Genomic DNA, 57671 nt, shown 5'->3' with positions numbered 1-57671 from the left:
GCCGCTGGAGTACATCGAGTAGTCCCCGTGCGCGTCGCAGTGCCAGACGTACACGGCGGCTCCGGCGAACGGCACGCCCCCGCTCGCCGCGTCGAGGATCGTCAGAGTGAGCGCCAGGGGGACCCCGTCGGCCGTCGCGCCGCCGCCGATGCTGGTGCGCAGGTCGCTGCGGACGATCCCGGAGCGCTCGAGGACGTCGACCCCGTTCGAGCCGTCGCCCGGGTAGGGGCCGGCCGTCTCGTCGGGGATCTCGCCGGCGACCGCGGTGCCGGCCCCGGCCGTGGCGGTCGCGGTGGGAGTCGCGGTGGCGGTCGCGGCGGATCCCGATCCTCCGGTGGCGCACGCCGCGAGCCCGAGGGTCGCCGCCCCCGCGCCGACCAGAGTCAGCACGCCGCGCCGCGAGAAGAGGGTCCCCACGTCGAACGGGAGGCCCTGGTCGACCACCTCCTCCTCGGGGCGGTCGAGCCGGCGGCCCTCGTAGGCTGGTCCGTCGGGCGTGCTGCGGGGCTCCGGGATGCGGGTCATGGTCGTGCTCCTCGTCGATCGTGGTGTCCGTCGCGAGCAACCCTGGCGGCCAGGGCTCTGCGCCTCCGATGACCGTCCTACGACCCTCCTATGACCGACCTGCCGACCGCCCTGCAGGCCTCCTCCGACGCCGCGACGCCTCTCACGGTGCTCCGAACCCGGCCGCCGCGAGCACCGCGCGCCCGGCGTCGGAGGCGACGTACGCGACGAAGGCCGCCGCCGTGGCCGGGTCGCCCGCTCCGGTCAGCGCCGCGATCGGGTACGTGTTCACCGCCTGCGAGGCCTCGGCGAAGGGGATGCCGGTGACCGAGCCCGCGGCCCCGCGGACGTCGGTCGCGTAGACGAGCCCGGCGTCCGCCTCGCCCGAGGACACCTTGCCGAGCACGTCGGTGACCGACGACTCCTCGCTCACGGGGGAGATGTCGACCCCGGCGGCCTGCTCGACCGCGACGGCCGCTGCTCCGCACGGCACCTGCGGCGCGCAGACGACGGTGGCGGTCCCGGGCCGGGCGAGGTCGGCGAGCGAGGCGACCTGCGCCGGGTTGCCGGGAGGCACGGCGATCTCGAGCGTGTTCGTGGCGATGTCGACCGGGTTCCCGTCGACGAGCCCGGCCTCGGCGACGGTGGACATGGTGCGCTCATCGGCGGAGGCGAAGACGTCGGCCGGGGCGCCGTTGACGATCTGCGTCGCGAGGTCGGAGGAGCCGGCGAAGGAGAGCTCGACCTGCGCGCCGGGCTCGGCGGCCTCGAACCCCGTGGCGAGCTCGGTGAACGCGCCCTTCAGCGAGGCGGCGGCGAAGACCGTGAGGGAGCCGCCGGACGAGGACGTCGCGCCGCCGGTGGCCGCGTCGCCGGTGGCCGCGTCGCCGGCGGGGGTCGACGGAGCGGAGCAGCCCGCGAGCAGGAGGAGCGCGGCAGCGGCCGGGACGAGGGAGAGCAGGCGACGATACACGGGGACCTCCGGATCTGAAGTCCGCAGATACGGCGGACAGCTGATCCTAGGACCTCAGGTGCGGAGGCGGGCTGGGAGGAGGGCCTCACGTGCGGCGGAGAGACGATCCGAGGATCGGACCGGCCGGGCGACGCGCCTGCGCGAGGACCGACGGGCCGCGCGACGCACAGCGGCGGGTGGACCGCAGCCCTCCGGCTCCGGCCCGCCCGCCGCTCGTCGCGGCCGCCTCGACGGCGGTCCTCCGCTCAGCCCTGCGGCGGCGAGTAGAACTGGAGGTCGTTGCCCTCCGAGTCCTTGAAGGGGAGGATGCGGCCCCACTCGTGGTCGCTGATCTCGCCCTCGATCGACGCGCCCCGCGCCGTGAGGCGCTCCAGCTCGTCCTCGATCGAGCCCTCGGGCTGGAACGAGATGACCGCCCCGCCCTGCTCCGCGACCGTGGCCGACTCGCGGGCGTTCAGGCCGATCATCAGCCCGCCGGCGTCCAGCTCCGACCAGTCGTCCGAGGTGTCCTTGACCTCGAGGCCGAGCGTGTCGCGGTAGAACGCGACCGCCCGCTCCATGTCCGTGACGGGGACCCAGACCGTTGCGACTCCTGATGCCATGTCGTGCTCCTTCGCTCGATGATGCCGTTCCTCCGACGCTAGGTCGGGGACGCCCGGAGCGGGGGCCCTTGCGCCGACGCGCGGAGGCTGCTCTCGCGCGGGCGCCTCTCCGCCGAGACACCGCCCCTCGCCGGCGTCTCGGCGCGCAGCGGGACGTCTCCGCCCGGCCTCCTCGCGAACGCTCCCCGCCTCAGCGCTCGGCGACGAAGCGGTGCACCACCGCGAGGTCCTCGTCGCCGAGGCCGGCGTCGACCAGGTCGCGGAACACGGTGCGGAGCGTGCCGAGCAGCGGAGCGGAGGTGCCCGTCGCCTCCGCCTCGTCGGCCGCGGCCCGCAGATCCTTGTCCATGAAGGAGGCGACGCCGGTCGGCGTGTAGTCGCGGGCGACCAGGGCGGCGCGCTTGGTCTCGAGCACGCGGCTGTCCGCGTAGCCGCCCTGCAGCAGGGCGAGCAGCGTGTCGAGGTCGAGGCCGGAGCGCTCGGCGATGACGGCGGCCTCCGCGATCGCGGTCATGGTCGCGGCGACGACGAGCTGGTTGCAGGCCTTCGCCACCTCGCCGGCGCCGAGCGGCCCGAGGCGGACGGCGGTCCCGCAGGCGGACAGCACGGGCAGCACGCGGGCGACGTCCTCCTCCGCTCCGCCGGCCATGATCGAGAGGGTCCCCGCCTCGGCGCCCTCGGTGCCGCCGCTGACGGGGGCGTCGACGAGGCGGAGCCGCGGGTGGCGTCCCGCCAGCTCGCGCAGGCCGGTGGCGGACACGCTGGAGCAGACGACGAGCACGAGGTCCGCCCCCGCGGCGAGCACTCCCTCTTCTCCCTCGAGCACCTCCTCGAGCTGCGGCAGGTCCGGCACCATCACGATCAGCACGTCCGAGGCGGCGGCGAGCGAGCGGGCGGAGTCGTGCCACTGCGCCTCGGGGACGGCGCGGCGGGCGCGGTCGGCGGAGCCGGGGCGCGCGGTGATCCCGAGCGGGACGCCGGCGGCGACGAGGCGCCGGGCCATCGGGGCGCCCATGCTCCCGAGCCCGACGAAGCCGGTGCGCGCGGGCGGGAGGGCGGCGGTCGTGGTGTCCGGCATGCGCCCAGCATATCGAACACGGTTCACAGGAGTGAAGTAGGGTGGGCGCGGGCCGATCCGGGGGAGAGCCTCCCGCACCGTCCCGCGAAGGGACACCCGTGACCGATCGCCTCCGCGTCGTCATCGCCTCGCCGCTCAGCCCCGAGCTGATCGCCCGCATCGTCGAGCTCGAGCCGCGCCTCGACGTCGTCGCCGACCAGAGCCTCCTCCCTCCGATGCGCCACCCCGGCGACCACGGCGGAGACCCCTCCTTCCGGCGCACCCCGGAGCAGCAGCGCGCCTTCGACGAGCTCGTCGACTCCGCCGACGTGCTCTACGGCGTGCCGGACGAGACCCCCGCCGCCCTCGCGCGCACGGCGGCCGCGAATCCGCGCCTCCGCTGGGTGCAGACGATGCCCGCGGGCGGAGGCGCGCAGGTGCGGGCCGCGGGGCTCGACGACGCGCAGCTCGAGCGCATCGCGTTCTCCACCTCGGCGGGAGTCCACTCCGAGCCGCTCGCCGAGTTCGGGGTCTTCGGACTCCTGGCCGGCGCCAAGTCCCTCCCGCGCCTCCAGTCCCTCCAGCGCGAGCGCGTCTGGGGCGGCCGGTGGACGATGGGGCTGATCTCGGAGCAGACGGTCCTGATCGTGGGGCTCGGCACGATCGGGCGCGCGACGGCCCGCAAGCTCCAGCAGCTCGGCGCCCGCGTGATCGGCACGAGCCGCCACGAGACCGAGGTGGAGCACGTCGACGAGATCGTCGCCCCCGACGCGATCGCGGAGGTGGCGGGCCGGATCGACGGGGTCGTCGTCACGCTCCCCGGCACCGCCGCCACCGAGAAGCTGGTCGGCTCAGAGTTCTTCGCCGCACTGCGCCCCGGCGCCTCGTTCGTCAGCGTCGGCCGCGGGACGGTCGTCGACGAGGAGGCGCTGCTCGCCGCCCTCGACGACGGCCGCGTCGGCTTCGCCGCGCTCGACGTGGTGGCGGAGGAGCCGCTCGAGCAGAGCAGCCCGCTCTGGAGCCACCCGAGCGTCCTGATCAGCCCCCACACCGCGGCGCTGAACGTCGCGGAGGACCGCCTGATCGCCGAGCTCTTCGCGCGCAACACCACCCGCTTCCTCGACGGGGAGCCCCTGATCAACCGAGTCGATACGGTGGAGTTCTACTGATCCCGCCCCCGGAAGAGGACGCCATGGCCCGCCCCGATGCGCCCCCGACGACGGTCGACTCCGACAGGGGCTCGGGCGCCCCCGCCGTGTCGCGCGCCATGCGGATCCTCGACCTCCTGGCCGACGCGGGCGGCCCGCGCACGCTGACGGACATCGCCCGCGAGCTCGGGATCGCCAAGTCGTCGACCTCGAACCTCTGCGCCGCACTCGAGGAGGGCCGGCTCATCCGCCGCGTCGGCTCCGGCTTCCTCCTCGGTCGGCGCACCGTCGAGCTCGGCAGCCACTACCTCGCCGGCTTCGACCCGGTGCGCGAGTTCTACCGGCTCTGCGAGGAGTCGCCGGTGCTCTCGCGTCAGCTGGTGCAGATCGCGCTGCTCGACGGCACGCGGGTCCTCTACCTGGCGGTGCACGAGGGGCGGGAGCGGTTCGCGCTGTCCGCGAGCGTCGGCGACCGTTACCCCGCCTCCGCCACGGCCGTCGGAACGGCGCTTCTGGCCGAGCTCGACGACAGCGAGATCGCCGAGCGCTTCGCCGACGACCGAGACATCGTCGTCTTCACCGACCGGTCCACGTCCTCGACCCGCGAGCTGCTCCGCAAGGTCGCCGCGGCGCGCGTGCGCGGCTACGCGATCGACGACGGCGAGCTGCACCCCAGCGTCCTGGGCGTCGCCGTCGCGGTCCCGGCCGCCACCCGCTCCGATCTCTCGGTCGCGGTCGGCGTCTCGCTGGTCCGGCCGGTCGGCGACGATCAGGAGGAGGTCGTCGCGGCCCTCCGCGAGGCAGCCGCGGCGCTCGGCCGCCCGCCCCTCGTCGCCGGAGCGCCCGCCTGACGCCTCGCCGTCCATTCTGTTGAATGCCGTTCACTGGGCTGTTACGCTCGGCCCATCCCGCCTCTGCGGGCCGGAGTGAGCGAGGCACCGTGGCGACCAGCAGAACGAGCAGCACGAGCAGCCGCACCGGCGTCGAGCCGAGGGGCGTCCGCTGATGCGCCTCGCGCGGATCCGGGCCGAGGACGGACCGGCCGTCGTCCTCCAGGTCGCGGGGGAGTGGCGCGAGATCGAGGACGCCTTCGCCGCGGAGCCGGTCGAGACGGGCCGCCGCTGGCCCGTCGAGGGCGCGCAGCTGCTGGCACCGGTGGAGCCCCGCGTCATCCTCGGCATGGCGCACAACGGCTCCGCGGCCGACCGGCTGCTGCCCCCGCAGGCCTTCCACAAGACCGCGCACACGCTGGCCGGGCCCGGCGATCCGATCGTCCTCGACGAGGGCATCGGCCCGGTGGTCGTCGAGGGCGAGCTCGCCCTGGTCATCGGCCGCACCGCGCGGCACCTCACGCCCGAGGACGCGCTCGCGCACGTGCTCGGAGCGACGGTCGCGAACGACGTCACCGCTCCGGGGATGATCGCCGCCGACGGCCTCTTCCTCCAGGGCAAGAACGGCGACGGCTGGACGCCGCTCGGACCGTGGATCGAGACCGGAGTCGACGTCGACGCGGTCGGCATCACGGTGAGCGTCGACGGGGAGGTGCGGGCCGTCTCCTCGACCGACCGCCTCGGCTGGCGCGCCGCCGAGATCCTGGTGCACCTCACCTCCCACCTCACGCTCCACCCGGGAGACGTCGTCCTCACCGGCTCGCCCGGCACGGCCGTCGAGGTCGGGCCCGGCCAGGAGGTGCTGATCGCCCTCGACGGGATCGGCGCGCTCGCGAGCCGCACCGTCGCGGGCCCTCCGCGCGCGGCGCCTCCGCAGCCCTGACACCCGCTCCGACCCTCTGGAGGAACCGTGCTCTTCGACCTGACCGACCGCGTGGCGCTCGTCACCGGATCCAGCCGCGGCATCGGCCGCGCCGTCGCCACCGGCCTCGCCGAGGCGGGCGCCACCGTCGTCCTGAACGGCCTCGACCCCGAGCACCTCGAGGCCGCCCGCGCCGAGCTCGCGGAGCGGTTCCCCGGCACCGACGACCGCCCGCGGATCCACGCCCGCGCCTTCGACGTCACCGACGACGCGGCCGCCGAGGCGGGCGTCGCCTGGATCGAGGAGGCGGTGGGCCCGCTGCGCATCCTGGTCAACAACGCCGGCGTCCAGCACCGCGTGCCCCTGCTCGAGCTCGAGGTCGCCGACTGGGAGCGGGTGCTGCGCACGAACCTCACCAGCGCCTTCGTGGTCGGCCGGGCGGCGGCGAAGCGGATGATCCCGCGCGGCGCCGGGAAGATCGTCAACGTCGCCTCGGTGCAGGCCGATCTCGCGCGGCCGACGATCGCGCCCTACACCGCCTCGAAGGGCGGGATCCGCAACCTCACCCGCGCGATGACGGCGGAGTGGGCGCAGCACGGCATCCAGGTCAATGCGATCGCTCCGGGGTACATCCACACCGAGATGACGCAGGGCCTCGTCGACGACGAGGAGTTCAACAGCTGGATCCTCGGGCGCACGCCCGCCGCGCGCTGGGGCCGCGTCGAGGACCTGATCGGCCCCGCCGTCTGGCTCGCCTCCGACGGCTCGGACTACGTCAACGGGCAGGTCGTCTTCATCGACGGCGGCATGACCGTCGTCGTCTGAGCCACCCCTCGACCCACGAACGGAACCCGCATGACCGCGCTCGTCCCCGCCTCCACCACCCGCGTCGTCGTCCACGCCGCCGGCGACCTCCGCGTCGAGGAGGCGCCGCTCGCGCCGCGCGGTCCCCGCGAGGCCCTCGTCGCCGTCGCGTACGGCGGGATCTGCGGCTCCGATCTGCACTACTGGACGCACGGCGCCGCGGGCGAGTCGATCCTCCGCGAGCCGCTGACGCTCGGCCACGAGGTGGTCGGCACGGTCGTCGAGGCAGCGGCGGACGGCTCGGGACCCCCGGTCGGCGCGGCCGTCGCCGTGCACCCCGCGACCGCGCGCGGCGAGTGGCCCGACGGGCGCCCCAACCTCGCGACCGAGGGCACCTATCTGGGCAGCGCCGCGCGGATGCCGCACACCCAGGGCGCGTTCGCCCGCCACGCGGTGCTGCCGACGCGCATGCTCCGCGAGCTGCCCGCCGGTCTCGGGCTCCGGGAGGCGGCGCTCGCGGAGCCGGCGAGCGTCGCCTGGCACGCGGTCTCGCGCGCGGGGGAGGTGGCGGGACGGCGCGCGCTGGTGATCGGCAGCGGCCCGATCGGGGCGCTGATCGTCGCCGTGCTGAAGCGGGCGGGGGCGGCCGAGATCGTCGCCGTCGACCTGGCCGAGGAGCCGCTCGCGATCGCCCGCGCGGTCGGCGCGACCCGGACGATCCGCGCGACCGACTCAGCCGCGATCGCCGAGGTCGCCGCCGACGCCGTCTTCGAGTCCTCGGGCAGCCCGCGTGGCCTCGGCTCGGCCGTCCGGGGCGCCGCCCGCGGCGGCACCGTCGTGATGGTGGGACTCCTCCCCTCGGGCGAGCAGCCGGCCCTGATCTCGCTCGCGATCACCCGGGAGCTGCGCCTGATCGGCTCCTTCCGCTTCGTCGACGAGATCGACGAGGTGCTGGCGGCGCTCGCCGACGGGAGCCTCGCGGTGGCGCCGGTGGTCACGCAGGTGGTGCCGCTGGAGCGCGCGCTCGAGGCCTTCGAGCTCGCCCGCGACGCCTCGCGCTCGAGCAAGGTGCTGCTCGACTTCACCCCGTGACGGGCGCTCGAGGCGCCTCCGGAGGGTCGGGATCGCCCGAGCGTTCGGGGTTCCCTCGGACGGCGGCGCCGCCGGAGCACTACCGTTGCACCATGGCGTCCACCGATACCCCCGATTCCGCCCCCGAAGCCGACACCGCTTCCGAGAGCGCCCCCACGCTCACCTTCTCCGACCTCGGTCTCTCCGACCCGGTCCTCAAGGCCCTCAAGGAGGTCGGCTACGAGACGCCCTCGGCCATCCAGGCCGCGACGATCCCGTCCCTCCTCTCCGGCCGCGACGTCCTCGGCGTCGCCCAGACCGGCACCGGCAAGACCGCGGCGTTCGCGCTGCCGATCCTCTCGCGCCTCGACGTCTCGCAGAAGACGCCGCAGGCCCTCGTGCTGGCCCCGACCCGCGAGCTCGCGCTGCAGGTGTGCGAGGCGTTCGAGCGCTACGCGTCCGGCCTCCGCGGCGTCCACGTCCTCCCCGTCTACGGCGGCCAGGGCTACGGCACCCAGCTCTCCGCGCTCCGCCGCGGCGTCCACGTCGTCGTCGGCACGCCCGGACGCATCATGGACCACCTCGAGAAGGGCACCCTCGACCTCTCGCAGCTGAAGTTCCTGGTTCTCGACGAGGCCGACGAGATGCTCAAGATGGGCTTCGCGGAGGACGTCGAGACGATCCTCGCCGACACCCCCGTCGAGAAGCAGATCGCGCTGTTCTCGGCGACGATGCCCGCGCAGATCCGCCGCATCTCCGGCAAGTACCTGAAGGAGCCGGAGGAGATCACGGTCAAGAACAAGACCACGACCTCCGTCAACACCACCCAGCGCTACCTGATGGTGTCGTACCCGCAGAAGGTCGACGCCCTCACCCGCATCCTCGAGGTCGAGAACTTCGAGGGCATGATCGTGTTCGTCCGCACGAAGAGCGAGACGGAGACGCTGGCCGAGAAGCTGCGCGCCCGCGGCTACACCGCGGCGGCGATCAGCGGAGACGTGGCCCAGGCCCAGCGCGAGCGCACGGTCGAGCAGCTGAAGTCGGGCAAGCTCGACATCCTCGTCGCGACCGACGTCGCCGCCCGCGGCCTCGACGTCGAGCGCATCAGCCACGTCGTCAACTACGACATCCCGATCGACACCGAGTCGTACGTCCACCGCATCGGCCGCACCGGTCGCGCGGGGCGCAGCGGAGCGGCGATCAGCTTCGTCACGCCGCGCGAGCGCCGCCTCCTCGCCGCCATCGAGAAGGCCACCCGCCAGCCGCTGACCGAGATGCGGATGCCGAGCGTCGAGGACGTCAACGTCACCCGCCTCTCGCGCTTCGACGACGCGATCACCGCGGCGCTCGCCGACACCGAGCGCCTGCAGCGCTTCCGCGACATCATCGGCCACTACGTCGAGCACCACGACGTGGTCGAGTCGGACGTCGCCGCCGCGCTGGCCATCGTCGCGCAGGGCGAGGAGCCGCTGCTGCTCTCGCCCGACGACCCCCGCTTCGCCCGTCGCGAGCGCGAGGACCGCGACTCCCGGCCCGACCGCGGCGACCGCCCCGAGCGCGGCGACCGCTTCGACCGCGGCGGCGACCGGGGCGAGCGTCCCGAGCGCCGTCAGCGCCCGGCGAACAGCAACCTCGCCTCGTACCGGATCGAGGTCGGCCGCCGCCAGCGCGTCGAGCCCCGCCAGATCGTGGGCGCGCTCGCGAACGAGGGCGGCCTCAACCGGGGCGACTTCGGGCACATCGACATCCGCCCGGACTTCTCGATCGTGGAGCTGCCGGCCGACCTGCCCCAGGACGTGCTCGACCGCCTCGCCGACACCCGCATCAGCGGGCAGCTGATCGAGCTGAAGCCGGACCGCCGTCCGAGCCGCGCCGGCGCCGACCGCGGCGCACGCCCCAGCGGCCCGAGCCGCTCGAGCGAGCGCCCGGAGCGCAAGCCGCGCTACTGACGGCTCCCGCCTCTGCGGACGGGCTTCCACGAGACGCCACTCCGGTACAGCGACCCTTGCGTGTCGCGAACCGGAGTGGCGTCTCGCGTTGGTGCGGGGGGCGGCCTCAGCGGCGCAGGACGCGCCGGGCCAGCACGTTGCCGAGCAGCTGCACCAGCTGCACGATCACGATGATCACGAGCACCGCGGCCCAGGTGACGACCGGCTCGAACTGCCGGTAGCCGTACTGGATCGCGAAGTTGCCGAGCCCGCCGGCGCCGATGTATCCGGCGACCGCCGACATGTCGATCACGGCGACGAACACGAACGTGTAGCCGAGGATCAGCGGACCGAGCGCCTCCGGCAGCAGCACCGTGCGGACGATCCGGAACCGGCTCGCTCCGACCGACCGCGCCGCCTCGATCACGCCGGGCTGCACGGTCAGCAGGTTCTGCTCCACGATCCGCCCGATGCCGAAGGCGGCGCCGAGCGAGAGGGTGAAGACGATGGCGTCCGTGCCGATGCCGGAGCCGACCACCAGCCGGGCCAGCGGCTGGGCCGCGGCGATGAAGATGATGAACGGGATCGGCCGGAACACGTTCACGATCACGTTGAGCAGTCCGTGGACCACCCGGTTCGCGTAGAGGGCGCCGCCGCGGGTGAGCGCGAGGCCCAGCCCGATCAGCAGTCCGCCGAGCCCGCCGAAGAGGAGGCTCAGCGCGACGATGTAGAGCGTCTCGCCGGTCGCCTGGACGAGCTTGGGCAGGAGCGGGATCAGCTCGTTCATCGGGGCACCTCCGTGAGGGCGACGCGTCCGCCGAGGCGGGCGAGGAGGGGGTCGACGACGCCGTCCGGCGCGTCGAGAGCGACCGTGAGGTGGCCGAAGGCGCGCCCGCGGACGTCGGTGATGCCGCCGTAGACGAGCTCGAGCGGCACGCCGGCGGCCGCGACCTCGGCGAAGACGTCGCCCTGGGAGGCGGAGTCGTCCGAGAACGAGAGCGTGACCAGCCGACCGCGGTGGCGCGCGCGCAGGACGGCCGCCTCCGCGGGCGAGGGCACCGAGCGGACGACCGTGGAGACGAAGCGGCGGGTGACCGGCTCGCGCGGGGCCGAGAACACGTCGAAGACGGGCCCGCGCTCCACGATGCGGCCCGACTCCATCACCGCGACCTTCGTCGCGAGCTGCTGGACCACGTCCATCTCGTGGGTGATCACGACGATGGTGACGCCCAGCTCCTCGTTGATGCGGCGGAGGAGGGCGAGCACCTCGCCTGTGGTGTCCGGGTCGAGCGCGCTGGTGGCCTCGTCGGCCAGCAGGATGCGCGGGGAGGCGGCGAGGGCGCGGGCGATGCCGACGCGCTGCTTCTGCCCGCCCGAGAGCTGCTCCGGGTGGCTGCGCGCCTTGTCGCTCAGGCCGACGAAGCGGAGCATCTCGTCGACGCGGGCGCGCTGCTCCGCGCGCGGGACGCCCGCGACCTGCAGCGGGTAGGCGACGTTCTGCCACACGGTCTTCGAGCCGAACAGGTTGAACTGCTGGAAGATCATCCCGATGCCCAGGCGCAGCCGGCGCAGCTCGCGCTCGGGCAGGCCAACGGTCTCGCGGCCGTCGATCTCGATGCTGCCGCTGGTCGCGGGCTCGAGGGCGTTGACGAGGCGCGCGAGCGTGCTCTTGCCGGCGCCGGAGTAGCCGATCACGCCGTAGACGTCGCCCGCCTCGATCTCGAGGCTCACGCCGTCGACGGCCGCGGTCGGGGCGGCGCCGCGCCCTGCGCCGGGGTACACCTTGCGCACGTCGGTCATGCGGATGAGCGGCACGGGGCGCCCTTTCTGTTGCGGGGGAGGCACGGGACCGCGCCGGAGGGGAGCTCCGCGAGCGGAGGACCCGACCGGCGCGGTGCCGCGGGTGCCGGAGTCAGGAGGCGGCGGAGATGTCGGTCTCGGCGGACTCGAGCGAGGTCTCCAGCTCGGAGGCGGGGGTCTTCAGGAAGACCGCGGTGCCGCCGGACTGCTCCGAGACGCCGTCGAGCACGTCCTGGCTGTCCTGGTAGACCGAGACGAGCTTCGTGTAGGTCTCGTTCTCGGCGTCGTCGGCCCGGGCGGCGAAGATGTTCGTGTAGAGCAGGGAGGCGGGGTCGCTCGGGTCGTCCTGGGCGATCGCGTCCGAGGCCTTCAGGCCCGCGTTCTCGATGAAGTCGTTGTTGATGATCGCGGCGGCCACGTCCGGGAGCGACGTCGGGGTGAGGGAGGCCTCCAGTGCCGTGACCTCCACCTTCGAGGAGGATTCGACGTCGTCGACGTTCGAGAGCACTCCGCCGCCGTCCTTCAGCTCGACGAGCCCGGCCGACTGCAGCACCAGCAGCGCGCGCGCCTGATTCGTCTCGTCGTTGGGGATCGCGACGGTGGAGCCGGCGGGGATGTCCGCGACGTCGTCGTACTGCGAGGAGTAGAGGCCGAGCGGGTAGATCGCGGTCGCGCCGATCGGCACGAGGTCGGCGTCGGCCGAGGTGTTGTACTGCGCCAGGTAGGCGATGTGCTGGAACTGGTTGAGGTCGATCTCGCCCTCGGTGAGGGCGGGGTTGGGCTGGTTGTAGTCGCTGAAGTCGACGATCTCGACGTCGATCCCGGCGTCGGCGGCGGCCTTCTCGTAGGTGGCCCAGTAGGGGTCGCTCGCGCCGACCACGCCGATGCGGACGGTGTCGTCGCCGCCGCCCGCGCCGGAGCAGCCGGCGAGGAGGAGGGCGGCGGAGGCGGCGATCGCGGAGGTCGCGAGGAGTCGGGTGCGCAGGGTCATGGCTGTGGGGATCCTTCCGTGGAGAGGATCCGGGCACTCGGCGCCGACCGAGCGGTGCTGGTCACCGCCGGCGCTGCGACCGGCCTCCGGTCGCTCGGCGCCGCGACTGCGCGGATCCCGGGGATCACCTTACGAAGGCGGTCGGACCCGCGCGGAACCCGCGCGTAACACGGCGACTCGGAGGCAGAGGAGGCGCGCGCTCACCGCGGGATCGCGCTGTGACGGCTGCTCAGCGCCTGACCGCGCCGCGCCGGACGCTCAGCTCGCGAGCGCGCCGTCCTCGCCCGCCGACGCCTCGTGCTTGGCGATCCGCTTCGCGATCGCGTCGCGCTCGGCCCGGAGCGACGCGATGGTCGGCTTGTCCAGGCGGGGGTCGGCCAGGTCGGCGAAGGGGCTCGCGGCGCCGGTGCGCGCGGACACGAGCGCGGCGTACGCCTTCGTCGCGGCGCGGAGCTCGGCTCCCGCCCGTTCGACCTTCCGCGGCTTCGACTCCTTGTCCGAGACGAGTCGGGCGTGCTTGTCGAGGGCGTCTACCAGCGCGCGATGCGCGGCGTCAATCTTCTTGCTCATAGGCGCATTATGGCGCAGGATCGGCGCATGGCGCCGAACGCGTCCCCGCACCAGCCCTCCGTCCCCCTTCGCGAGATGCCGCTCGGGTATGCAACACGCAGGGGAGGTGTACCGGGGCGGCATCTCGCGGGGAGGGGTCGGGTCAGCGGGCGACCGGCGTGGAGACGGACGACGCGCCCGCGCTGGTGGCGACCGCGTCGAGGACGCGCTGCACGTCGAGGGCGTCGGCGAAGGTGGGCGTCACCGCCGTGCCGCCGGCGATCGCCTCGACGAGGTCGACGACCTGGTGCGTGAAGAGGTGCTCGTAGCCGATGCCGTGCCCGGTCGGCCACCAGGCGGACATGTACGGGTGCGCCGGCTCGGTGACCTGGATGCGCCGGAAGCCCTGCGCCTCCTCGGGGTCGCGGGCGTCGTAGTACTCGAGCTCGTTCATCCGCTCGAAGTCGAACGCGATCGAGCCGAGCTCGCCGTTCACCTCGATCCGGTTGGCGTTGCGGCGGCCGGTCGCGACGCGGGTCGCCTCGAAGACGCCCAGGGCGCCGCCCTCGAAGGAGGCGGTGAAGGCCGCGGCGTCGTCGACGGTCACGGCGCCGCGCGGGGCGTCGGCACCGGCGCGGCCGCCGAGGCCGACCTGCTCGCTGAGCACGGGGCGCTCGGTGGTGAAGGTGCGCAGCGTCGCCGAGACCGAGGTGATGCCGCGGCCGGTCAGCCACTGGGCGGTGTCGATGCTGTGCGCGCCGATGTCGCCGAGGGCGCCCGAGCCGGCGCGCTCCTTCTGCAGGCGCCAGGTCAGCGGCGCCTCGGAGTCGGACAGCCAGTCCTGCAGGTACTGGGCGCGCACGTGGCGGATGTCGCCGAGGCGGCCCTCCTCGATGAAGCGCTTCGCGAGGGCGAGGGCCGGGGTGCGGCGGTAGCTGAAGCCGCACATCGCCACCTTCCCGGAGGCGGCGGCCGCGGCGACCATCCGCTCCGCCTCCTCGACGGAGTTGGCGAGGGGCTTCTCGCACAGCACGTGCTTGCCGGCCTCGAGGGCCGCGATGGCGATCTCGGCGTGGGTGTCGCCCGGGGTGCAGATGTCGACGAGGTCGATGTCGTCGCGGGCGATGACGGCCCGCCAGTCGGTGGAGGCCTCGCTCCAGCCCAGCCGCTCGGCGCGCTCGGCGGTCGAGTCGGGGTTGCTCCCCACGAGCACGGCGAGCTCGGGGCGGAGGGGGAGGGGGAAGAAGCGGGAGGCGGTGCGCCAGGCGTGCGAGTGGGTGCGGCCCATGAAGGCGGTCCCCACCATCGCGACGCGCAGGGCTCGGTCGTTCGACATCGTCGTCCTTTCGTCGGCCGTACGACCCTGCCACGGGTCGGGGCGCGGGCGCTACCGCGCTCGGCGAGGCCGCCTCTGGGGCGACGCGCCCGGGCTGCACGGACGTGAGCGCGTTCATAGAGTTCGGAGAGCGCTCTATCACGGACGGAATGTCTCAACCGCCGCCGTCAGATGTCGCGTAATCCCGCGGATCCCAGCCCTGACGCGGTAGCAGGAAGCCCTCGGGGCGACTGGGCGATCACCCGAACCGCCTTCGAATCGGTTCAGAACTTTTGCTTGACCCGCGACGTAAGTGGAAGTAGCTTCATCCGCATGGTCACCGCAGACCCCCGCAGCACTGCTGCACAGCCTCTTCCCCGCACCTCCGACGAGTCTCAGCAGCTGCTTCTGCAGATGCGCGGCATCGTGAAGGTCTTCCCCGGCGCCCGTGCTCTCGACGGCGTCGACCTCGATGTCCGACCCGGTGAGGTGCACTGCCTCCTCGGCCAGAACGGCGCCGGCAAGTCCACCCTCATCAAGACCCTCGCCGGGGCCCACCAGCCCACCGAGGGCGAGATCCTCGTCGACGGGAACGTCGTCACGATCCCGTCCCCGACGGCGGCCCTCGCCCTGGGCATCGCGACGATGTACCAGGAGCTCGACGTCGTCGACGGCCTCTCCGTCGCCGAGAACATCTTCCTCGGCCACGAGCTCTCCCGCGGCGGCTTCACCGCCCGGGCGAAGGCCACGAGGATCACCCGCGAGCTGATGGAGCGCCTCGGCCACTCCGAGATCTCGCCGAACCGCGAGGTCGGCACGCTCTCCGCCGCCGGCAAGCAGATCGTGCAGATGGCCCGCGCCCTCTCGCACGACGCGCGGGTCATCATCATGGACGAGCCCTCCGCGGTGCTCGACTCCGAGGAGGTGGAGAACCTCTTCCACGTGGTGCGCCAGCTCACCGCCTCCGGCGTCGCCATCGTCTACATCTCGCACCGCCTCGACGAGATCCGCGCCATCGGCGACCGGATCACCGTGATCAAGGACGGCGCGACCGTCGCGCAGAACCTCGCGGTCGCCGACACCCCCACCTCGAAGCTCATCACCCTGATGACCGGCCGCGCCGTCGAGTACGTCTTCCCGGACCGCCAGGAGCTCGACGTCGAGGCCGAGACGCTGCTGAAGGTCGAGAAGCTGGGCCTGCAGGGCTCCTTCTCGGACGTCTCCCTCGAGATCCGCGCCGGCGAGGTCGTCGGCCTCGCGGGGCTGGTCGGCTCCGGCCGCTCCGAGATCCTCGAGACCATCTACGGGGCGCGCCGCGCCAGCACCGGGACGGTCAGCGTGGCGGGCAAGCGCCTGCGCGCCGGATCCGTCACCTCGGCGGTCGACGCCGGCATCGGCCTCTGCCCGGAGGAGCGCAAGAGCCAGGGCCTGCTCCTGGACGAGCCGGTCTACCGCAACATCACCCTCTCGACCTTCGACCGCTTCGCCAAGCGCGGCTTCCTCGACGAGCGCTCCGAGCGCGCGGCGGCGGCCGAGCAGGCGGTCTCCCTCGACCTGCGGCCCTCCGGGGTCGACCGCGACGCCCGCACCCTCTCCGGAGGCAACCAGCAGAAGGCGCTCCTCGCCCGCTGGCTCGTGCGCGGCTGCCGCGTCCTGCTGCTCGACGAGCCGACCCGCGGGGTCGACGTCGGCGCACGGGCCGAGATCTACACCCTGATCAGGGACCTCGCGACCAACGGCGCCGCCGTGCTCGTGGTCTCCAGCGAGATCGGCGAGGTCCTCGGACTCTCCGACCGAGTGCTCGTGATCTCCGACGGCGCCGTGGTCCACGAGGGCCCGGCCGATTCGATCGACGAGCACCGCGTGCTCGATCTCGTCATGGAAGGAAGTGCAGCGTGAGCGGACAGCTCGACACCGCGTCGCCGTCGATCGGCGGTCCGCAGGAGGACGCCGCCCGTCACGCGTCGGCCGCGACGGGAGGCTCCTCCGGGGGCGTGCCCTCGAAGGACTCCCGCTCCGGGATGGCCCGCCTCATGCAGGGCTCCCTCGGCCGCAACGTCGGGCTGCTGCTCGCGCTGGTGATCCTCTGCATCGTCGGATTCGCCACCGCGGGGGAGCGCTTCGCCAGCGTCGACAACGTGCTCACGATCCTCCGCCTCGCCGCCGTCATCGGCGTGCTGAGCATCGGCATGACCTTCGTCATCACCTCCGGCGGCATCGACCTCTCGGTCGGCTCCGTGATGGGGCTCGCGACGGTCTGGGCGAGCACGGTCTCGACCCAGTACTACGCGGCCAACACCTCCTGGCTGGTGATCGTGCTCACCGCGGTCGTCGTCGGCCTCGTCTGCGGCCTGATCAACGGCGCGCTGATCGCCTACGGCCGGGTCGTCGCCTTCATGGCGACCCTGGCGATGCTCGTCGCCGCCCGCGGCTTCGCCGAGCTGATCTCGAACCGCCAGACGCAGGTCGTCACGGTCACGCCGTTCCTCGACTTCTTCCGCGCCGACGTGCTCGGCATCCCGGTGCTCGTGCTGATCTTCGTGGTCGTCGCCGTCGCCGGCTGGATCCTGCTCAACCGCACCACCTTCGGCCGCCGCACCATCGCGGTCGGCGGCAACCCCGAGGCGGCCCGCCTCGCCGGCATCAAGGTCCGCCGCCACACCATGTACGTCTACGGCCTCGCCGGGCTCACCGCCGGCATCGCCGCCGTCATGATGCTCGCCCGCACCACCGCCGGCAGCTCGACCAACGGCCTCCTCTACGAGCTCGACGCCATCGCGGCGGTCGTCGTCGGAGGCACGCTGCTGGCCGGCGGCCGCGGCACCATCGTCGGCACCGTGTTCGGCGTCCTCATCTTCACGACCCTGACCAACGTGTTCACGCAGAACAACATGTCGACCTCGACTCAGGCCGTCGCGAAGGGCGCGATCATCGTCGCCGCCGTCCTGCTGCAGCAGCGGTTCGCCGCCCGCGGCAGGAAGTCCTGACCCCGGGGCTCCGGCCCCGCTCCTCCACACACAGCAACCCACCCGACCACTCAGGTCACCTCTCCGCAGGACACGTGTGCCCTCGGACCCCTCGGATCGATCGAAGGAGATCACTTCCATGCCCGCACGCCCCTTCACCCGCAGCCGCATCTCCCGCACCGCCCGACTCGGCTCGGCCGGCGTCGCCTTCGGCGCCGTCGCGCTGATGCTCACCGGATGCATCTCGAACGCCCCGGTCGAGACCGGCAACGCCGCCTCCGGCGGGACCGCCGCCGCCGTGGCCGCCTCGGACAACGACGCCTCCGGCGACAACGTCGTCATCGGCTTCACCGCTCCCGCCGCCGACCACGGCTGGATGGGCGCGGTCAGCCGCGCCGCCATCGCCGAGGCCGAGAAGTACGACGACGTGGAGCTCCGCACCGCGGAGGGCACCAACGACGTCAACCTCCAGATCAGCCAGGTCGAGACCTTCATCAACGACGGCGTCGACGCGATCGTGCTCCTGCCGATCGACGGAGCGGCGCTCACGCAGGTCGCCACCCAGGCGATGGAGGCGGGCATCACCGTCATCAACGTGGACCGCGAGTTCTCCAGCCCCTTCGCCGCCCGGTCGACCATCCTCGGCGACAACTACGGCATGGGCGTCAGCGCCGGCACCTACATCTGCGAGGAGCTCGGCGACAACCCCGACGCCGTCGTCGCCGAGATCGCCGGCATCGACTCCCTCCCGCTGACCCAGGAGCGCAGCCAGGGCTTCTCGGACGCGCTCGAGGGCTGCGGACTCGACGTGGACAACCGCGTCGCCGCCGACTTCACCGTCCAGGGCGGAGAGCAGGCCGCGGCCAACCTCCTCCAGGCCGCGCCGAAGATCGACGCCATCTGGAACCACGACGACGACCAGGGCGTCGGCGTCCTCGCGGCGATCGACACCGCCGGACGCGACGAGTTCCTCTTCGTCGGCGGCGCCGGCTCGGCCAACGTGATGCGCGCGATCGAGGCCGACGACTCCGTCGTCAAGGCCACGGTCGTCTACCCCTCGACCCAGGCCGCGGACGGCATCAAGCTCGCCCGCCTCGTCGAGCAGAACAAGTCGATGGCCGACACCAGCTCGCTCGGCGTCCCGCGCCAGATCCAGCTCTTCGCGCCGGTCGTCACCAAGGACAACGTCTCCGAGTACCTGCCCTCGGCCTTCGAGTCCTGATCGGCCCCACCAGCCCGGGTCGGCGCGGGAACCATCCCGCGCCGACCCCCACCTCGGCGCCGCCCCGGGATCACTGACGACCCGCAGCGCAACGCCACCGGCATCCGCGAGAGGAGGAGGAGTGCAAGACACCGGCCACAGGGCCGGACAGGAGGAGACCGGATCCGCTCAGTCGTGCGGACAGCGACGGACCCGGCCTCTGCGATGAACACCTCATTGAAGGAATCACATCACGCATGAATGGTAAGCGATCCTCGAGAAGAAGCATCAGGCGTCTTCTCGCACTCGGCATCGCCGGGATGGTGACGGTCTCCGGACTCACCGCCCTCGGCCTGCCCGCCTCGGCCCACGACGGAGTGGACCACGGTTCCGAGGGCGGAGCATCCGCTCTCGACTGGAGCAACTACGAGAAGGTCCTGCTGACGAAGAACGTCGGCGAGCCCCTCGACCTGGCCGTCCTCCCGGACAAGTCGGTCCTCCACACCGCTCGGAACGGCGAGATCCGCCACACCGACCCCAAGACCGGCACCACCCGTGTCGTCAACACGATCCCCGTGTACCAGAACTCGGAGGACGGACTGCAGTCCGTCGGCATCGACCCCGACTTCGCCGAGAACAAGTGGGTCTACCTCGTCTACGCGCCCCCCGGGAACACCCCGACCGGCGCGGCCCCGAACATGCTGCCCGAGGGCGCGACCGACAGCTACTGGGACCAGTGGAAGGGCATCAACCGCCTCTCCCGGTTCAAGTGGACCGGCTCGGGCCTCGACCTCGCGAGCGAGCAGAAGATCATCGACATCGAGACCCAGCGCGGGCAGTGCTGCCACGTGGGTGCCGACTTCGACTGGGACGCCGACGGCAACCTGTACCTCTCCACCGGCGACAACACGCCGGCGAGCGCTCCGGGTGCCGCGGGCTTCGCGCCGAACAACGACGCGCCCCGCATGAACCCGGGCTTCGACTCGCGTCGCGGCGCCGGCAACACGAACGACCTCCGCGGCAAGATCCTCCGGATCACCGTGCAGGAGGACGGCTCGTACACGATCCCCGACGGCAACCTCTTCCCGGTGGGAACCGAGAAGACCCGCCCCGAGATCTTCGTGATGGGCGTCCGCAACCCGTTCAAGATCGACGTCGACGCCGAGACGAACACCCTCTCCTGGGGCGACTACGGCCCCGACGCCACGAAGGCCGCTGCGGCCGACGGCGTCCGCGGCCCGATGGGCCTCGTCGAGTGGAACGCGACCGGACTGGACGAGCCGCACAACTCCGGCTGGCCCTACGTCCACGGACCCAACGCGCCGTACAACGAGTGGAACTTCGAGACGTCGACGCCCCGCGGCTTCTTCGACCCGGAGAACCTGAAGAACAACTCGCGCTGGAACACCGGCCTCGTCGACATCCCGGACGCCAAGGCGGCGACCGTCTACTACGGCGACAACCCCGGCGACCAGCCGTTCGACGAGCTCGTCAACTTCGGGACCAGCACCGGCCAGGGCCCCATGGGCGGACCGGTGTACCACTTCGACGCGGACAACACCTCGACGTCGAAGTTCCCGGAGTACTGGGACAAGAAGACCTTCTTCGGCGAGTTCTCGCAGGACTACATCGCGGCGTTCACGCTCGATGAGGACCGCGCGGTCACGCACATCGAGGACTTCCTCCCCAACGCGGCGCTCAGCCAGGCCGCGCAGCCGATCCACGACAACCCGATGGACATGGAGTTCGGCCCCGACGGGTCGATGTACGTGATCGAGTACGGCGACGGATTCTTCCGCGCCAACCCCGACGCGGGCCTGTACCGGATCGACTACGCCGAGGGCAACAAGGCGCCGCAGGCCCGCTTCACCGCGACCCCCCTGTCCGCCTCGCAGACCCCGCTCGAGGTCACGTTCGACGCCAAGGGATCGACCGACCCCGAGGGCGACGCGCTCACCTACGACTGGGACTTCGACGGCGACGGCACCTTCGACGCCACCGGAGTGACCGTCAAGAAGACCTACACCGAGCTCGGACAGTTCACGGCCCGTCTGCGCGTCACCGACGCCAAGGGCAAGTTCAGCCTGACCTCGCGGGTCATCTCGGTCGGCAACCAGGCGCCGCAGATCCAGATCCAGACGCCCGGCAACGGCTCGTTCTTCAGCTGGGGCGACGCGATCCCCTACCAGGTGACCGGCAAGGACGCTGAGGACGGCGACCAGATCGTCAGCAGCCGCGTGGGCTGGACCTACGGCCTCGGCCACGACGAGCACGCCCACCCCGAGGTCACCGGCACCGGTGCCAAGGGAGCGTTCCCGACGTCCAAGGACTCGCCCGAGCACGGCCCCGGCGCGCTGCTGTACGGCACCGTCGTCGTGACCTACACGGACGGCGGCTTCAACGGCCTGCCCCCGGCTGCGGCCGAGGCGACGCTGCGGCTGAACCCGAAGACGCAGGAGGCGGAGCACGCCGCCCGTGAGGGCGTCCTGCCCTACGCGGACACCACCGCCAGCGGCGGCAACGCCGTCAGCGGACTCGGTGCGGGATCCTTCCTGCGCTGGGACCCGGTGAACTTCGCCAACCTGACCGGCGTCGTGGTCCGCGCCACCGGTGAGGGCACCGTCGACCTCCGCTGGAACGCTGCCGACGCAGCGCCCTTCGGAACGGCGACCATCCCCGCGGGAGCCGGCTGGAAGGACGTCCTCGTCCCCTTCGGCACCAACGTCCCCCGCGGCACCGGCTCGCTCTACGTGACCTCGCCCAGCGGCCTGTCGCTCGACTCCCTCACCTTCCAGGGTGCCGGCGCCGGTGACAAGACGGCTCCGACCGTCGCGGCGACCCTCGACCCGGCAGCGCCTGCGGGCGTCGGCGGCGTCTACAACAAGCCCGTGACCCTCGGCCTCACCGCCACGGACAACGGAGCGCTCTCCACCGTCCAGTACTCCGCCGACAACGGCACGACGTGGACCACGATCCGCGCCGTCAACGGCGCGTACACGGTTCCGTTCACCACGAACGGCGCCCGGACGATCCAGTACCGCGCCACCGACACCGGCGGCAACGTCTCGGCGGTCGGCACGGTGAAGTTCACGATCGACCTGGCCGCGGCGAACGCCCCGACCGCCGCGTCGACCACCACCGTGGCGCTCTCGGCTCCCCGCGTGACCTTCGGGGCACCCGGCGAGGCGACCGTCACGGTCACCGGACAGGGTGGGAACCCCGGCGGAGAGGTCGTCCTCTACGAGGGCGCCACCGAGCTGGGCCGCGCGACGCTGAAGGACGGCAAGGCGACCTTCGCCCTGCCGAAGACCCTCGGCGCCGGCACCCACACCCTCCGTGCGGCGTACGGCTCGGACGCCACCTTCAAGGCCTCGGAGGGCACCGCCCGCCTGATCGTCTCGAAGGCCGCCTCGGAGCTCACCGCGACCGTCTCGCCCAACCCGGTCAAGCCGGGCGCCAGCGCGCAGGTCACGGTCGACGCGAAGTCCTCGACCGGTGTCGCCGGCACCGGTCAGGTGAGCGTGATGGTGAAGAGGAACCTCTCCACCGTCGCGATGCTCACCGGGACCCTCGACGAGAACGGGCACGTCGTGGTGACGCTCCCGAAGCTCGCGGCGGGCAGCTACAAGCTGACCGTCACCCACACCGCCACGGCGGACACCAACGCCGCGTCGGCGCTGCTGAACCTCACCGTCCAGCAGTAGCCCCCGCGCAGGGGCCGGCCGGCTCGACCGGGCCGGCCGGCCCCCCACCCCCTGCACCATCTGCCATTTCGAAGGAGAAATGATGCACCACCACCACGCATCCATCACGGCCAAGCCGATGAGCCGGCGCTCGCTGATGACGGCCCTGGCCGCATCGACCGTCGCGGTCGGCGTCGGAGCGGGAGCCCTCGCGGCGCCCGCCACGGCCGCCCCCGCGCCCTCGTCCGGATCCACGCGCCTGGTCCCGATCAACCGCATCGGCATCCAGCTCTTCAGCGTCCGCGACAAGGTCTCGTCGCTCGGCTTCCGGGCCGTCTTCGAGGAGCTCGGCCGCATCGGCTACAGCGAGATCGAGTTCGCCGGGTACACCCAGGGCAACGTCGGAGCGATCACCCCGCAGCAGATCCGCCAGCTGCTCGACGACAACGGCCTCCGCGCCGTCGGCTCGCACGTCGGCACCAACCTCCTCCGCTCGGAGCTGGGCAAGCAGATCGAGATCGCGCAGATCCTCGGCACGCCGCACCTCGGCACCGGCAACGCGCCCACCAACGTCAACACCAAGGCGGGCTACCTCGCCGCGGCAGAGGAGTGGAACAAGTGGGGCCAGCAGGTCTCGGCCGCGGGGATGAAGCTCTACCAGCACAACCACGCCGGTGAGTTCGGGTTCGCCACGGACGACCCCAAGACCCGCCTGTACGACCTCTTCTACGACAACACCGACCCGCGTCACGTGTACCTCGAGATGGACGTCTACTGGGCGTACGTCGGCAAGAAGCTCTACCCGGGCTTCGAGCCGCTCGACTACATCAAGCGCAACCCGCGCCGCTACCCGATCCTGCACCTCAAGGACGGCAAGACGAACAACGCCAACACCAACGGCTACGACATCGTCGAGTTCGGCGCGGGCAACCTGCCCTACCAGGCGTTCCTCTCGGAGCTGCGCGACCGCGGCCAGCGCTTCGGCGTCTGGGAGCAGGACACCGCTCCCACGCTGGCGACGCCGCCGAGCACGGGGAACTCCCTCGAGGCCGCTTCCCGCAGCTACTCCGCGATCGCTGCGCTCCGTGGCTGAGCGCACCTCGCGCCGCGCGCGCCGCACCGACAGCACCACCACCAGCACGACGCGCACGAGCGCACCGAGGAGAACCCCCATGAAGTGGAAGACGCCCACGGCGGTCCTCGCGGCCGCCTCCCTCGCGATGGTCGCCGCACCGTCCGCCTTCGCGGCGACGACGGACTGCACCACCGAGCTCGGGAACCAGACGATCACCGGAGACCTCAACGTCGGCGCGGGCCAGACCTGCGTGCTCGGCAACGTGACCGTCACCGGCAACGTCATCGTCGGCGACGACGCCTGGCTGGACGCCACCTCGGCGACCATCGGCGGCGACGTCATCGGCACCGACGCGTACGGCATCTCGATCGACGGCACCAGCGTCGGCGGAGACGTCGTGTCGTTCTCGGACGGCAGCCGCAACGGCTTCCTCTACCTGCGCGACCTCACGGTCGGCGGCATGGTCGAGGCCGGCGGGATCGACGTCGAGTTCAGCGACCTCTCGGTCGACGGCTCGGTCAGCACCGACGCGGCGAACTACGTCGACGTCGATCGCACCAGCGTCGGCGGCGACGCCACCTTCGCCGGCAGCGACTTCGGCGTGAACGTGCAGGGCGCCATCGTCGGCGGCTCGCTCGCCGTCACCGGCTCCTCGCGCGGCGTCCTCCTGGGCGCGAACGAGGACGGCTCGGCCTCGGCCCTCGGCAACACGGTGGGCGGGAACCTCACGCTCTCGGGCAACTCCGGCAACGTCCAGCTCGCGGGCTCGACGGTCGGCGGGCGCATCGCGCTCGCCGACAACGCGCCGGCGGTCAACTTCGGCGCGGGCAACACCGCCGCCGGAGTCGACGGCACCTTCACGGGAACGGCGGCGGGCGCTGCGGCGGCCGGCGACCAGGCCGTGGCCGTCATCGTCCCCGAGGCCAACAAGGGCGAGCTGACCTGGACGCTCGAGGGCACCAGCAACCTGGTGAACCTCGGCGTCGCCGAGGAGCAGGGCGACCACTTCGCCGCCTCCGGTGAGCTCGTGCCGGTCCGCGTGACCGACACCCGCCTCAACGGCCCGGCCTGGTCGGTCACCGGCCAGCTGAGCGACTTCCGCTCCGGCGAGAAGACGTTCTCGGGCAAGCACCTCGGCTGGACCCCCGAGGTCCTGGAGAACACGGGCGGTGCCGTCGCCGGCGCAGCCGTCCCCTCCGGGTTCGACTCGGGCAACGGCCTCGCCACGCCCCGCGTCCTCGGCTCCGCCGCGGCGCAGCACCCGACCGGATCCTCGGTCCTGGGCGCCGACCTCGACCTGAAGCTCCCGCTCTCGGTCGGAACCGGCACCTACACCGCGACGCTGACGCTCACCGCGCTCGGCTAGCCCCGGTGGGGCGGCCTCCGGGCCGCCCCACCCTCCCCCCGTCTCCCCGCGAGACGCCACTCCGGTCCGCCCCGCTCGGCGTGCCGCGTACCGGAGCGGCGTCCCGCGGGGAGGCATCCCCCCTTGCAACGGAAGCCTGATCGATGCCGCTCATGCCACGCACCTCCCGCACCACCGCCGCCCTGCTGCTGATGACGCTCCTCGCAGCCGGCGGCCTCTCGGCTCAGGCGGGTGCCCAGGAGGCGGACCCCGCCTCCACGCCGGTCACCTGGGGGGTGCGCCCCGCCGACACCGAGCAGGGCAGCGAGCGGCCGAACTACGCGTACGCCCTCGATCCCGGCGGCCGCCTCAGCGATGCCCTGATCGTCTCCAACTACGACGACGAGGAGCAGACGTTCCGCGTCTACGGCTCCGACGGCTTCATCACCGAGGCCGGCCAGCTCGACCTGCTCCCCGCCGCGGAGCCCTCGACGCAGCTGGGCAGCTGGATCGCGTTCCCCGAGCCCGAGGTCACCGTGCCCGCCGGCGAGAGCGTGCAGGTCCCGTTCGAGGTCGCCGTCCCCGAGGACGTGACCCCGGGCGACTACGCCGCGGGCGTCGTCTCCTCGATCCTGGTGCAGGGCGAGACCGGAGTCTCGGTCGACCGGCGCCTGGGCTCGCGGATGTACCTCCGCGTCGGCGGCGAGCTCGCCCCGCGCCTGTCGATCGACGGCCTCGCCGTCTCGTACCAGGGCGGCTGGAACCCCTTCGCCCCCGGCTCCGCGACCGTCGACTACACCGTGACCAACGCGGGCAACACCCGCATCGCGCCGGGCGCCGAGATCAGCGTCGCCGGCCTCTTCGGCCTCGCGCCGGTGTCCGCGACCGACCCGGAGCCGCTGCCCGAGCTCCTCCCCGGAACCTCCGTCTCGCGCACCGTGACCGTCGCCGGAGTCTGGCCGCTCTTCGTCGCGACCGCCCGCGCCGCGCTCTCGGGCACCGTCGTCACCGCCGACCAGGCCGCGCAGGCCGACTCCGCCGTCGTCGTCCCCGACGTGCCGGTCGCCACCGCCGAGACCTCGGCCGCGGCCGTGCCGTGGAGCGCCGTGCTCCTCCTCGCCCTGCTCATCGGGCTCATCGTGCTGACCGTCGTCCGCCGCCGCCGCCGGGCCGCGGGGGAGCAGGCGCGCATCGACGCCGCCGTCGCCGCCGCTCTCGGCGCCCAGCCGGAGGACGCCGACCGCGCGGAGGTCCGCTCCTGACCGGGTGCGGCCGACGCGGTCCGCGGGGGATCGCGCCGGCGCGGCCCGCCGCCTCCGGGCGCGCGGCCGCCGCTCTAGCGGACCGCCCGCCCCTCGGCGCGCAGCTGCTCGAGGAAGCCGTCCACCACGGCGGGGCTGAGCAGGTGCCCGCGCAACATCAGCGCGGCACCGCGCACGCCCCCGCTGCCGCCCAGCTCGGCGGTCACCACGTCGAGCCGCTGCGTCGCGAGGGGGAGGGAGCGCTCGTCGATCACCGAGCGCACGGCCGTCAGGATCTCCGGGCTGGCGAGGGCGACCGCGCCGCCCAGCACGATGACGGAGGGGTTCAGCAGGCTCACGCAGGTGGCCAGCACCTCGCCGAGCTGCAGTCCCGCGATCCGCGCCGCCTCGACGGCCTCGGGATCGCGCGCCTTCAGCAGGTCGATCAGCTCGCGCACCGACTGCACGTCGCGGCCCGCCCGGGCGAGCCCGGCGGCCAGAGCGGAGCCGCCCGCGACCGCCTCGAGGTCCCCCTCCTGACCTCCCGCCGCGGCCGGGGCCGTGCGCGGCACCTGGACGTGGCCGAGATCACCGGCGGAGCCGAGGGCTCCGCGCTGGAGCAGCCCGGACGAGACGATGCCCGCGCCGATGCCGGTGCCGACCTTCACGAACATCAGGTCGAGGGCGTGCGGGAAGCGCGAGGCCCGCTCGCCGAGCGCCAGCAGGTTCACGTCGTTGTCGACGAGCACCGTGGTGTCGTAGCGCCGGCGCACGAAGGCGGGGATGTCGAAGCCGTCCCAGCCGGGCATGATCGGCGGGCGCACCGGGCGGCCGCTCGCGTGCTCCACCGGGCCGGGCACGCCGACCCCGATGCCCGCGAGGGCGGAGCGGTCGACCCCGGCCGCGGCGAGGATCCCGTCGCAGACGTCGAGCGCGTGCCCGAGCACCGCCACGGGGCCCTGCGCGATGTCGAGCTCCTCGCGGCGCTCGGCGATGATGCGGCCGTCGAAGTCGGTCAGCGCGATGGTCGAGTGCGCCGCGCCCAGGTCGATGGCCAGGAGCGATCGGACGGCCGGGTCGAAGACGAGACGCGCGGACGGACGGCCGCCGGTCGACGGAGCGCGGTCGAGGTGCGCGATCAGTCCGAGCTCGAAGAACTGCTCCAGGCGCGTCATCACCGCGGTCCGCGCGAGACCCGTCTCCTCGACCAGCTCGGCGCGGGTGCGCGGTCGACCGTCGGCGAACAGCCTCAGCATGTCGCCGGTCGCGGTACCGGCGCGCTCGGCCACGCTCAGCTCCTTCTCTCGGCCCGGAGGACGGGTTCGGGGGACAGCACACCTGAGGAAACCAGTCGACGCACGGTTGCGCAATCTTGGCGGGCCCTGCGTGCGGGTCCTGCGCAACACGGCCGGCCGGAGGCGCGTCGCGCGCCCGGCCGCGGCCCCTCCCCACTCCGATCGCCCGGGTGCGCCCCGACGATCGCCGCTCAGCCAGCCCTTCCAGACAGGAGAGAACGATGACCTCGTCCGACACCACCACAGGCGCCCCCCGATCGAGTGGGCGCATCGGCCTCTGGCTGATCGGGGCCCGGGGCAGCGTCGCCACCACGGCCGCCGTGGGCCTGCACGCCATCGCCGCCGGAGCCGCGCCCAGCTCGGGCTGCGCCACCGCGACCCCCGCCTTCGAGGACGTCCCGCTCGCCGGGTTCGCCGACATCGTCATCGGCGGCCACGACGTCTCGCCGACCCCGCTGCTCGAGAAGGCCACGGGCCTCGCGGCCGGCGGCATGTTCCCGACCTCGGTCGTCGCCGAGGTGGCCGACCGGATCGACGCGACCGACGCCGAGATCCGCCTCGCCCCCGCCGACGCCGCGTCGCAGCAGGAGGAGATCGACCGCCGGGCCGCCGACATCGTCGCCTTCCGCGAGCGCCACGGCCTCGCCCGGGTCGTCGTGATCGACGTCGCCTCGACCGAGGTGCTGCCGGCCGACCGTCCCGAGTTCCACGACCTCGCCGCTCTGCGCGCCGCCCTGGCGCGTCCGGGCGAGCGCCTCCTGCCGCCGAGCTCGATCGCCGCCCTCTCGGCCGTCGTCGCGGGCGCGGCCTACGCCTGCTTCACTCCCTCGACCGCGCTGGCTCTGCCGGCCCTGGAGGAGTGGGCCGCCGAGGCCGGGATCCCGATCGCCGGCCAGGACGGCAAGACGGGGGAGACCCTGCTCCGCAGCGTGCTCGCGCCGATGTTCACGGCGCGCGGGATGCGCGTGCTCTCCTGGGCGGGGGCGAACCTCCTCGGCGGCGGCGACGGGCAGACCCTCGCCGACCCGGAGGCGGTGCGCTCGAAGCTCGTCTCGAAGAACCGCGGACTCCGCAGCCTCCTCGGCGACGACGTCGTCACTCCGCTCCACATCGACAACGTCCCGGACCTCGGCGACGTCAAGACCGCCTGGGACCACGTGCACGCGGAGGGCTTCCTCGGCTCGCGGATCACGGTGCAGACGATCTGGTCGGCGTACGACTCGGCCCTCGCGGCGCCGCTGATCCTCGACCTCGCCCGCCTGCTGGCGCTCGCGGACGAGGCCGGCGTCTCGGGCCCGGTCGGCGAGCTCGGCTTCTTCTTCAAGGATCCGTGGGGCAGCGACGTGCACGGCTTCGCCGAGCAGACGGCAGAGCTGGTGGCCTGGTCCGCCCGCACCGGCGCCCTCGTCGCCGAGCGCCGCACCCCGGTGACGAGCGGGACGCGGAGCGATGGCTGAGCTGCGCGACTACCTCGAGCTCGTCCGCGCGAAGGCCGCGCTGACCGTGATCGGCGACACCGTCGCGGGCGGAGCGTGGGCGGGCCGCGGAGTGGGAGCGCGCACGGTCGCGCTCCCGCTGTCCTCGGCGCTGCTCTACTCGGCGGGCATGGCGCTCAACGACTACGCGGACGCCGAGCTCGACGCCCGGGAGCGGCCCGAGCGGCCGATCCCCTCGGGGCGCATCCGGCGCTCGGCGGCGCTGGGCACGGCGGCGGCGCTGACCGCGGCGGGGATCGCCGTGGCGGCCGTCGTGGACGGGCGGCGCTCGCTCGCGCTCTCGCTGCCGCTCGCGGCCGGGATCTGGTCGTACGACCTGCTCGCGAAGCCGACTCCGCTGGGCCCGGTCGTGATGGCGGCCTGCCGCGGTCTCGACGTGCTGCTCGGCGCGGGCGTCGACGGCGTGCGCGCGGCGGCCCCCGCCTCCGCCGCTGTGGCCGCGCACACGCTCGGCGTCACCGTGCTCTCGCGCGGCGAGGTGCACGGCACCACCCCGGTCGCGGCGGGAGCGGTCTCGGCCGGCACCGCGGCGATCGCGTTGTCCACCGCGGCCGGCGCTCTGGCCGAGCGCCGGGCCGCCCCCGCCGCGGTCGTCGCCGCGGGCCTCGGGCGCTGGCTCCTGCTCGTGCTCACCGCGCAGCTGCAGTCCGTGCGGACGCCGACGGCCGCGGCCGCGCGGACGGCGACCCGCGCGGGCATCACCGGGATGATCCCGCTGCAGGCCGCGCTCGCCGGTCTGAAGCGTCCCGAGCTGGGGGCGGCGCTGCTCGCGCTCGACGCGCTCGGCTCCCTCCTGCTCCGCCGCCCGCGGACGGCGGACATCACATGAGCGCCACCGGACCCGTCCTCGGCTACGGCACCAACGGCTTCGCCGACCACACCCTCGACGACGCGCTCACGGTGATCCACGCCGCGGGGTACCGCGCCGTCGCGCTCACCCTCGGGCACCCGCACCTCGATCCCTTCGCGGCCGACTGGCGCGAGCGGACGCTGGCGCTCCGGTCGCGGCTCGACGAGCTGGGCCTGCGCGTGGTCGTCGAGACGGGCGCGCGGTACCTGCTCGACCCGTTCGCGAAGCACCGCCCCACGCTGGTCGACGAGGAGGCCGGCCCCCGCGTCCGCTTCCTCGAGCGCGCGATCGAGATCGCCGCGCTGCTGGACGCCGACGCCGTCTCCCTCTGGTCGGGGGTCGTGCCGGCGGGCGCCGATGCGGCCGCTGCCTGGCGGCTGCTCGTCGAGCGCATGCGCGGCGTCGTCGCGACGGCCGAGCGCCACGGCGTGCGGCTGGCCGTCGAGCCCGAGCCGGGGATGCTGGTGGAGACGGTCGCCGACGCGCTGCTGCTGCGCCGCGAGCTCGGCGACCCGGAGTCGGTCGGGCTGACGGTCGACCTCGGCCATTGCGTCGTGGTGGAGCCGGACGGCGTGGTCGGAGCCCTCCGCAGCGCCGGGGACCTGCTGCTGAACGTGCAGGTCGACGACATGCTCCCGGAGCGGCACGAGCACCTCGAGCTCGGCACCGGATCGCTCGACCTCGCGGCCGCCTTCGCGACCCTCGCCGAGATCGGCTACCGCGGGATCGCCGCCGTCGAGCTGCCCCGGCACTCGCACGACGCGCCCCGCCTGGCCGTGGCGAGCCTCGCGGCGATGGAGGAGGCGCTCGGCGGCGCCTCCTCGCACGCCGAGCACCCGTGGACCGCGGCCGCCCGTTCCGCCGTCCTCGAGCGCCCGTCGCGGATCGAGCGCTTCTTCCCCGCCGCCGGCCGCGAGGCCGGACGCGAGCCGCTCCGGCCCGCCGAGGACCCGCACGGCCTCGTCCACGGCACGCACGACGACGCGGCCCGCGCCGCCCTGGTGCAGGCCGCCGCGCAGGCGCTCGGCGACGACGACCTGGCCGCTCTCCTCCTCCGCCTCTACCGGGGCGGGGACGGCGCCGAGCGCCGCGGAGTGCTGGCCGGGCTGAACGCCCTCGGCGACCCGGGACCGGCGACGACCCTCGCCGGCCTCGAGCTGACCGCCGACGCCCTGCGCGCCAACGACACCCGGCTCGTCGCCGTGGCGATGGGCTCCTTCGCCCGCAGCCACCTCGATGCGCACGCCTGGCGGCACGGGGTGCTCAAGCTCGTCTTCCTCGGCGTCCCGCTCGCGGCGGTCGCCGGGCTGGAGGAGCGCAGCGACGCCGAGCTGCGCGCGATGGCAGGCCGCTTCGCCGACGAGCGCCGCGCGGCCGGGCGCCCGCTCCCGGACGATCTGGCGGTGCTCCTGCCGAGCTGACCGCCCCCGAACGCCGCCCCGACCGCGGGGCACCACCACCGATGAGAAAGGCGCGACGATGCGCATCTTCGACCCGCACATCCACATGACCTCCCGCACCACCGACGACTACCAGGCGATGTTCGACGCCGGCGTCCGCGCGGTCGTCGAACCCTCCTTCTGGCTCGGCCAGCCGCGCACGAACGTCGGCTCGTTCACGGACTACTTCGACGCCCTGATCGGCTGGGAGCGCTTCCGCGCCGCGCAGTTCGGCATCCGCCACCACTGCACCATCGGGCTCAACCCGAAGGAGGCGAACGACCCGCGCTGCCGGGCCGTCCTGCCCGAGCTCGACCGCTACCTCGCCAAGGACGGCGTCGTCGCGGTCGGCGAGACCGGCTACGACTCGCTCACCCCCGAGGAGGACCAGGTCTTCCGCCAGCAGCTCGAGCTCGCCGGCGAGCACGGCCTCCCCGCGATGGTGCACACCCCGCACCGCGACAAGGAGTCGGGCACCCGCCGCACCCTCGAGGTCGTCGCCGACTCGGGGCTCGAGCCCGGGCGGGTCCTCGTCGACCACCTCAACGAGGTCACCGTCGACGCGGTCCGCGACTCCGGCTGCTGGATGGGCTTCTCGATCTACCCCGACACGAAGATGGACGAGACCCGCCTGGTGACGCTGGTCGAGCGGATCGGGCTGGACCGCGTGCTGGTCAACTCCGCCGCCGACTGGGGCCGCTCCGACCCGCTCACGACCGCGAAGACCGGCCGCCTCCTCCTCGTCGCCGGATTCAGCGCGGGAGACGTGGACCGGCTGCTCTGGCAGAACCCGGTCGAGTTCTACGGGCAGAGCGGACGCCTGGACCTCTCGCCCGTCGCGGGCTTCGACGTGCAGGAGTCGGCCGGCCGCACCTTCGAGGGCAACTCCGTGCTCCGGGGCGCGCCGCGCGTGGCGGAGGTCGTGTGATGCACCTCTCCTACTGCACCAACGTCCATCCCGCCGAGGACCTGGCCGGAGTCGTCCGCCAGCTCGACGTCTACGCCGGACCCGCGCGCGTGGCCGCCGGGCTCGCCCTGGTCGGAGTCGGCCTGTGGATCCCGCGCGACCTCGCGGCCCGCCTGGTCGCCAGCGCCGAGGACCGCGCCGTCCTCCGCGCGGCCCTGCAGCGCAACGGCCTGGAGGTGCGCACGCTCAACGCCTTCCCGTACGCCGCGTTCCACGCCGAGGTCGTGAAGCTCGACGTCTACCGCCCCGACTGGACCACGCCGGAGCGCCTGCAGTACACCATCGACTGCGCGCGGATCCTGGCCGACCTGCTGCCCGCCGGCGCCGACGGCAGCATCTCGACGCTGCCTCTGGGCTGGCGCGAGGGCTGGGGACGGGAGCAGGACGAGGCCGCCTGCCGCAACCTCGCCCGGCTCGTCGAGGAGCTGCGCGACCTGCGCCGCTCCACCGGCCACGCGATCCGCCTGGCGATCGAGCCCGAGCCCGGCTGCATCCTCGACACCGTGGACGACGTCGTCGACTGGCTGCACCCGCGGATCGGAGTGGTCGACCCGGCGTACGTGGGCGTGTGCCTCGACACCTGCCACCTCGCCGTCTCCTTCGCCGATCCGGTCTCGGCCGTGCGCCGCATCCGCGACGCGGGCCTGCGCGTGGTCAAGGTGCAGGCCTCGGCCGCGCTCCACCTGGAGGACCCCTCGGGCCGCGCCGCGCTCACCCCGTTCGTCGAGAAGCGCTACCTGCACCAGACCCGCGAGAACGGGATCGACGGCGTGCTCCGCGTCGACGACCTGCCCGAGGCGCTGGACACGCTCCCCGGCACCGGCCCGTGGCGCGTGCACTTCCACGTGCCGCTGCACCACCGGCCGGAGGCGCCGCTCTCGGCCACCACGGCGGTCCTGGCGGAGGCGGTCTCGGCGGTCGACGCCGCCTGGCCGTACGACGAGATCCACCTCGACGTCGAGACCTACACCTGGTCGGTGCTCGCCGACGCCCCGAGCGACCTCTCGACGGGCATCGGCGCCGAGCTCGCCTGGGCGGCCGCTCACCTGCTCACGCCCGCCTCCCGAGAGGCGCTGCTGGCGCCCCTCCTCCCGCAGGCGGCGGCGCTGTGAGGCCCGTGCTGCTGCTCGACGTGGTCGGGCTGACCTCGACGGCGCTCGCCGACATGCCCCGCCTCTCGCGGCTGGCCCGCGGGGGCGGGCGCCTGCCGCTGGACACGGTCCTGCCCGCGGTCACCTGCAGCGTGCAGTCGACCATGCTCACCGGCTCGATGCCCGCGCAGCACGGGATCGTCGGCAACGGCTGGTACTTCCGCGACCTCGGCGAGGTGCACCTGTGGCGCCAGCACAACCGCCTGGTCACGGGGGAGAAGGTCTGGGAGACCGCACGCCGGCTGAGCGGGGAGCCGTACCGCGCGGCCAACATCGGCTGGTGGTACGCGATGGGGGCGACGACCGACGTCACCGTCACTCCGCGCCCGATCTACCACGCCGACGGCCGCAAGTCGCCGGACGCGTACGTGCGCCCGCCGGCGCTGCACGACGAGCTGGTCTCGCGCTTCGGCGCCTTCCCGCTGTTCCAGTACTGGGGGCCGACCGCGTCGCTCCGCTCGACCCAGTGGATGGTCGACGCGACCCGGCACGTGCTGGCGGGCGACGGCTCCGGACCGCCCGAGCTGACCACGGCGTACCTGCCGCACCTCGACTACGACCTCCAGCGCTTCGGACCGGACTCGCCCGAGGCGCGCCGGGCCGCGTCGGAGCTCGACGTGGTGCTCGCTCCGCTGCTCGACGACGCGGAGGCGCTGGGCGCGTCGGTGATCGTGGTCGCCGAGTACGGGATCGCCGACGCCGACACCCCGGTCGACGTGAACCGGGCGCTCCGCCGCGAGGGCCTGCTCGAGGTCTACGTGCAGGACGGCCGGGAGCAGCTGGACCCGTGGACGTCGCGCGCGTTCGCCGTCGCCGACCACCAGGTCGCGCACGTCTACGTGCAGGACGCGGCGGACCTGCCGCGGGTGCGCTCGATCCTCGAGGGGCTCGACGGCGTCGACGAGGTGCTCGACCGGGAGGCGCAGGCCCGCTACGGCCTCGACCACGAGCGCTCGGGCGAGTTCGTCGTGGTCGCCCGGCCGGGGGCGTGGTTCACCTACTACTACTGGCTCGACGACGACCGCGCGCCCGACTTCGCCCGCGGCGTCGACATCCACCGCAAGCCCGGCTACGACCCGGCCGAGCTCTTCTTCGATCCGGCCGACCCGCTGGTGAAGGCGAAGGCGGCGGGCAACCTGGCCAAGAAGGCACTGGGGCTGCGCTACGCGATGAACCTGGTGCCCCTGGACGCGTCGCTCGTGCGCGGCACGCACGGGAGGCTGCCGTCCTCGTCGGCGGACACTCCGCTCGTGCTGGCCTCGGACGCGGACCTGCTGCCGGCCGGAGCCGCGTCGCTCCCGGCCACCGCGGTGCGCGACCTGGTGCTCGCGGCGCACGGCCCGGCCCTCGCGAAGGAGGCGTCGGCGCTCGCGCGCTGAGGGAGGGGACGCCCGGCGGCCTGCGCCCGTGTGCGGGCCGTCGGGCGTCGGGGGCTCAGCCGAGGTCGCCGCGGCCCGACGCGAGCTCAGGCGAGCTCGCCGGGGACCGCAGCGGGCTCAGGTCCTCGCCGCGGACCCAGCCGGGCGGCCGGGCGGCTCAGCGCGGCACGAGCCCGGTGAGCCGCGCCGTCAGCCGCTCGACGGGGCCGGCACCGAGGAACCGCCACCACAGCACGGCGGCCGTGCACAAACCGAGCACGAGGGCGAGAGCGGCGAGCGGAGTGTCGGCGGAGTAGCCGAGGCCCGCCCGCGCGAGCGCTGCGACGAGCGCCACCTGCAGCACGTAGACCGAGAGCGCGAGCGTGCCGATCGCCCGGAGCGGCACCAGCAGCCGCTGGACAGCGGTGGAGCGCGACGTGGTCAGCAGCACCACCGCGACGTAGGCCAGGAGCACGAGCCCGAGGTCGTGCAGAGTGTCCGGGAGGCTGCCGGAGGGCGACTCCACGCCGAGCAGGAGCGCGACCAGCGGCCGCACCGGGTACGCGACGACCGCGACCGCCGCGAGCACCGGCAGCAGCCGGTCGCGCTGCGCGCCGTGCCGCAGCAGCAGGGCTCCGAGGAGGAAGAAGGGGAGCAGGTTGGTCGCGCGGTAGCTCGGCCCGGTGAAGAGCCAGAGGGCGAGCGGAGAGCCGGGTGCGGCGGCGGCGACCGCGGCGTTCACGGGCCCGGCGGTGAGCGCGAGCACGGCTGCCAGCGCGGCGATGATCCGGGAGCGGAGGAGCAGCAGCGGCGTGCCGAGCACGAGCACGACGCCGAGGTACTGCAGCACGATCGCGATCCAGCTGCCCCAGGTCTCGAGCCAGACGCCGAGCGCCACGAGCACTGCGCCGCGGATCGCGTTCCGCAGCAGCACCCGCCCGGGCGAGGCACCGGGCCGAGCGAGCACCAGGGCCGCCGACATCCCCATCACCAGCGCGAACAGCGGCGACGCGAGATCGTTGACGTTCCACGCCAGGAACCCGACGACCCCCGTGCGCGCGCTCGGCACGAGCGGCATCGCGTGCGCGACGAGCATGGCAGCCACCGCCACTCCGCGCAGCACGTCGGGGGCGACCAGTCGGTCGTGCCGGAGTCGCGGAGCCGTCGCAGTCATCCCGCGAGAGTAGGCGCGCCTCCGCCGCCGCGCCCGGCGCGAGCGCACCTCGCGCCACCGGCCGTCCGCTGGGCCGTCCGCCGGGCCGTCGGCCGCGGCGCCGCCCGCTCCGCCGACGTGCGCTGCTGTCCGCTCCGCTCCGCCGGCCGCGGCGCCGCCCGCCCCGCCCGCGGGCGCCGGGCTGTCGGCCGCGGCGCCGCCCGCTCCGCCGACGTGCGCTGCTGTCCGCTCCGCTCCGTCGGCCCGGGCCTCCGGCCGCTCGCTCCCAGCCGTCGCTGACCGGCCGCGGCGCCGCCCGCTCCGCCGACGGGCGCTGCTGTCCGCTCCGCTCCGTCGGCCCGGGCCTCCGGCCGCCCGCTCCGATCCGTCGCTGACGGCCCGTTCCGTCCTCCCGCACGGGCCGTTCGTGACGGATCGACGCCCGACGCCGTCCGGCAGGCCCGCGCTCGCTCCGCATGCGGCGCCCAGCCGCGTCCAGCCCGCTCCGATCCGTCGCGGACGGCCCGTCCTGCGCTCCTCCGCGGGCCGTGAGCGACGGATCAGCGCCCGCGCGCGCCGCCGCCTCGCGCGGATCCCCGCCGCGATGCCCCATCCGTGCTCCCGGCCTGCTCCGATGCGTCACGAACGGCTCCTTCCGCCCTCCCGAAGCGACCGTTCGTGACCCCTCGGCGCCCGTTCGTCCGTACGCGCGCCCGTGCCGCCGGCTCGCGCGGATCCCCGCCGCGACGTCCCGGTCCCGCCTCGGCCTGCTCCGATGCGTCACGAACGGCTCCTTCCGCCCTTCCGAAGCGACCGTTCGTGACCCCTCGGCGCCCGTTCGTCCGTACGCGCGCCCGCGCCGCCGGCTCGCGCGGATCCCCGCCGCGACGTCACGGTCCCGCCGCGGCCTGCTCCGATGCGTCACGAACGGCTCCTTCCGTCCTCCCGAAGCGACCGTTCGTGACCCCTCGGCGCCCGCTCGTCCGCACGCGCGCCCGCACCGCCGCCTCGCGCTCGGCGCCGCCGCGACGTCCCGGCCGTGCCTCCGGCCTGCTCCGATGCGTCACGAACGGTCCCTTCCTCCCTCCCGAAGCGACCGTTCGTGCCCCCTCGGCGCCCGCCCGCCCGCGGGCGCCTGCACTCGGCCCGCACCGAGCACGACCGGGCATGCTGGACGGATGACCGACGCCGCCCCGTCCCCCGACCGCCCGCGCCGCGCCCGCAGCCAGCACGTGCTCACCGTGCTGCGGACCGAGCGCCTCACCGGCCACCTGGTCCGCGTGCACCTCGGCGGCGACGGGCTCGACGCGTTCCTCGCCGAGTCCGACCCCGAGCGCCTCGCCGCGACCGACCGCTACGTGAAGCTCCTGCTCCCGCCGCGCGGCTCCGACCTCCAGCCGCCCTTCGACCTCGACGCGCTCCGGGCGAGCGTCGCCCCCGAGCAGCTGCCCGTGCGCCGCACCTACACCGTCCGCTCGGTCGACCTCGAGCGGCGCTCGATCGCCGTCGACTTCGTCGTGCACGGCGACGAAGGGGTGGCGGGACCGTGGGCGCTCGCCGCGGCTCCCGGCGACCGGATCGCGCTCTCCGCGCCCGGCGGCGCCTGGTCGCCGAGCGCCGACCCCGAGGTCGTGCACCTGCTGCTCGGCGACGACTCCGCTCTGCCGGCGATCGCCTCCGCCCTCGAGGGGATGCCCGCGCACGCCCGCGGCCTGGTCCTGATCGAGGTCGACTCGGCCGCCGACGAGCTCGATCTTCCCGCCCCGGCCGGAGTGGAGGTCCGCTGGCTGCACCGCGGCGGTCTCGAGGCCGGCCGGGCGCTGGTCGCTGCCGTGCGGGCCGAGCCGAGGCCCGAGGGCGTGCTCGAGGTCTTCGCGCACGGCGAGCGCACCGCGATGAAGCAGCTGCGCGCCCTCCTGCAGGACGAGTGGGGGGTGGAGCGCCGGGCGCTCTCGCTCTCGGCCTACTGGGCTCTCGGCCGCGCCGAGGACCGCTTCCAGGCCGAGAAGCGCGAGCCGGTCGGCGCCATCTTCGCCGACTGACGCGGGAGCGCACTCCGTCCGCACACCTCCGGGAAGGGACTAGGTCACGATCACCACCCGGGACGGCTCGAGCCGCGAGGTCCCCGTCGACGCCCTCTACCGCCCGTGAGCGGGCCGCGGCACTCCCGTTCGGACGGGCCGGAGCAGGAGGGGACGGGTGCGCGCGTCCTGTCCACGCGCTTCACCGACGTCCACTACCTCGACGAGGGCCCGGCGGACGGCACTCCGCTCGTGCTCGTGCACGGCTTCCCCGACGTCCCCGCCACCTGGGACGGCGTCCTGGAGCTGCTTCCCCCCGGGCTCCGGGTGGTGCGCCCCTTCCTGCGCGGGGTCGGGCGGACCCGGGTCGTCGACCCCGGGGCGCGGTCCGGGCAGGTGGCCGCGCTGGCCACCGACCTGCTCGATCTCCTCAAGGCGCTCGACCTCGGGCCTGTCGTGCTCGTCGGCCACGACTGGGGAGCACGGAGCGCTCACGCCGTCGCGGCGCTCGCGCCCGAGCGGGTCGGCGCACTGGTCACCCTCGCCACCGCGTACGGACCGTCGAGCGAGCTGAGCGGCGGCGAGGTCCTCGACGACGCCGCCGCGGCCTGGTACCGCTACTGGCTCTGCACGGCCGCGGGAGCGGAGGCGTTCCGGGGCGACCCGGCGCAGCTCGTCCGCTGGGCCTGGCGGGAGTGGTCGCCTCCGGGCTCCCTCCCGTCGGAGGCCCTGGAGGAGGTCCTCGCGGCGACGGCGACCAGCGGCTTCGCCGACACGGTCGTCGACTACTACCGGCACGGCGCCGGGGAGGCGCCCGGCCGGGCCGTGTACCGCGCCGCGCAGGAGGCCCTCGACGCCTGGCCGCGCATCGACGCGCCGACGACATTCCTCCTCGGGACGGCCGACGGCTGCGAGACGCCCGCCCTCGCACGGGCGAACGGCCGGTACTTCTCCGCAGGCCGGGAGCTGATCGAGCTCGACGGCGTCGGCCACTTCGTGCAGCGCGAGGCCCCCGGGGCGGTCGCGGCCGCGATCCTCCGGCACCTCCGACCGCTCGCCCCCTCACCCGCACCTCCCGAGACGTGTTAGAGCGTCTCCGGCCGCGGACGGTCCGTGCCCACCCCGCGGACGCTCCTGCTGGAGGCCGCGAGGAGCGAGGCGACAAGGACGAGCGCGGCGCAGCCGAGCAGGGTGCGGTCGAGCCCGACGAGGTCGGCGAGCGGGCCCACGAGCGCCTCCCCGAGCGGCACGGCGAGGAAGGAGCCGACCATGTCGTAGGAGTAGACCCGGGCGAGCGCCTCGCGGGGGACGTGGGTCTGCAGCGACTGGTCCCAGGCGATGGCGAAGATCTCGAGCGCGACTCCGCCGAGGGCGAAGGCGAGGAGGAGGGCGGGGAGCGCCGGGAGGATCCCGAGGGCGGCGACCGGGACGGCCGTCACCGCCATGAGGGCGACGCCCGCCCCCAGCGCCCGGCGGGGCCGCCAGCGCAGCGCGATCACGGCCCCGATCACCAGACCGACGGTCTGTGCGGCGATCACGAGTCCCCATGCCGCTCGGCCGAAGGACCGGTCGGCGACGACCGGGCCGAGGACCGTGGTCGCGCCGACGAACGCGGCGTTGACGGCGGTGAACTGCGCCACGACGATCCACACCCAGCGCCGGCTCGTGAACTCCCGCCACCCCTCGCGGAGGTCGGCGAGGACGGAGGCGCCCGGGCCCGAGCGGACCGTCCGCGGCAGCCGCACACGGGAGTAGAGGACCGCGGCCAGGGCGAAGCCCGCGGCGTCGACCGCCAGCCCCCACCCGGGACCCACCAGTGCGACGAGCGCGGCCCCGCCCGAGGCGCCGACGATGCTCCCGGCGTTCAGGCCCAGGCGGAGCAGGGCGTTGGCCGGGCGGAGCTCGCCGACCGGCACCGTCTCGGGGACGAGGGCGGCCGCGGCGGGCAGGCTCATCGCCGCGACGGCGCCGTTGAGCACGCTGAGCACGACCAGGGCCGCGACGGTCGCTGTCCCCGTGATCACCGTCACGGCGACCGCGGCCTGAGTGGCCGCCGCCGCGAGCGAGGTGCCGACGAGGATCACGGAGCGGGGGAGCCGGTCGGCGAGGACGCCGCCGAGCAGCAGGACGGCGACGTTGGCGAGGGAGCGCACGGCGACGACGAGTCCGAGGTCCGTCGGCGAGCCCGTCAGGTCCAGCACGGCGAAGGCCAGGGCGATCGGAGCGACGGCGTTGCCGAGGACCCCGGTCGTGCGGGCGGCGAGGAGCCAGCGGAAGGGGCCGTGCGCGAGAGGACCGTGCGCCAGCGGCCCGCGCCCGTCGCGGGTCACGGCCGGCGGAGCGGGAACATGGCGGTCGTCATCGACACCGGCGCGGTCCCGGGGGTCCTCGGCGGCCGGGCCGCCGCGTGCAGCAGCGCGGACGCCTCCCCGACGTGCCGCACCACCCGCCGCCAGACCTCGGGGTCGACCCAGAGCTCCGCGTCCGTCGAGAGCTGAGGACCGTCCGCCCGGCTCGACGAGCGCCGCCGGAGCTCCTCGATCAGGGCCTCGAGGTGCAGGTCCCGCTCCTCCTCCGGCCCGGCGTCCACTGACGCGGTCACGTCGAAGGGCCTTCCGGAGGCCTCGTGCCGGTACCTCTTCGCCTCGCCGCCCCGCAGGCGCACGGTCTCGACGACGGCCACGAGCCCGGCGCGCTCCAGCACGCGGAAGTGGTAGCTCGCCGTCGCCTGCGACAGCTGCAGCTCGCGGGCGGCCTCCGCGGCGCTCATCGCCGCTCCCGTCACCAGGGACAGCAGACGGAGGCGGATCGGATGCGCGGTGGCGCGCAGCTCGTCGAGAGAGGACATGCGGCCATGGTGACCGGAGGCTCCCGCACCGTCAAACAGGGCTTTGGGGGTGGGGCGGCGCTCACCGGGCCGCTCCGGTGCACATCGGGCGGCGCTCGCCGGGCCGCTCTGACGAGCGATCCGGAGGGCCCACCGCTCTCCCCAGCGATCAGGGAGCGGGGCCCGGAGTCGTCCTCCGGGCCCCGTCGCTCAGACCTGGGCGGTGCCGCTGTCCTCGACCGGGCCGGACGCGTCCGACTCCTCGGTGATCTCGGTGTCGGTCTCGTCGGCGCGGTCGCGGAGCGCGTCGGCCATCGCGCCGGCGCCCTCGGCTCCGTGGTCGTGCTCGACCTGGTCGATCAGGCCGCCGAGCTTCTCGTCGTTGCTGGCGTCCTCGGCTCCGTCCATCACGGGGCTGTTCTGCTCGTTGTCGCTCATGGCGCTCCTCCTGGGTCGACCGGCCTCTGCGCCGGTGGTCCGACGCTACGCGCGCGGCCCGTGCGGTGCAGGTGATCGACGGGAATCGGCCGGTCCGCTATCGGGGTGCCGAGCGACGTTCCCGGTCATCCCCGAGTCGAGCGGATATCGCTTTCCACCCTCCGGAGAAGTGAGCGGATATCGCCTGTCGAATGAGCCCCTATCGCTTTCCGGCGAGGTGAACAGTTCTCTCAGAGAAGTGCCCCTCGGAGATCCTCCCTGCTATGATCGGGCGACTTCTGCACCAGGGACCGGGGGGTCGTTCTCGGCGGACGATCGATCATCCACACGCCTGTTATCTCGATCATCACCAGTGAAGGCGCGTATGGCTTCGTATCTCTTCGTCTGCTCCGGCGGCGGGCATCTCAAGGAGATGTTCGCCCTCTCGGGGCTCCTCGGAGTCGACCCGGAGGAGCAGCACTGGGCGACCGTCGACAGCGCCCTCAGCCGCACCCTCCTCGCCGACCGGCGCGTGACCCACCTCGCCGATCCGCCGCCCCGCGCCGTGGTGCCGGTGCTCCGCAACGCGATGATCGGCCGCTCCCTGCTGGCCCGCGGGTCCTTCGACGCCGTCTTCAGCACCGGCGCCAGCCCCGCCCTCTCCTTCCTGCCGCTCGCGGCCTCGCGCGGCATCCCCGCGCACTACATCGAGAGCGCCGCCCGCGTGCTCGGCCCGTCGATGACCGGTCGGATCCTCGCCCGGGTCCCCGCCGTCTCGACCTACACCCAGTACCGCTCCTGGGCCGACGACCGCTGGAGCTTCGGCGGCTCGATCTTCGACACCTACCGCGTCGAGGACGTCGTCCCGCAGCCGATCCGCCGCGCCGTGGTCTCGGTCGGCACGCAGGACGGCTACCCGTTCCCCCGCTTCTTCGCCGCGCTCGCGCCGCTGCTCGAGGGCGTGGAGGTGCTCTGGCAGACCGGAGCGAACGACGTCTCCGGGCTCGGGATCGACGGCCGCCACTCCGTGCCGCACGACGAGCTCAACGCCGCGATGAAGGCGGCCGACGTCGTCATCGCGCACGGGGGAGTGGGCACCGCGCTCAGCGCCATCGAGCAGGGCCGGGTGCCGATCCTGGTCCCGCGCCGCGCCTCGTTCGGCGAGCACGTCGACGACCACCAGGTGCAGATCGCCACGCGCCTGGCCGACTCCGGCCTCGCGGTCACCGTCGACATCGAGGGCCTCTCCCGCGAGACGCTCGAACTCGCCGCGGCGAGGCGGGTCGTCTCCGCCGATTCCGCCGTGCCCTTCGTGGTGCACGAGACGGCCGAGAAGTCCTCGAGCCTCTCCCGCCGACTCTTCCCCTCCTCCCGCTGATCCCCGCCCGAGCGACAAGACGTGATGAGAACGACATCCACGCGTCATCCGCGGCCCGTACACTCTCGAATGGGTTGGGGGGCCGGACGTCGCTTCATGTGCGTCGAATTCGGAATGGTCGGCCGACTCGACACTGATGGCGAAAGCTCCGAAGGATTCTCGATATGACTGACACCCCGCGCGGCCTCTCGCGCCGCCTCCTGCTCGCCGCCTCCGCTGTCGGAGCCGCCGCGACCGCCTCCGCGCTGGTGGCGACCCCGGCGCTCGCCGCGCCGAACTACAGCGTGATCCCGAGGCTCCCGGGCGAGGTCTCGCGCCTCGACACCGTCCGCTCAGAGTCCGGCGGCAAGCCGTACGAGGTCATCGACGTGAAGATCGGCAACGATCCCGCGCGCCTCTTCGTGCCGCACAGCGCTGTGCCGGGCAAGAACCTCTCGGTGCCGGTCGTCTGGTACTACCACGCGAGCGGGAGCGACTGGAAGGCGCTCTCCGGCGCCTACAAGAACTCTGCCGAAAAGCTCGTGGACCAGGGATTCGTCAGCATCTGCCCGCAGTACAGCGGCAGCAGCGCTTACACGAGCGCCCCCGCACTCGCCGCTCAGAAGGCTGCCGTCGAGTGGGTGACGAGCCAGTGGTCGATCCGCGCGAGCTTCCTCCGTTCGAATTCCGGCGGCGGCGCTCTGCTCTGCTGGGCCTACGCGAACCGTCTGGTCCCGAACATCTACGGCGCCTACCACGCCAGCGGCGTCTACAACATCGAGGACACCGAAGCGCGCGACCCCGGCCGCGTCCTCGCTGCGTACGGCGGCAACGTGAACGCACTGCGCGCGGGCAACCCGTCGCGCCTGCCGCAGTCCCTCTGGACGGGCACGCGCCTGCGGATCACCGCCGGTTCGGCCGACACTCTCGTGCCGGCCGAGCTCCACGGCGGACGGCTGCGCCGCCTCGCTCAGCCCGTCGCGCGAGAGACGACCATCGCGTACCACTCCGGTGACGGGGGCCAGTTCGGTCACGTCGTGCCCCCCTTCACGAACAACGACATGGTTCAGACCTTCCGCCGCTGGCTCCAGGAGGGCCCCGCCTGATCCGCGGCAGGACCGACGCGACCCCTCTTCCCCGGGGGTCGGCGCCAGGGTCGAGCAGTGGAGGAGGAGGGCACGGCATCGCAGGCGTCCCAGCCGCCGAGAGGCGGCTCGCGAGGGCATCGCGATCCTCATCGAGGCCGACGGGACCACTCCCGTGAGCGCCGCACCGCCCGCCCCCTCCTCCACCACTCCGCTCCGACGCCAGAAGGACTCCCTGACGTGATCGACATCCTCCCGCGACGACTCCTCGTCGGCGCGCTCTTCTCGGTCGCCCTGGTGATCGTCCTCGGGATGGGGTACATCTTCTCGACCCGGGAGCCGGCCACCGGCCTCCTGGTGATCGCCGCCGGAGTCGGCGGCATCGTCGGCGCCTACGTTCTGCTGCGGGTCCCCGCGCACTGGCTGCCGGCGATGGCGCTCGCGTTCTTCGCGCTCGTCCCGACGCCGCTCACCCCCTCGACCCTGACGTTCCGCATGACGCTCTGGGCGGTCATCCTCGTGATCTGGGCGATCCGGCGCGGGCTCGCTCCCGAGCTGTGGCGCGCCCCCGTCAAGGCGTGGACCCGCGAGCTCGTGCTCTCCCCGTGGCGGGCCGTGGTGATCCTCGCGTTCATCGCCCTCATGCTCTGGTCGGCCGTCGCGACCGTGCGCAGCTCCTTCGCGAGCGAGGGCGTCTCGTGGCTGTTCAGCTTCGCGATCTGCGTGGGCGTGCCGATGCTCGTCTTCGACGCCCAGCGCGAGGCCGTGCTGCTGCGCAAGACGTGGGTGATCCTCTCCGGGCTGCTCGCCCTCTACGCCGCCCTCGAGCTGGTCGCGCAGAGCTCCCCGATCCTCGGTGCCGTCTACGGTGCCCTCGGCTACGAGCAGGACCAGCACTGGTCGCTCTACCGCGCCGAGATCACCTTCGGCCACCCGCTGCTCGCCGGCACCTTCCTCACCGTGGGCGCCGGTCTCGCGTTCGGCTCCTGGCTCCAGGGCTCCCGCAAGTCGGACCTGCTGCTGGGCATCCTGGCCTCGGGCGGCGTCGTCGCGACCGTCTCGCGCGGACCGATGGCGGCCATCGCCGTCGCGGTCATCGTCGCGCTCGTCGCCGTGGGCTTCCTCAACCCGAACCGCTCGCTGCTCCGGCCCGGCTCGATCCTGATCGCCGGGCTCGTCGCGGGTGTCGGAGTCCTGAACTTCGAGCCCGTCACCGCCCGCAACAACAACCTCGACGCCTCCATCTCGGCCGGCGCCCGCGACCTCGCGGTGACCGTGTCGCTGAAGGCGGCCGAGCTCACGCACTGGCTCGGCTCCGGAGCGGCGACGTCCGGCATCAGCGGCAGGCGGTTCTCGGACGTCGTCATCGAGAACTCGTTCCTGCAGCTGCTGATCAGCGTCGGCATCCCCGGCCTGCTGCTCTTCGTGATCATGGTGGCCGCGATGTTCGGCGCCACGCTCAGCCGTCGCGACGTCGGTCCTGCGGCGGGCCTGCTCGGCTTCATGGTCTGCCTCGCCGGCTACAACGCCATCGACGCGGTCCGCCCCAGCCACCTGCTCCTGGGCTTCCTCGTCATCATCTGCCTGAACCCGGTGCACGTCCCCGACTTCTCGAAGGGCATCCGGATGCGCCAGCCTCTCGGGGCGCGGATCTTCGACGCGCCGATGGCCGTCGGGATGCGGGGCGACCGGTGAGCCGCCGCTCCCGCAGGAACGACTCGTCGCCGGCCGCGCTCGTCGTCCAGCAGTCGCTCGCGCCGCCGGACTCGACCACGCAGTACGTCGACTCGATCGTCGACGGCCTCGCGCCCGGCGTCGAGCTGCTGTTCTTCTCCTGGCGCAGCGCCCTGCTCGCCGACTACGACGTGCTGCACGTGCACTGGCCCGAGCTGATGATCCGCGGCCGCAGCCCGCTGCACCGCTTCCTCCGCCGCCGCGCCCTCGACGTGCTGCTCGTGCGCCTCGCACTCCAGCGCATCCCGCTCGTGCGCACGGTGCACAACCTGCACCCGCACGAGCTCGGTCCCGCCGCCGAGCGCCGCTCGCTGGCCCGGATCGACCGCGCGACCGACCTGTTCGTCCGCCTGAACCCCACGACCGTCACTCCCGGCCGGGCGCCCGCCGTCACCGTGCTGCACGGGCACTACCGCGACCAGTTCGCCCAGCACCCGCTGCCCGAGCGCGAGCACGGCCGCGTCCTCTACTTCGGCATCATCCGCCCGTACAAGGGCGTCGTCGAGCTGATCGACGTGTTCCGCGGCGTGGAGGACGACTCCCTCTCCCTGCACGTGGTCGGCAGCCCCAGCACGGGCCAGCGCGAGCTGGTCGAGGAGCGGGCCGCCCGCGACACCCGGGTGCGCACCACGCTCCGCCGGGTCGACGACGCCGAGATGGTCGACGAGATCGGCCGGGCCGAGCTGATCGTCCTGCCCTACCGCGAGATGCACAACTCCGGCTCGATCCTGGTCGCCCTCTCGCTCGGCCGGCCGATCCTGGTGCCGCGCACGCCCACCAACACGGCCCTGGCCGAGGAGGTCGGCAGCGACTGGGTGATCGAGTACGACGGCGATCTCACGCCCGAGCTGATCACCTCCGCGCTCGAGCGCACGCGCACCCGTCCGACGGAGGGGCTCCCCGCCCTCTCCGGTCGCGACTGGGACGTGCTCGGACTCCAGCTCAAGAAGGCCTACGAGGGCGCGATCGCCACCAAGAAGGGCTCGACCCGATGACCGGGACCACGCAGAAGCCGTCTCCGAGCCTCGGCCGCTCCGCGAGCCGCGGCGCCGCCGTCACCATCGGCGGGCAGGCGATCCGCATCGCCGTCCAGCTGGGCAGCATCGTCGTCCTCGCGCGCCTGCTCGCGCCGGCCGACTACGGCCTGCTCGCGATGGTCACGGCGATCATCGGCATCGGCGAGATCTTCCGCGACTTCGGCCTCTCCTCCGCCGCCATCCAGGCGAAGGAGATCACGCCGGGCCAGAAGAGCAACCTGTTCTGGATGAACGCGGGCATCGGCCTCACCCTCACCCTGCTGGTCATCGCGGCCTCCTGGCCGATCGCCGCCCTCTACGGCGACGACCGGCTCCAGCTGCTGACCGTCGTGCTCTCCTCGACGTTCCTCCTCAACGGGATCTCGACGCAGTTCCGCGCCGACCTCGCCCGGCACCTCCGCTTCGTGAAGCTCACCCTGGTCGACATCGTCGGCCAGGTGCTGGGCCTCGTGGTCGGCGTGCTGATGGCGCTCGGCGGCGCCGGCTACTGGGCGCTGGCCGCGAGCCAGGTCGTGCAGCCGCTCATCGGCGTGCTGATGCTGGTCTTCATCACGGGCTGGCGTCCCGGCCGCTACCGCCGCGGCGAGGCGATGGGCCACTTCCTCCGCTACGGAGGCGGCGTCTTCGCGACCCAGGCGCTGACCTACGCGAGCAAGAACGTCGACTCCGTCATCATCGGCGCGCGCTTCGGCCCGGTCGACCTGGGCCTCTACAACCGCGCGTTCCAGCTGATGATGCTGCCGCTGCAGCAGCTGAACGCCCCGGCGCAGCGCGTCGCCCTGCCCGTGCTCTCCAAGCTGCAGGACGAGCGCGAGCGGTTCCGCACGTTCATCCTCTTCGGCCAGTCGGCGATGCTGACGGTGATGGGCCTCGTGCTCGCCGTCCTCGGCTCCCAGTCCGACTCGGTCATCCGGATCCTGCTGGGGGAGCGCTGGCTCGCCTCGGTCCCGATCTTCCAGATCCTGCTCGTGGCCGGGTTCTTCCAGGCCACGGCGTACTGCTCCTGGTGGGTGTTCCTCTCCAAGGGCCTCGTGCGCCAGAGCGTCTGGTACAGCCTGGCGACCCGCCCGCTGATGGTCGTCCTGATCCTGCTCGGCTCCAACTGGGGAGTGACGGGCGTCGCGGTCGCGTACGCCGGCTCGCTCGCCCTCACCTGGCCGATCGCGCTGATCTGGATCGGCCGCACCTCCGACGCCCCCGCCCGCGAGATGTTCACCAACGGCCTCCGCAGCGGCATCGCGTTCGGCTCGATCACGGTGGGCTCCTTCTTCTCCACCGTCTGGATCGCCGCCGACCAGCCCGTCCTCCGCCTCCTCGTGGGCGGTGCCGCCGTCCTGGTCGGGGTCGGGCTCTGGATGCTGATCCTCCCCGCGTTCCGCCGCCAGATCCTCGGCCTCGCCGACCTGCGCCGCCACTTCCGCCGCAGCCGCCCGGCCGCCGCTCCCGCCCCGGCCACGGTCGACGCCACCAGCCCCACCGGCGACAGCGCGCTGGTCGACGGAGCCGTCACGGCCGGCACCCCCGACTCCGAGCGGCCTCCCGCCGCCGTTCCCCCCACCGAAAGAGATCGATGAAACTCAAGCTCGGCGTCGTCAAGTCCTGGAAGAAGGACTTCGTCACGACGACCCGCCTGCCCGCCCGCCGCGACGCGGCGGTGCTCCGCGCCGCCCTCGCGGACCTCCGACCAGAGCCCGAGTCGCACCTCGTGATCGCCGCTCCCGGCAGCGGCAACATCGGCGACCAGGCGATGCTGGAGGCGTTCCTCGAGAACACCACCGGTCCCGTCGTGGTCGTCCAGCGCTACGCCGGCGACGTCGTGATCCCCGAGGAGCAGGCCGACCGGGTCGAGGTCGTCGAGCTCCCGCACCTGGTCTACGGAGTGGGCGACGCGCACGCCGCCGACCTCCGCGCCTACGCCGCGCTGATCCGCCGCGCCCGCTCGGTCTCGGTCGTCGGCGCCGACATGATGGACGGCAAGTACAGCCTCCGCGGCTCGGTCCGCCGCTCCCTGCTCGCGCAGGCGGCCGCCGAGGCAGGGGTGCCCACGCGCATCCTCGGCTTCTCCTGGAACGCGGCGGCCCGCCTCGCCGCCCGCCGCTCCCTGATCGCCGCCTCCCGCGCCGGCGTCGTCCCGATGCTCCGCGATCCGCTCTCGGCGGAGCGCGCCCGGAGCATCGGCGTGCAGCGCGTCGAGGAGGTCACGGACATCGTCTTCTCGGCGCGCACCCGCGACCGCAGCTTCCGCGAGGGGCTGGGGCTGCCCGAGGGCGTCCCCTTCGCTCTCGTGAACGCGAGCGCCCTCGTCGCCGGCATGGTCGACCAGGTGCCGGAGTACGAGCGCATCGTCGACCGCCTCCGCGCCGCCGGCGTGCATGTCGTGCTCCTCCCGCACGTCTCCCGCCCCATCGGCGACGACAAGGTGGCCGTTCGCGCGGTCGCCGAGCGCGTGGGATCCGAGGGCGTCACCGTCGTCGACCGCGTGCTCATGCCCGCCGAGATCCGCGGCCTCGCCGAGGACGCCCTGCTGACCGTCACCGGCCGCATGCACCTCGCGATCATGTCGCTCTCGCTCGGCGTCCCCGCGATCACCCTCGCCACCCAGGGCAAGGTCGAGGGCATCATGCGCCTCATCGGCCTGCCGCAGCTGTGCGTCGAGCCGGTCCCCGGCTTCGCCGACCGCGTCCTCCCGGTGATCGACCGCATCCTCGCGGAGCCGGGCGACGGCGGCGTGCGCGCCACCATCGACGCGGCCATGCCCGAGGTGCGCCGCCTCTCGGCGCTCAACACCCGCGGCCTCGGCGCGGAGGTCGTGCGATGAGCGCGGCGCAGGAGAAGGGACCGCGCATGCGGATCATGTTCGTCGTCACGTCGCTGCACGGCGGCGGGGCCGAGTTCGTCGCCCGCACCTGGATGGGCTGGCTCCTCGAGCAGGGCCACCACGTCGACGTCGTCACCACCTCGGTGAAGGGCACCGACGAGTACCTCCCCGAGGGCGCGGTGCTGCACCGTATCGGCGAGGGCAAGGGCCACGTCGGCAAGGCGCGGATGCTCAAGGAGCTGTTCCGCCGCCGCACCCCCGACGTCGCGGTCGCCCTGCAGGGCTACCCGAACATCGTGCTCCTGGCCTCGGCCGAGATGACCGCGAAGGCGGACCGCCCGAAGACCATCGTGAGCGAGCGCAACCTCGTCTCGCTCGGCATCCCGGGCTTCTCGAGGACCCAGAAGGTGCAGCTCGGGCTCGCCAAGACGCTCTACCGCCGCGCCGACCACGTCATCGCGATCTCGCACCCCGTCGCGGGCGAGCTCGTCGCCGGCTTCGGCGTCTCGGGCGAGCGCTGCACCGTCGTGCCGAACCCGGCGACCGCCAAGGTCGACCGCTCCCGCCAGGTCTCGCGCACCCCCGGCACTGCGGCGGGCCTGCAGATCGTGCTGCCCTGCCGCCTCGTCGTCCAGAAGCGCCCCGAGCTCGCGATCCTCGCGGCCGAGGAGCTGGAGCGCCGCGGCATCCCCGCGAAGGTCGTCTCCTTCGGCGGCGGCCCGCTGCTCGGCAGCATGAAGGCGGAGGCGACCGCGCGCGGCGTGGACTTCCAGGACATGGGCTGGGTCGAGGACTGGTTCCACCACTTCGACGAGAACGCCGTCGTGCTGCTCCCGTCGCTGCGCGAGGGCTTCGGCAACGTGCTGGTCGAGGCGGCCGCCGCCGGCGTCCCCTCGGTCGCCGTGTCCGGGGCGCTCGGAGTCGCGGACGCGATCGTCCCCGGCCTGACCGGCGAGCTCGCGCTCACCCCCTCCGCCTCCGACCTCGCCGACGCGCTGATCCGCGCGAGCGAGCTCGAGATCACCGGCATCGACCGCTGGCTCGACCGCTTCTCGCTGGAGTCCAGCGGCCGCGACCTCGAGACGGTGCTCCGCCGGGTCGTGGGGCAGAAGTGACCCTCGTCTCGGTGGTGGTCCCGGCGCACCAGGAGGAGGCGCACCTCGCCTCCGCCCTGGAGCGCCTGCTGCGGCAGACCCACGCCGAGCTCGAGATCCTCGTGGTCGACGACGCCTCGACCGACGGGACCGAGGCGATCGGCCGCGCGTTCGCCGAGGAGCACGAGCGGATCCGCTACCTCCGCCAGGACGAGAACCAGGGCGTCGCCGCCGCTCGCGAGCGCGCCGTCGGCGAGGCCTCCGGCGAGTGGGTCTGGCTGGTCGACGCCGACGACGAGTGGCCGGAGACCGCGGTCGAGGCCATGCTCTCGGCGGGGGAGGCGGGCCGCGCCGACGTGGTGGTCGCCCAGGCGGTCACGGTCGACGCCACCGGATCCACGCCCGTCGGCTCCCTGCGCGGCCCGCTCGCGCTCTCGGGCCGGGGCGCCTTCACCGCGCTCCTGGTCGGGGAGCTGACCGGGCACCTCTGGAACAAGCTGTTCCGCCGCGAGCTGTTCGACGGCATCGAGTTCACGCGGATCCGCCAGCACTCGGACCAGGCGCAGGTCGCGCAGCTGCTCGCCGCGGCCGACGAGGTCGTCGTCGTCCCCGACTCCGTCTACGAGTACCGCCTCCGCTCGGGCTCGATCATCCGCTCGGGCGCGAAGCGCGCCGACTCGCTCGCCGGGCTCGCCGCCGTGATCGAGCGGACGGCCCGCGGGCTCGACCCGCGCCTCCTCGACTCGCAGGACTACTCCTACTACCGCGCGCGCTTCTCCCTGCTCTCCCGCTTCAAGGACGCCACCTCGGGCGCGCACAGCCCCGAGGAGGCCGACCGGCTCTGGCGGGCCGCGCACGACGAGGCGGGGCTCCGGCACCTGGTCGCGCTCGTGCGCCGGCGCGACCTCAAGCGCTCCGTCCTCTTCGGGCTCGCCGCCGCGGCGCCCGCGCTCTACCGAGCGGCGATGAGCGCCGGGAACGGACGCCGGTGACCGTCGTCTCCCCGGTGCGCGGAGAGGCCGGAGTGCGCTTCCCGGCAATCGAGTCCTCGTCACTATTCCGTCGAATGTGCGGCGCGGACGATACACCCTTAGTCTTGATCCTCGGTCGCCTTCTGCGACCGAGCCTGCGTCCTTCTCTGAGCCTTGTTCACCTCGGATGGAATTCACGAGCGGTACGACCGGGCACAAGGGGGAGAGAATGAAGCTGCTGAAGCCTACGGGCGGGGCCCGACGCGAATGGGTGGATTTCGCCAAGGGTGCCGCCATCCTGATGGTCGTGTATTACCACACGTCGTTGTACCTCGGTGACATAGGGGTCGAGAACACTCTCGGCCGCATCAAGGTCGTGTTCGAGCTGTTCCCGATGCCCCTCTTCTTCCTGGTGTCCGGTCTCTTCGGCTCGCGCATCCGCACCTGGAGCTTCGGCGACCTCTGGCGCCGCAGGCTGTACCCGCTGCTCTGGCTCTACGTGGTCTGGTCCGTGATCCGCATGGCCTTCTACCTGGTCGTGCCGCTCGCGAACGGCGGACTCGGCGAGCTCCCCGCGACCGACCCGCTCAACCTGCTCCTGCTGTTCTTCTGGCCCAGCAGCAGCTACTGGTTCATCTACGGCCTCGTCCTCTTCACGCTCGGCGCGTGGCTCCTGCGCAAGGTCGACCACCGCGTGCAGGTCGCCCTCGCCGCGGTGATGGGGACGATGTTCACCACCGGTCTCCTCAACACGACCAACGTGGGCTGGAACCGCATCGGCGCCCTGTTCGTCTTCTTCCTGGTGGGCACGCTCTACTCGAAGAGGATCATCGACTTCGTCGAGCAGAAGGGGAGCCGCGCGTTCCTCTACGTCACTCCGGTCTTCGTCGTGCTGAGCGCGGTGCTCTTCCTCTTCCCGATCCGCTGGGTGCCGTTCCTCGCCCTCGCCGGCCAGATGGCCGCCGTCGCGATGGGCATCCTCGTGTCGCGGGCCCTCTCCCGAGTGCGATTCCTGAACTTCTTCACGATCTGCGGCGAGCGCAGCCTGCACATCTACCTGCTGCACCTCTACTTCATCGTGATCGCCATCACGATCCTGCGGGTGATCCTCCCCGAGGACCGCTCCGAGATCGGCGGCTTCGAGGTGCCGCTGCTGCTGGTCGTGATGGTGCTCGCGGTCGTCCTCTCGCTCTTCGTGACCCGCTACCTCTCGAAGGTCAAGTGGATCTACGTCCCCCCGGCCGCCCTCGGCGGCCCCGGCAAGCGGCGCAAGCCCGTGCCCGTCCCTGCGCGCGGCCCCGGAGTCGTCTCCGATCCCGTCGCGGTCCCGGCCGATGAGCCCGGCACCTCCCCCAGTTACGAGAAGAAGAGAGCGGAGTCCCACGAGTGAAGACGACACGAGCACGCAGAGCCGGAGTCCTGGCGGCCGTCGTGGCCGTCGCCCTCGGGCTGGCCGGCTGCTCCTCGCAGCCCGAGCCCGTCCGCACGCCCGACGGCTTCACGACGGAGAAGGCGATCGAGTACCGCTCGGTCGACGGCGTCTCGCTGAAGGCCGACGCCTGCCTCCCCACCGCGGGCGGCACCGACCGCCCCGCGCTGCTGATGCTGCACGGCGGAGGGTTCGTCGACGGCGCCCGCGACGAGGGCGGGATGACCGAGCTCTGCGAGTACTACGCCGAGCGCGGCTTCGTCTCGGTCTCCGTCGACTACCGCCTCCTCCAGGACAGCCGGTACCCCGGCCAGATCGAGGACGCGCAGGCCGCCGTGGAGTGGCTGCGCGAGCCCGCGCAGGTCACGCGCTTCGGCCTCGACCCCGCCCGCATCGGCGTGATGGGCAGCTCCGCCGGAGCGATCATCGGAGCGACCATGGGCACGCTCGGCGAGGGCTCCCTCACCGAGGGCTCGCGGGTCAAGACGGTCGTCGCCTTCTCGGCGGTCGCCGACATGACCGAGACCGGGATGTCGCTGGGCACGCCGGTGCCCGAGGCGAAGGAGCAGATCCTCTCCTACCTGGACTGCGACGAGATCGACTCGACGACCTGCCCGCAGAGCATCCCCGCGTCGCCGATCACCTCGGTCGACTCCACGGACGCCCCGCAGATCTGGCTGACCTCCGAGGACGAGCTCGTCCCGGTCGAGCAGGCCGACGCGATGCAGGTCGCCCTGCAGGACGCCGGAGTGGCGTCCGAAGTCGGCGTGGACGGCTCCGGCCACCACGGGCTCCAGAACAACACCCCGAACAACAAGAAGGCGATCCTCGCCTTCCTGCAGGCCCACCTCTGATCCACCGCTCCCGCGCGAAACCTCGCGGCCGGTTCCGCGCAACGCGGACGACACATCACGACGCTACAGTCAGACCCCCTGCACTCCGGTGCAGTCGACGAAAGGGACACCACACACCATGACCTTGAACGGACTGTTCGCCGGCATCGGCCGGAGGTGGGTCTACATCGTCGCCTTCGCTCTGCTCGGCGCCGTGGCGGCCCTGGTACTCAACGCCGTCCTCCTCCCGCAGTACAAGGCGGACGCACGCGTGTACGTCGCGGTCTCCTCGTCCGGAGTCCTCTCGACCGCGGACCGGGTCGCGGCCAACAGCGCCGCCTCCCAGGCCACGGTCACCTCCGTCGCCCTCGGCACCTCGGACACCGTCCTGCAGGGCGTCATCGACGGCCTCGGCATCGACGAGCCCATCGAGGAATTCGCCAAGCGCGTGACCGTCCTCGCCGAGCCGGAGTCCGTGGTCATCACGATCTCGGCCACCGACCCCTCGCCCGAGCAGGCCGCGGTCATCGCCAACGCGGTCGCCGCCCAGCTCGACGCGGCCGTGAAGGGCGCCGATCCGGCGACCACCACGAACGGCGTCGCCGTCCCGCAGATCCAGCTCCAGGTGCTCAGCCAGGCGCTCCCGCCGGAGCTGCCGGTCACCGGTGGCATCCTCGTCCTGCTCGCGCTCGGCATCCTCGGCGGCGCCGTGGTCGGCGTGGGAGTGGCGATCGTGATGACCGCCCTCGACCGCCGCCTCCGCAGCGGCGACGACGTCCGCTCCGCGATCGACCGGCCGCTGCTGGGCATCGTCCCGGTCAAGGCCACCAAGCTCGACGAGATGCTGAACTCGACCGAGATCCCGGCCCGCTACTCGGCCGTCGCGTTCGAGCTCTCCGCCATCGCGCGCACCCGCTCGTACTCCTCCTTCGCGATCGCCCCGGCGTCCGAGAAGACCCCGCACACCGCCAGCGCGGTGCTGCTCGCCAAGGCGCTGGCCGTGCTCGGCTCGTCCGTCGTGATCGTGGACGGCACCGCCGAGGGCTCGGCTCTCGCTTCCGCCTCGGGCGGACGCCCGGGCCTGCGCGAGGTGCTCGCCGGAGCCGCCTCGCTCGACGACGCGATCATCAAGCGCTCGACCGACCGCGTCGACCTGCTCCCCGCGGGCGGCGCCCAGGCCGGCACGCCGATGCCGACCGACGCCCTCCGCGCGCTGGTCGAGGAGCTCGAGAAGGTCTACGACATCGTCCTGATCGTCACCGGCACTCTCGGCGCGACCGAGCAGTCGCCGACCTTCCGCGGCGTGGCCGACGGCGCCGTCCTCGTCCTGATCGAGGGCAAGGTCGACTCGCCCCAGGCCGCCGCCGACGTGCACTGGATCGAGACCGCCGGCACCCCCGTGGTCGGCGCGGTCGTCCTGGCCCGCCACAAGCTGCAGAAGGCCCCCGCGATCGTCTGATCGCGTCCTCGCACGCTGCGGAAGAGCGCACCCCGGCCCCGGCCGCGGTGCGCTCTTCCGCATCCGGGGACTGCGCGGTGCCCGGCGGGGGCCCGGCTTGCCCTCTGTCCGGGCCCAGCCGGCCCCTCCGACGCCTGGCCGGCACTCCAGCCCCCTCCACCCCTCCGCGAGCCCGTTCACTCCGCGAGCCCGCAGAACTCGCGGTACTCGCGCGCGACTCCGCCCACCTCCGCGGTCTCGGCAGGAGGCGGCGTCACCGTCCGGGCCCGCGGGCTCTCCGGGGCCCGGCCGACCGGTCCGTCCCTTTTCAGCGTCTCCAGCGCCCGCCGTGGCCTGATCACGTGCCTCACCGGCTTTCGGGAGCTCGCTCACCCCGCGAGCCCCCTCAAGTCGCAGTACTCGCGCGCGACTCCGCCCACTTCCGCGGACTCGACAGGAGGCGGCGTCGCCGTCCGGGCCCGCTCGACTCCCCGGGACCTGCCCGGCCCGTCCAGCCCTCTCCAGCGCCCGCCGTGGCCGGACCAGGTGCCTCACCGGCTCCCGGGAGCCCGCTCACCCCGCGAGTCCGCAGAAGTCGCCGTACTGGCGCGCGACTCCGCCGACTCCCGCGTGGTCGGCGGGAGGCGGGCAGACGCAGAACCGCCGCCGTCGAGGGGACGACGGCGGCGGTTCTGCGCGCGGGGAGCGGGTCAGGTCACGGCGTGCAGGCCACGTTCCCGATCAGGTCCTTCCCGGAGTTGGAGCAGCTCAGCGTGTTGCCGCTGGTGGACCAGTTGGACGGCTGGTGGAGGTAGACCACCGCGTTGCTGGTCTTCAGCGCGAGGTTGCCGCTGATGGTGTTGTCGTTGCCCGAGCCGTCGGCGCGGGTGATCACCTGGTAGCCGTAGGTGGTGGTGCCCGCGGCGGAGTTGCCCGCGGCCAGCCAGCTGTTGCCCGAGACCAGGATCAGCGAGACGACGTCCGAGGCGAGCCGCGATCCGCCGAGGACCGTGTTCCCGATGATGTCGCCGTCGAGGGTGCCCTCCTTGGCCTCGATCGGCTCGGCGCCGGTGTCGCTGATCGTGTTGTCGACGACCGCGATGCGCGCCGTGCGGTCAGGGTTGCAGCTGTTGTACTCGCACCAGTTGCGGTCGGAGGTGCCGACGTAGACGCCCTCGCCGTACTTGGCGGAGACGATGCCGGTGCGGCGGATGGTGCTGCCGACGATCAGGGAGTCGGTGGTCTGGTTGCGGAAGTGGACCGCCTCGTAGCCGATCTCGCTCACCGTCAGGCCGGCCATCTGGACGCCCTTGCTGGCGAGCACCTGGATGCCCTGGAAGGAGCTGCGGACCGAGAAGCCCACGAGGTGCACGTCGCTCACCGTGTTCAGGATGAGCGCGGTGCCGCTCGAGGTGGATCCGGAGGTGAGGACCGCGTTGGGCGAGCCGCAGATCCAGATCGAGCCGGGCTGGGCGGCGGTGCCGCGGAGGGCGAACTTGCCGGTGTAGACGCCGTCGGCCAGGCGGATGACGTCGCCGGAGGAGGGGTTGGTCAGGGCCGTGACGAGCTGCGCCGAGGTCGACACCGTCTTGGTGGCGGCGGGGCAGTCGAAGGCCGCGAGCAGCGAGGCGCGGGAGGCGAGGATGTCGGCCGAGGTGGTGGCCGACTCCTTCAGCCGCGAGTCGCGGCCGGCGTCGTCGGTCGCCGTGACGGTGTACGTGTAGGCGCGTCCCGCCTCGGCGGTCTCGTCGCGGTACTGGCGCACCGGGTCGGCGACGGTGCCGACGACCGTGTCGCCGGAGCCGTCCTCGTTCGAGCGGTGCACGTCGTACGAGACGACCCGCGAGCTGAAGGGCGCGTCCCAGGCGACGGTGTAGCCGTCGGTCAGGGGGGAGAGCTCCACGGCGTCGGTCGCGAGGCCGTCCTCGGCGAGGACGAACGCGTCGATGATCAGGTTCTTGTCGGTCGACTTGGAGTTCTTCGTCCCCGTGTAGGAGATGGTCACGGTGTGCGTGCCCTCGGCGAGGTCGGTCGTCTCGTAGACCGGCACCTGGTACTGCGCGGTCGAGCTGTAGCGGTCGACCTTGGTGACGGGTCCGCCGTCGACCGAGACCGCGGCGATGCCGGAGGAGGAGGTCTTTCGGCTGATCCAGCGCCACGACGTGCCGACGAAGGTGAACTTCACCGATCCGGCGGACGTCAGGTACTTCATCCCGCCTCCGCTGTCGCCGCCGGCCATCGATCTCCACGAGCCGGTGTACTGCAGCGCGGGGTCGGTCTCCTGCACGAGGAGGCTGGTCGCTCCGGAGGGGTCGAGCACGGGGCCGTCGTCCTCGCCGCCGCCGGTCTCGTCGGTCGGCTCCTCGGTGGCGGGAGTCGCGCGGGTGATGTCGAACGCGTCGATGACGAGGTTCTTGTCGCTCGCGGAGCTGTTGGCCGTGCCGCTCCACGCGATCTTGACCGTGTGGACGGTGTCGGCGAGGTCCTTCTTCGTGAACACCGGGACCTGGTACGCCGTGGTCTTCGTGTACCGGTCGACCGAGGTGCTCGCGCCGTCGACCGTGACGGTGGCGATTCCGGCGGAGGCGGTGGTGCGGCTGACCCAGCTGAAGCCGGTGCCGCGGAAGCTGAACGAGACGGAGCCGGTGCTGTTGAGGAACTTGATCCCGCCGCCGCTGTCGCCGCCCGTCATCGTGCGCCACGAGCCGCTGTAGGTCAGCGAGGAGTTCGTCTCCTGGATCCGCGTGCTCTGCCCGGCGCCCGGGTCGAGAGTGGCCGCGGAGGCGGCGGGCGCCGTGAGGGGGGCGACCAGGAGCCGTCCGATCACGGTGCGAGCGCGGACCCGGGGGCGCCTCGGGCGCTCCCGGGACGGCGGGGTGGACGGGCGGTCGCCGGT

General features: G+C 73.2%; 47 protein-coding genes (1 of these 47 running past the window's edge). 32 read left to right on the top strand and 15 right to left on the bottom strand.

Translation table 11 applies throughout. From position 1 onward, the window contains the following. The 4 genes from C5C82_RS07840 to C5C82_RS07825 form a co-directional block, all read right to left on the bottom strand. Positions 1-525 carry the 5' portion of an intradiol ring-cleavage dioxygenase gene (locus tag C5C82_RS07840; RefSeq protein ID WP_104296003.1) on the bottom strand. It extends 411 nt beyond the left edge of the window, so only the first 525 of its 936 coding nucleotides appear in the window; its start codon is at positions 523-525; the stop codon falls past the left edge of the window. 142 nt (positions 526-667) lie between these two features. After that, a complete protein-coding gene (gene modA / locus C5C82_RS07835; protein ID WP_258062943.1) occupies positions 668-1477 on the bottom strand; it encodes a molybdate ABC transporter substrate-binding protein in 810 nt (269 codons plus the stop codon). 245 nt (positions 1478-1722) lie between these two features. Beyond that, positions 1723-2079 carry a VOC family protein gene (locus tag C5C82_RS07830; protein WP_104233520.1) on the bottom strand — a complete coding sequence of 119 codons (357 nt, stop codon included), beginning with the start codon at positions 2077-2079 and terminating at the stop codon, positions 1723-1725. A gap of 190 nt (positions 2080-2269) precedes the next feature. Next, entirely contained in the window at positions 2270-3157 is an 888-nt protein-coding gene (locus C5C82_RS07825) for an NAD(P)-dependent oxidoreductase (RefSeq protein WP_104296004.1), read from the bottom strand. A 98-nt stretch (positions 3158-3255) separates the two neighbouring features. Between C5C82_RS07825 and C5C82_RS07820 the strand changes: the two genes are divergently transcribed. The 6 genes from C5C82_RS07820 to C5C82_RS07795 all read left to right on the top strand — a co-directional run bounded on the left by C5C82_RS07820 (position 3256) and on the right by C5C82_RS07795 (position 9860). Beyond that, positions 3256-4305 (top strand): D-2-hydroxyacid dehydrogenase, encoded by a 1050-nt coding sequence (locus C5C82_RS07820; protein ID WP_258062944.1) that lies wholly within the window; start codon positions 3256-3258, stop codon positions 4303-4305. Between the two features lie 23 nt (positions 4306-4328). Further along, positions 4329-5135 carry an IclR family transcriptional regulator gene (locus C5C82_RS07815; RefSeq protein WP_104233523.1) on the top strand — a complete coding sequence of 269 codons (807 nt, stop codon included), beginning with the start codon at positions 4329-4331 and terminating at the stop codon, positions 5133-5135. A 154-nt stretch (positions 5136-5289) separates the two neighbouring features. After that, positions 5290-6057, top strand: a complete 768-nt coding sequence (locus C5C82_RS07810; RefSeq protein ID WP_104296006.1) for a fumarylacetoacetate hydrolase family protein — start codon at positions 5290-5292, stop codon at positions 6055-6057. Between the two features lie 27 nt (positions 6058-6084). Next, positions 6085-6861: an SDR family oxidoreductase gene (locus C5C82_RS07805; protein WP_104296007.1), complete on the top strand. Its 777-nt coding sequence runs from the start codon at positions 6085-6087 to the stop codon at positions 6859-6861. Between the two features lie 30 nt (positions 6862-6891). Then, positions 6892-7932, top strand: coding sequence for an L-idonate 5-dehydrogenase (locus C5C82_RS07800; RefSeq protein WP_104296008.1), 1041 nt, complete (start codon positions 6892-6894; stop codon positions 7930-7932). A gap of 92 nt (positions 7933-8024) precedes the next feature. Then, positions 8025-9860, top strand: coding sequence for a DEAD/DEAH box helicase (locus C5C82_RS07795; protein ID WP_104237941.1), 1836 nt, complete (start codon positions 8025-8027; stop codon positions 9858-9860). Between the two features lie 106 nt (positions 9861-9966). On the opposite strand, the gene C5C82_RS07790 is transcribed toward C5C82_RS07795, so the two are convergent. From C5C82_RS07790 to C5C82_RS07770, 5 genes are all read right to left on the bottom strand, one after another. Further along, positions 9967-10626, bottom strand: coding sequence for a methionine ABC transporter permease (locus C5C82_RS07790; protein WP_104233527.1), 660 nt, complete (start codon positions 10624-10626; stop codon positions 9967-9969). After that, positions 10623-11654, bottom strand: a complete 1032-nt coding sequence (locus C5C82_RS07785; protein WP_258062945.1) for a methionine ABC transporter ATP-binding protein — start codon at positions 11652-11654, stop codon at positions 10623-10625. The genes C5C82_RS07790 and C5C82_RS07785 overlap by 4 nt, the downstream gene beginning before the upstream one ends. 97 nt (positions 11655-11751) lie before the next feature. Continuing rightward, positions 11752-12630 (bottom strand): MetQ/NlpA family ABC transporter substrate-binding protein, encoded by an 879-nt coding sequence (locus C5C82_RS07780; RefSeq protein ID WP_104296009.1) that lies wholly within the window; start codon positions 12628-12630, stop codon positions 11752-11754. Between the two features lie 258 nt (positions 12631-12888). Then, positions 12889-13200, bottom strand: coding sequence for a hypothetical protein (locus tag C5C82_RS07775; protein WP_104233529.1), 312 nt, complete (start codon positions 13198-13200; stop codon positions 12889-12891). A 142-nt stretch (positions 13201-13342) separates the two neighbouring features. Then, positions 13343-14515, bottom strand: coding sequence for a Gfo/Idh/MocA family protein (locus tag C5C82_RS07770; protein WP_104233530.1), 1173 nt, complete (start codon positions 14513-14515; stop codon positions 13343-13345). A gap of 393 nt (positions 14516-14908) precedes the next feature. Between C5C82_RS07770 and C5C82_RS07765 the strand changes: the two genes are divergently transcribed. The 7 genes from C5C82_RS07765 (at position 14909) to C5C82_RS07735 (ending at position 26026) form a co-directional block, all read left to right on the top strand. Continuing rightward, positions 14909-16393, top strand: a complete 1485-nt coding sequence (locus C5C82_RS07765; RefSeq protein WP_208543410.1) for a sugar ABC transporter ATP-binding protein — start codon at positions 14909-14911, stop codon at positions 16391-16393. Between the two features lie 122 nt (positions 16394-16515). After that, complete coding sequence (locus C5C82_RS07760) at positions 16516-17481, top strand: ABC transporter permease (RefSeq protein ID WP_104222491.1); 966 nt, start codon at positions 16516-16518, stop codon at positions 17479-17481. 118 nt (positions 17482-17599) lie between these two features. After that, the gene (locus C5C82_RS07755; RefSeq protein WP_104296010.1) at positions 17600-18682 is read left to right on the top strand and encodes a substrate-binding domain-containing protein; all 1083 of its coding nucleotides are present in this window, start codon (positions 17600-17602) and stop codon (positions 18680-18682) included. Positions 18683-18918: 236 nt separating this feature from the next. Beyond that, positions 18919-22365 carry a PQQ-dependent sugar dehydrogenase gene (locus tag C5C82_RS07750; protein ID WP_146078491.1) on the top strand — a complete coding sequence of 1149 codons (3447 nt, stop codon included), beginning with the start codon at positions 18919-18921 and terminating at the stop codon, positions 22363-22365. A gap of 82 nt (positions 22366-22447) precedes the next feature. Then, positions 22448-23437 (top strand): sugar phosphate isomerase/epimerase, encoded by a 990-nt coding sequence (locus tag C5C82_RS07745; protein ID WP_219813837.1) that lies wholly within the window; start codon positions 22448-22450, stop codon positions 23435-23437. 79 nt (positions 23438-23516) lie between these two features. Continuing rightward, a complete protein-coding gene (locus C5C82_RS07740; RefSeq protein ID WP_104226600.1) occupies positions 23517-24785 on the top strand; it encodes a hypothetical protein in 1269 nt (422 codons plus the stop codon). A 152-nt stretch (positions 24786-24937) separates the two neighbouring features. After that, positions 24938-26026, top strand: a complete 1089-nt coding sequence (locus tag C5C82_RS07735) for a WxL protein peptidoglycan domain-containing protein (protein WP_181072896.1) — start codon at positions 24938-24940, stop codon at positions 26024-26026. A gap of 74 nt (positions 26027-26100) precedes the next feature. Here the strand turns inward: C5C82_RS07735 and C5C82_RS07730 are convergent, their stop codons facing one another. Then, the gene (locus tag C5C82_RS07730; RefSeq protein WP_244229502.1) at positions 26101-27294 is read right to left on the bottom strand and encodes an ROK family protein; all 1194 of its coding nucleotides are present in this window, start codon (positions 27292-27294) and stop codon (positions 26101-26103) included. A gap of 227 nt (positions 27295-27521) precedes the next feature. Between C5C82_RS07730 and C5C82_RS07725 the strand changes: the two genes are divergently transcribed. The 6 genes from C5C82_RS07725 to C5C82_RS07700 are packed head-to-tail and all read left to right on the top strand — an operon-like array spanning position 27522 to position 34582. Continuing rightward, complete coding sequence (locus tag C5C82_RS07725) at positions 27522-28757, top strand: inositol-3-phosphate synthase (protein WP_104292626.1); 1236 nt, start codon at positions 27522-27524, stop codon at positions 28755-28757. Then, entirely contained in the window at positions 28750-29625 is an 876-nt protein-coding gene (locus C5C82_RS07720; protein WP_219812601.1) for an SCO3242 family prenyltransferase, read from the top strand. Before C5C82_RS07725 ends, C5C82_RS07720 begins: the two co-directional genes overlap by 8 nt. Continuing rightward, positions 29622-31067, top strand: coding sequence for an EboA domain-containing protein (locus C5C82_RS18010; protein ID WP_104296012.1), 1446 nt, complete (start codon positions 29622-29624; stop codon positions 31065-31067). Before C5C82_RS07720 ends, C5C82_RS18010 begins: the two co-directional genes overlap by 4 nt. 58 nt (positions 31068-31125) lie before the next feature. Further along, positions 31126-32013: a TatD family hydrolase gene (locus C5C82_RS07710; RefSeq protein ID WP_104222466.1), complete on the top strand. Its 888-nt coding sequence runs from the start codon at positions 31126-31128 to the stop codon at positions 32011-32013. After that, positions 32013-33164, top strand: coding sequence for a metabolite traffic protein EboE (gene eboE / locus C5C82_RS07705; RefSeq protein WP_104222467.1), 1152 nt, complete (start codon positions 32013-32015; stop codon positions 33162-33164). The genes C5C82_RS07710 and eboE overlap by 1 nt, the downstream gene beginning before the upstream one ends. Continuing rightward, entirely contained in the window at positions 33161-34582 is a 1422-nt protein-coding gene (locus C5C82_RS07700; RefSeq protein WP_104233534.1) for an alkaline phosphatase family protein, read from the top strand. Before eboE ends, C5C82_RS07700 begins: the two co-directional genes overlap by 4 nt. Before the next feature lie 157 nt (positions 34583-34739). Here C5C82_RS07700 and C5C82_RS07695 read toward each other — a convergent pair whose 3' ends face one another. Beyond that, entirely contained in the window at positions 34740-35735 is a 996-nt protein-coding gene (locus tag C5C82_RS07695) for a DUF418 domain-containing protein (protein WP_104296013.1), read from the bottom strand. A 1157-nt stretch (positions 35736-36892) separates the two neighbouring features. On the opposite strand from C5C82_RS07695, the gene C5C82_RS07690 reads away from it, so the two are divergent. Together C5C82_RS07690 and C5C82_RS07685 are read left to right on the top strand one after the other, a co-directional pair. Next, the gene (locus tag C5C82_RS07690; RefSeq protein ID WP_104237953.1) at positions 36893-37756 is read left to right on the top strand and encodes a siderophore-interacting protein; all 864 of its coding nucleotides are present in this window, start codon (positions 36893-36895) and stop codon (positions 37754-37756) included. A 105-nt stretch (positions 37757-37861) separates the two neighbouring features. Beyond that, positions 37862-38824 (top strand): alpha/beta fold hydrolase, encoded by a 963-nt coding sequence (locus C5C82_RS07685; protein ID WP_104296014.1) that lies wholly within the window; start codon positions 37862-37864, stop codon positions 38822-38824. On the opposite strand, the gene C5C82_RS07680 is transcribed toward C5C82_RS07685, so the two are convergent. The 3 genes from C5C82_RS07680 to C5C82_RS07670 form a co-directional block, all read right to left on the bottom strand. Next, a complete protein-coding gene (locus tag C5C82_RS07680; RefSeq protein WP_258066026.1) occupies positions 38821-40065 on the bottom strand; it encodes an MFS transporter in 1245 nt (414 codons plus the stop codon). The two genes, C5C82_RS07685 and C5C82_RS07680, sit on opposite strands and share 4 nt — an antisense overlap. Further along, complete coding sequence (locus C5C82_RS07675; RefSeq protein ID WP_104222473.1) at positions 40062-40583, bottom strand: helix-turn-helix domain-containing protein; 522 nt, start codon at positions 40581-40583, stop codon at positions 40062-40064. Before C5C82_RS07675 ends, C5C82_RS07680 begins: the two co-directional genes overlap by 4 nt. A gap of 189 nt (positions 40584-40772) precedes the next feature. Next, a complete protein-coding gene (locus C5C82_RS07670; protein WP_104222474.1) occupies positions 40773-41000 on the bottom strand; it encodes a hypothetical protein in 228 nt (75 codons plus the stop codon). A 364-nt stretch (positions 41001-41364) separates the two neighbouring features. Between C5C82_RS07670 and C5C82_RS07665 the strand changes: the two genes are divergently transcribed. From C5C82_RS07665 to C5C82_RS07615, 11 genes are all read left to right on the top strand, one after another. After that, the gene (locus tag C5C82_RS07665; RefSeq protein ID WP_104324895.1) at positions 41365-42357 is read left to right on the top strand and encodes a glycosyltransferase; all 993 of its coding nucleotides are present in this window, start codon (positions 41365-41367) and stop codon (positions 42355-42357) included. Positions 42358-42521: 164 nt separating this feature from the next. Beyond that, entirely contained in the window at positions 42522-43442 is a 921-nt protein-coding gene (locus tag C5C82_RS07660) for a hypothetical protein (protein WP_104249975.1), read from the top strand. A 219-nt stretch (positions 43443-43661) separates the two neighbouring features. Further along, positions 43662-45116, top strand: coding sequence for an O-antigen ligase (locus C5C82_RS07655; RefSeq protein WP_104233540.1), 1455 nt, complete (start codon positions 43662-43664; stop codon positions 45114-45116). After that, entirely contained in the window at positions 45113-46150 is a 1038-nt protein-coding gene (locus tag C5C82_RS07650; RefSeq protein WP_104292619.1) for a glycosyltransferase, read from the top strand. Before C5C82_RS07655 ends, C5C82_RS07650 begins: the two co-directional genes overlap by 4 nt. Continuing rightward, complete coding sequence (locus C5C82_RS18180) at positions 46147-47766, top strand: lipopolysaccharide biosynthesis protein (protein WP_104233542.1); 1620 nt, start codon at positions 46147-46149, stop codon at positions 47764-47766. The genes C5C82_RS07650 and C5C82_RS18180 overlap by 4 nt, the downstream gene beginning before the upstream one ends. Next, positions 47763-49010, top strand: coding sequence for a polysaccharide pyruvyl transferase family protein (locus C5C82_RS07640; RefSeq protein ID WP_104233543.1), 1248 nt, complete (start codon positions 47763-47765; stop codon positions 49008-49010). The genes C5C82_RS18180 and C5C82_RS07640 overlap by 4 nt, the downstream gene beginning before the upstream one ends. Positions 49011-49036: 26 nt before the next feature. Next, the gene (locus C5C82_RS07635; protein WP_181067812.1) at positions 49037-50125 is read left to right on the top strand and encodes a glycosyltransferase; all 1089 of its coding nucleotides are present in this window, start codon (positions 49037-49039) and stop codon (positions 50123-50125) included. Continuing rightward, positions 50122-51096, top strand: coding sequence for a glycosyltransferase family 2 protein (locus tag C5C82_RS07630; RefSeq protein WP_181134418.1), 975 nt, complete (start codon positions 50122-50124; stop codon positions 51094-51096). Before C5C82_RS07635 ends, C5C82_RS07630 begins: the two co-directional genes overlap by 4 nt. A 208-nt stretch (positions 51097-51304) precedes the next feature. After that, on the top strand, positions 51305-52465 hold the full coding sequence (locus C5C82_RS07625) for an acyltransferase family protein (protein ID WP_181134417.1): 1161 nt from the start codon (positions 51305-51307) through the stop codon (positions 52463-52465). Further along, the gene (locus C5C82_RS07620) at positions 52462-53358 is read left to right on the top strand and encodes an alpha/beta hydrolase (protein ID WP_104247646.1); all 897 of its coding nucleotides are present in this window, start codon (positions 52462-52464) and stop codon (positions 53356-53358) included. The genes C5C82_RS07625 and C5C82_RS07620 overlap by 4 nt, the downstream gene beginning before the upstream one ends. 118 nt (positions 53359-53476) lie before the next feature. Next, positions 53477-54796 carry a Wzz/FepE/Etk N-terminal domain-containing protein gene (locus C5C82_RS07615; protein WP_104233544.1) on the top strand — a complete coding sequence of 440 codons (1320 nt, stop codon included), beginning with the start codon at positions 53477-53479 and terminating at the stop codon, positions 54794-54796. Positions 54797-55490: 694 nt separating this feature from the next. On the opposite strand, the gene C5C82_RS07610 is transcribed toward C5C82_RS07615, so the two are convergent. Next, the coding region (locus tag C5C82_RS07610; protein ID WP_219814828.1) for a hypothetical protein at positions 55491-57671 on the bottom strand (2181 nt) is incomplete at its 5' end.

The organism is Rathayibacter sp. AY1D5 (assembly GCF_002932515.1).
Classification (GTDB): Bacteria; Actinomycetota; Actinomycetes; order Actinomycetales; family Microbacteriaceae; genus Rathayibacter.
This window is presented reverse-complemented; position numbering and strand designations above follow the sequence as displayed.

Bases quoted from the DNA above. Each gene is read 5' to 3' on its own strand.
- C5C82_RS18010 (WP_104296012.1), top strand. From the start codon at position 29,622: ATGAGCGCCACCGGACCCGTCCTCGGCTACGGCACCAACGGCTTCGCC.
- C5C82_RS18180 (WP_104233542.1), top strand. From the start codon at position 46,147: ATGACCGGGACCACGCAGAAGCCGTCTCCGAGCCTCGGCCGCTCCGCG.
- C5C82_RS07635 (WP_181067812.1), top strand. From the start codon at position 49,037: ATGCGGATCATGTTCGTCGTCACGTCGCTGCACGGCGGCGGGGCCGAG.
- C5C82_RS07670 (WP_104222474.1), bottom strand. From the start codon at position 41,000: ATGAGCGACAACGAGCAGAACAGCCCCGTGATGGACGGAGCCGAGGAC.
- eboE (WP_104222467.1), top strand. From the start codon at position 32,013: ATGCACCTCTCCTACTGCACCAACGTCCATCCCGCCGAGGACCTGGCC.
- C5C82_RS07815 (WP_104233523.1), top strand. From the start codon at position 4,329: ATGGCCCGCCCCGATGCGCCCCCGACGACGGTCGACTCCGACAGGGGC.
- C5C82_RS07660 (WP_104249975.1), top strand. From the start codon at position 42,522: ATGACTGACACCCCGCGCGGCCTCTCGCGCCGCCTCCTGCTCGCCGCC.
- C5C82_RS07750 (WP_146078491.1), top strand. From the start codon at position 18,919: ATGAATGGTAAGCGATCCTCGAGAAGAAGCATCAGGCGTCTTCTCGCA.
- C5C82_RS07665 (WP_104324895.1), top strand. From the start codon at position 41,365: ATGGCTTCGTATCTCTTCGTCTGCTCCGGCGGCGGGCATCTCAAGGAG.
- C5C82_RS07770 (WP_104233530.1), bottom strand. From the start codon at position 14,515: ATGTCGAACGACCGAGCCCTGCGCGTCGCGATGGTGGGGACCGCCTTC.
- C5C82_RS07775 (WP_104233529.1), bottom strand. From the start codon at position 13,200: ATGAGCAAGAAGATTGACGCCGCGCATCGCGCGCTGGTAGACGCCCTC.
- C5C82_RS07725 (WP_104292626.1), top strand. From the start codon at position 27,522: ATGACCTCGTCCGACACCACCACAGGCGCCCCCCGATCGAGTGGGCGC.
- C5C82_RS07825 (WP_104296004.1), bottom strand. From the start codon at position 3,157: ATGCCGGACACCACGACCGCCGCCCTCCCGCCCGCGCGCACCGGCTTC.
- C5C82_RS07615 (WP_104233544.1), top strand. From the start codon at position 53,477: ATGACCTTGAACGGACTGTTCGCCGGCATCGGCCGGAGGTGGGTCTAC.
- C5C82_RS07755 (WP_104296010.1), top strand. From the start codon at position 17,600: ATGCCCGCACGCCCCTTCACCCGCAGCCGCATCTCCCGCACCGCCCGA.
- C5C82_RS07830 (WP_104233520.1), bottom strand. From the start codon at position 2,079: ATGGCATCAGGAGTCGCAACGGTCTGGGTCCCCGTCACGGACATGGAG.
- C5C82_RS07690 (WP_104237953.1), top strand. From the start codon at position 36,893: ATGACCGACGCCGCCCCGTCCCCCGACCGCCCGCGCCGCGCCCGCAGC.
- C5C82_RS07695 (WP_104296013.1), bottom strand. From the start codon at position 35,735: ATGACTGCGACGGCTCCGCGACTCCGGCACGACCGACTGGTCGCCCCC.
- C5C82_RS07745 (WP_219813837.1), top strand. From the start codon at position 22,448: ATGCACCACCACCACGCATCCATCACGGCCAAGCCGATGAGCCGGCGC.
- C5C82_RS07625 (WP_181134417.1), top strand. From the start codon at position 51,305: ATGAAGCTGCTGAAGCCTACGGGCGGGGCCCGACGCGAATGGGTGGAT.
- C5C82_RS07800 (WP_104296008.1), top strand. From the start codon at position 6,892: ATGACCGCGCTCGTCCCCGCCTCCACCACCCGCGTCGTCGTCCACGCC.
- C5C82_RS07790 (WP_104233527.1), bottom strand. From the start codon at position 10,626: ATGAACGAGCTGATCCCGCTCCTGCCCAAGCTCGTCCAGGCGACCGGC.
- C5C82_RS07710 (WP_104222466.1), top strand. From the start codon at position 31,126: ATGCGCATCTTCGACCCGCACATCCACATGACCTCCCGCACCACCGAC.
- C5C82_RS07765 (WP_208543410.1), top strand. From the start codon at position 14,909: ATGCGCGGCATCGTGAAGGTCTTCCCCGGCGCCCGTGCTCTCGACGGC.
- C5C82_RS07795 (WP_104237941.1), top strand. From the start codon at position 8,025: ATGGCGTCCACCGATACCCCCGATTCCGCCCCCGAAGCCGACACCGCT.
- C5C82_RS07675 (WP_104222473.1), bottom strand. From the start codon at position 40,583: ATGTCCTCTCTCGACGAGCTGCGCGCCACCGCGCATCCGATCCGCCTC.
- C5C82_RS07810 (WP_104296006.1), top strand. From the start codon at position 5,290: ATGCGCCTCGCGCGGATCCGGGCCGAGGACGGACCGGCCGTCGTCCTC.
- C5C82_RS07640 (WP_104233543.1), top strand. From the start codon at position 47,763: ATGAAACTCAAGCTCGGCGTCGTCAAGTCCTGGAAGAAGGACTTCGTC.
- C5C82_RS07720 (WP_219812601.1), top strand. From the start codon at position 28,750: ATGGCTGAGCTGCGCGACTACCTCGAGCTCGTCCGCGCGAAGGCCGCG.
- C5C82_RS07760 (WP_104222491.1), top strand. From the start codon at position 16,516: ATGGCCCGCCTCATGCAGGGCTCCCTCGGCCGCAACGTCGGGCTGCTG.
- C5C82_RS07740 (WP_104226600.1), top strand. From the start codon at position 23,517: ATGAAGTGGAAGACGCCCACGGCGGTCCTCGCGGCCGCCTCCCTCGCG.
- C5C82_RS07780 (WP_104296009.1), bottom strand. From the start codon at position 12,630: ATGACCCTGCGCACCCGACTCCTCGCGACCTCCGCGATCGCCGCCTCC.
- C5C82_RS07735 (WP_181072896.1), top strand. From the start codon at position 24,938: ATGCCACGCACCTCCCGCACCACCGCCGCCCTGCTGCTGATGACGCTC.